Below are 56,750 nucleotides of genomic sequence, written 5' to 3' on the forward strand. Positions count from 1 at the left end.
CGACCACTGCGAGCATCACGGTCCACGCACGCAAGCCATCGCGCGTCGCCAATACGGTCACCGAATGAAGCAAGGCGGTCGCCGCCAGCCACGGCATCAGCGATGCATTTTCGACCGGGTCCCAGAACCACCACCCGCCCCAGCCGAGTTCGTAATAGGCCCAGTAGCTGCCCGCGGTGATGCCCAGCGTCAGGAAAATCCACGCGCCCAATATCCACGGTCGCATTGCGCGGGCAAACGCCGGCCCGACATCGCGCGTCACCAGCGCGCCGACCGCGAAGCTGAACGCGACCGACAACCCGACATAGCCGATATAGAGCGTCGGCGGGTGGAAGGCCAAGCCGGTGTCCTGGAGCAGCGGATTTAGCCCATTGCCGTCGATCGGCGCCGGGTCGAGGCGGGCGAACGGATTGGAGGCGAAGAGCAAAAAGGCATAGAAGCCTAGGGCGATCGACGCCTGCGCGCCCAAGGTCGCGGTCAGGGTCGCCTTTGGCAATCGCCGTTCGAGTAACGCCACCATGGCGCCGGCCAGCCCCAAGATCGTCACCCAGAGGAGCATCGAGCCCTCGTGGTTGCCCCAAGCGCCGGCAAACTTGTAGAGCCAGGGTTTGGCCGAATGACTGTTTTCCGCAACGAGAAGCACCGACGTATCGCTGCGGAGAAACACCGCTATGAGGCAGCCCATCGCGACAAGCGCAAGCAGCCCCTGGACCAATGCGATCGGGCGTACCGCCGCCATGACGTCATCACGGTTCTTGGGGATGCCAATCGCCGCCATGGCCAGCTGCAGCGCGGCCAAAGCGGCAGCAAACCATAAAGCGGCGAGCCCCCCTTCGGCTATCACTGCTTCAAGCTCTTGGTCTCGTGCATCTTGCCGGCCAGCTCGGGCGGCATGTACTTCTCGTCATGTTTGGCGAGCAGATTGGTCGCAACGAAGCCGCCGTCCGGCTGGAATTGCCCCTCGGCAACGACGCCCGATTTTTCGCGGAATAGATCGGGTGCGATCCCGCGAAAGGTTACCGGCGTGGTTGCCTGGCCGTCGGTTACGGCGAACCTTAAGGTAACCCCGTCCGCGGCGCGCTTGATCGACCCGGCTACGACCATCCCGCCGAGACGAACGGCCTTGCCGAGCGGCAGGCCGTCCTTCTTCACGTCCGATGGAGCGTAGAAAAACGCGGCCTGGTCCTTCAACGCCGACAGCGCGAGCAGGCCCGCGGCGACTACGGCGATCATGGCAAGCGCGGCGAGCATCAGCCGCTGGTTCTTCGCTTTCACGGCAACCGCTTCTCCGCAGCGCGCATCGCCAGCCAGCTGGCTAGCGCAAGCCCCGCCCCGGCGAGCAATGTCAGGGCATAGGCGGCGATGACAAACGGCCAGCCGTTCATGCCGCCGCCATCCGGCGCATCCTCGCCTCGGCTTTGGTCGAAGCCAGGATCGTCCGCATCCGCATCAGCACGACGGCGGCGAAGATGAAGGTGAAGCCGCCAAGCGTGAACCACAGCGGCCACAGCATCGAGCTATCGATGCTCGAACTGGTCAGCCCGATGCTCTCGCCCTGATGCAGCGTATTCCACCACACCACCGAATATCGGATGATCGGCAGCAGCACCGTCCCCGCCACGCCATAAATCGCCGGCACGCGTCCGTCGCCGCCCTGCTCGGCGTCGGCGCGAGCCAGCGCCATGTAGGCGAGGTAGACGAAGAACAGCAGCAGCATCGACGTCAGCCGCCCGTCCCATTGCCACCACGTCCCCCAGGTCGGCCGCCCCCAGATAGATCCGGTCGCCAGACACAGGAACGCGAACAGCGCGCCCGGCAAGGCGATCGCTCGCGCCGCGACCCGCGCCAGCGGGTGCCGCCACACGAGATACACGATCGACGAAACCGCAATCCCGCTCCACCCGCCCATGCCGAGCCAAGCGGTCGGAACATGAATGTAGAGGATCCGCACGCTTTCGCCTTGCAGATAATCGGGCGGAGTCAACGTCAATCCCGCCCAGCATCCGAACGCCGTCAGCGCGACGCCCAGCCAGAAAAAGACCGGGGTCAAAGGCCGAGCGATTTTCAGGAAACGAACCGGATTGGCGAAGGCATGCAAACTGGCCATTTTCACGTCAATATCCAACATCGGCCGCATAATCCATGCCCTGTCCAAACATAAATGTGTCAGGCAGATTTGACACTTTGTGATCTGCGGATAATCATCCGAATCGACACGAACGCCGAAGGGGGAGGCGATGCCGCAACAACGATTGCACGTCGTCTTGGCCAAGCCCCGCGGGTTTTGCGCGGGCGTCCGGCGTGCAATCGAAATCGTTGAACGCGCGCTGGAACGCGATAGCAATCCCGTTTTTGTGCGTCATGAAATCGTCCATAATCGCCATGTCGTCGACCGCCTGCGCGCCAAGGGCGCGACATTCGTCAAGGAATTATCCGAAGTGCCGGACGGGGCGGTGACAATTTTCAGCGCACACGGCGTGTCCCGCTCCGTCGAAAACGAAGCCCGCGCGCGCGGGCTGCCCGTGGTCGACGCCACCTGCCCCCTGGTGGCGAAAGTGCATCTCCAGGCGCGGCGCTACACCAGAGCGGGACGGGTCGTGGTGCTAATCGGCCATGCCGGTCATCCCGAGGTCGAAGGAACCCTGGGTCAGATCGAGGGGCAAGTTCACTTGGTTTCGACCGTGGAGGACGTCGCCGCGCTGCCGCTGTCCGAAAAAACGCCCATCGCCCATGTCACACAGACAACGCTGAGCGTTGACGACACGCGCGAAATCATCGCTGCGTTGAACGCTCGGTTCGCCGATCCGATAGGCCCCCAACTTTCGGACATTTGTTATGCGACGCAGAATCGCCAGAATGCGGTTCGTGACCTCGCCCGCGTCAGTGACCTGCTGATTGTCGTCGGCGCTGCGAATAGCTCGAATTCAAACCGGCTTCGAGAGATCGGCACGGACACCGGCATACCCAGTTACCTGATAGACGACGGCGACGGACTCGATCCGGCGTGGCTTCACGGCGCCACGACGATCGGGCTCGCGGCCGGGGCGTCGGCGCCCGACGATTTGATTGACGGCGTAATCGCGGCGATCGGGCAGTGGCGCGCGGTTAGCGTGTCGGAGCTCGACGGCGTCGAGGAGACGCTCGAATTCAACTTGCCGCCAATGGTTCGCCCGCGCGCCTCTACCGCGAGCGCGATTGCTTGAAGGTCATCCGGCTCGGCACTCGAGGATCGCCGCTCGCAATTGCTCAGGCGCACATGGTGCGCGACGGGCTGATTGCGGCGCACCGCGTCGAGGTCAAAATCCATGTCATCAAGACGACGGGCGACAAGGTCCAGGACCGGCCGCTTGCCGAGATCGGCGGCAAGGCATTGTGGACCAAGGAACTCGACCGCGCGCTGCTGGACGACGAGATCGACATTGCGGTCCACTCGATGAAGGATGTCGAGACGATCCGTCCGACGGAAATCGTGATCGCCGCCATTCTGCCGCGCGCCGACGTGCGCGACCGGATCATCGGTGCGGCGTCAGTCGCCGAACTACCGCAATGAGCCACCGTCGGCACCAGCTCGCCGCGCCGCGCGGCGCAATTGTTGCGGCTTCGCCCCGACCTGAAAATCGTGCAGTTCCGCGGCAACGTCGACACACGGGTCGACAAGCTGGCGGCGGGAGAGGCGCAAGCGACGCTGCTCGCTGCTGCGGGATTGGATCGGCTGGGCAGACCCGACGTTGGTGTCGCGATCCCGATCGAGGTGATGCTGCCCGCGCCGGCGCAGGGCGCTGTCGGTATCGAGGCGCGCCGAGCCGACGCCAAGTGCTGCGCGCTGGTCGCCGCCCTCGACCACGCGCCGACGCACGCCAGCGAAGGAGCTGAACGCGCCTAGCTAGCCGCGCTGCATGCCGATTGCCATTCCCCTGTCGCCGCCCTCGCGAGCGCTGACGGATCGATCCGCGCCGAACTGTTGGCGGCGGACGGCAGCGCGCACGTCGGCGGCGAAGGCAATGATCCGACGGCGTTGGCGGGGAAGCTTCTGGCCCGGGCGCCCGATAGCATCCGTCGACTGTTCGCTGCCGGACGTCGTGGCTGAATGAACACCATCCCAGAGATCGATCAATGAAACCACTCGACGATGAACAAGCGGCCGCGCGCGGCTGGTTCGAACATTTGCGCGACTTGATTTGCGCGGAGTTCGTGGCGATCGAGCGCGAGGCTGGGTCCGACGCCGCGTTCGACTATGTCGAATGGAACCGCGCGGATCCGTCCGGCGAGCCGGGCGGCGGCGGCGTGCGCGGCGTCCTGAAGGGCAAGGTGTTCGAGAAGGTCGGGGTGAACGTCTCGACCGTCGGCGGCGCCTTCGAAGGGGAGTTCGCAAAGTCGATCCACGGTGCCGCGGATGACCCCCAATTCTTCGCCACCGGAATCAGCTTGGTCGCGCACATGGCGAATCCGCATGTCCCGGCCGTGCACATGAATTGCCGTTTCCTCGTCACGACCAAGCGCTGGTTCGGCGGTGGCGCCGACCTCAACCCGCCTATCCCCTATGAGGAAGATACCAGCAGTTTCCACGCGGAGCTCAAAGCAGCCTGCGACCGGCACGGCGCTGATTATTACGAACGCTTCAGCAAATGGGCGCATGTACGCGAAATGCCCAGGCGGGAATTTCGCGCATTTTAGTGAGGGAAGCGCGAGCGACCTCGCCAAAGACTCCGGCCTTCGCGACGTACCCCTTTAAACTCCGAACACCGACTTCGGCACATGCGTGATCCTGCACGCCAGGTCCGCTTCACCCGACGCGACGACATAATGGTCGCCGCCATCGGCGATTCCCGTCGTGAATACGACGTCGCGTAGGTACATCTGATGCTCGATCGGCACGGTCAGGTCCGGGCTTGGCTCGAGAACCGGATGATGGCTCGTCCGCACCACCCTGCTCGGATCGTCGCGGTCGAGGATCGACCAATAGGTTCGATAGATGCCGACGATCTCCTTAGGTTCGACCCCGTGCCATAGCGTCAGCCAGCCATCGTCGGTCAGGGTCGGCGGCGCGCCGCCGCCGATCCGCGCGGTCGCCACGGTCGCGCTGTACGGCCGGATCCCTGGCTCGCGATACGGCTTCCAGTGATGCCCGTCGGGCGACGTCGCCAGGTTGATCGCGGGTCCCGCGCGCCACTCGCTACCCGGCGGATATGCGAAATAGAGGTCGCCGAGCGGGCGCGTCTGCGCCCAGTATTGGTCGCCGATCAGCCCTTCGAAGATCAGCATGTCCTTGTTCTGGTGATCGAGCACGATATCCTCGAACGTCCAGTCGAGCCCGTTCGCCGAGCTATGGAGCGTCGTCGAATGGCGCTCCGGGCTGACCGAACAGGTGGTCATCAGCAACCGCTCGCCGACCCGGCTGATCCGCGCATCCTCTATGCCGTAACATTGGAAGCTGGCGGTCGGCGCGATCGCCTTGTCGTAATGGATCGCGATCCGCTCGAGCCCGTCGGGCGACAGTTCGACCGGCAAGAGCCACGACAGCGAGGTCAGCGCCATCACCGGCCACCCACCGCCAAGCACGCGGAACTTGCGCGGGTCCGCGGTATCGACCTGATCGAGCGGCCACGCGTCTAGCACATAGCGACCGTCATCCCAGCGGATCGACCGCACATGACCGTCGCGGATCGGGTGGCGCAACGCCTCCGCCACGCGCACCATCAGCAGCAGATTGCCGGTGGCGAGACGAGTCATCCCCGGATTGAAGGCGCCGAGGACGTAGGTCTCCTCGCCTATATGCCCGGCCAGCGGTGATCGGCCGAGGTCGACATCGTCGGGAACGAAGACCAGCCGGTCGATGGCATATGGCATAAGGCGTCCTGTTTTCGCGGCGCTGCCCGGCCAACCTCCGTGGGCAGATCTCGTTCCCTATCGAGGATCGGATGGACACGCGAGCGGTTCGGCTTGGCCCGGACGGTCATCCAGGGGCATTGTTGGCGACAATTGTCAGGGTTGGCGACAATTGTCAGGCGCGAAGGCAATGCCGATGTGAATGCCGATCGCCCCCCGGGAACATTTTTTCCGCAGACGCGTGACAACTTTTGCGACAAACCCGCGTTTGACACGCATCAACCGGGGAACCACTAGCCAGTCATGGTTTCTATTGCACTGCGGCAAGAATCCGCGCGTTCACTGATCGCCGCCGCATCACTCGCTCTCCTGGCATTGTCGGGCTGCGGCGCGCGCGACGATTCGGCAACGGGCGGACGGCGCGGGCAACAGGGCACGCCCGAGGTCGGCTATGTCGTCGTGCAACCGACGGCGGTGCCGCTCGTGACCGAACTCGCCGGCCGCACCAACGCCTTCGCCACCTCCGAAGTCCGCCCTCAGGTATCGGGCATCATTCGCAAACGCTTCTTCGCCGAAGGATCGTATGTGCGCAAAGGGCAGCCGCTCTACCAGATCGACCCCAGCCTCTATCGCGCGGCCGCCAACCAGGCGTCGGCCAACCTCGCCAGCGCCCAGGCAAATGCTGAGGCCGCGCGCGCCAAGGCCGACCGCTACAAGCCGCTCGCCGACCAGCAGGCCGTGGCGGCGCAGGATTATACCGACGCCGCCGCCGCCGCCCGCGCCGCGCGTGCTGCGGTGGATCAGAACCGCGCCGCGCTCGACACCGCGCGGATCAATCTTCGGTTCACCACCGTTCCTGCCCCGATCAGCGGCAAGGTCGGGCGATCGCTGTTCACCGAGGGCGCGCTGGTCACCACCAATCAGACCGATCCGCTCGCGACGATCACCGCGCTCGACCCGATCTATGTCGACATCCAGCAAAGCTCGGCCGACTTGCTCAGGCTGCGTCAGTCGCTCGCCAGCGGCGGCGCGACCCCAAGCAGCGCCGAAGTGCGGCTGAAGCTGGAGGACGGCAGCGACTACGGCTACGCCGGCACCGTTCAGTTCGCCGAAGTGGTGGTCGATCCGTCGACCGGAACCGTCACGGTGCGCGCGCGCTTCCCCAATCCTCAAGGGTTGCTGCTGCCCGGAATGTTTGTCCGTGCAAGCTTCGCGCAAGCGACTGATCCCAGCGCGTTCCTGATCCCCCAACAGGCGGTCACGCGCGACGCCAAGGGCAACGCCCAGGTCTATCTGGTCGGCCCCGACAACAAGGCAGTGGTGCGGGCGGTAACGGCGACGCGGACGATGGGCGCGAACTGGGTGGTGACCGCTGGCCTCAAGCCCGGCGACAAGGTCATTACCGAAGGGGTGGGCAAGGTGAAGCCGGGCGGCGACATCAAGCCGGTCACCGCCGGATCCCCACCGAACCTGAATCCGAAGGGCAAGGGCAACCAACAGGGCGGGACTGGCAACCGCAAGGGCGGCTGATCGGTCATGTCGAAGATTTTCATCGATCGGCCCATTTTCGCTTGGGTCATCGCCATCATCATCATGCTGGTCGGCGCTGGCTCGATCTTCAGCCTTCCCGTCGAACAATTCCCCGACATCGCCCCGCCCCAAGTCAATATCCGCGCCAGCTATCCTGGCGCGTCGGCGGACACGCTCGAAACCAGCGTGGCGCAGGTGATCGAACAGCAGCTCCAGGGCATCGACGGATTGCTCTATTTCACGACCAATTCGTCGTCGCGCGGCGCCGTGTCGATCAGCGTGACCTTTGCCAAGGGCACCGACCCCGACATCGCGCAGGTCCAGGTCCAGAACAAGGTGCAGCAAGCGCTCAGCCGCCTGCCGCAACAGGTCCAGCAACAGGGGCTGACCGTCACCAAGTCCAACCCCGACTTCCTGCTGATTGCGGCGATCTATGACACGACCGACCGCAGTACGAACATCGACGTGTCCGATTACATGGTCACCAACCTGCAGGACACGATCGGCCGCCTGAAGGGTGTTGGCGATATCAACGTGTTCGGGTCGCAATATGCGATGCGGATCTGGCTTAACCCGGACAAGCTTTCCGCTGTCGGGCTGATGCCGAGCGATGTCGTGAACGCGATCACCGCGCAGAATGCCGAGGTGGCTGCGGGCGAAATCGGCGCGGTGCCGAGTGGCCCCGACCAGTATCTGGACGCCACTGTCACCGCGCAATCGCGCCTGTCCACGCCGGCACAGTTCGCCGCCATCGTGCTCAAGACTCAGCCCGACGGATCGACCGTCAAGCTGGCCGATGTCGCTCGGGTGGAACTCGGGGCCGAGAGCTACGCGTCGATAAGCCGCGTGAACGGCCATCCGGGCGCGGGCATCGCGATCAGCCTGGCCCCCGGCGCCGACGCGCTCAGCACCGCCGAACTGGTCAAGAAGCAGATCGAAACGTCGTCGAAGAATTTCCCGCCCGGCTACGCATATGATTTCCCGAACGACTCCACGACCTTCATCAAACTGTCGATCGAGGACGTCGTTAAGACCCTGATCGAAGCGATCGTGCTGGTCGTGATCGTCATGTTCGTGTTCCTGCAAAGCTGGCGCGCGACGCTGATCCCGACGATCGCGGTGCCGGTCGTGCTGCTCGGCACGTTCGGCGTGTTCGCCGTCGCCGGTTTCTCGATCAATACGCTGACCCTGTTCGGACTCGTCCTCGCAATCGGCCTGCTCGTCGACGACGCGATCGTCGTGGTCGAGAATGTCGAGCGCGTAATGGAAGAAAATCCGGAGATGTCGCCGCGCGACGCGACGGTGAAGTCGATGGGAGAGATCCAGGTCGCGCTGATCGCCATCGCGCTGGTGCTGTCGGCAGTGTTCCTGCCGATGGCGTTCTTCGGCGGATCGACCGGCGTTATCTATCGCCAATTCTCGCTGACGATCGTGTCGGCGATGGTGCTGTCGGTGATCGTGGCGTTGATCCTGACCCCGGCGCTGACCGCGACCTTGCTCAAGCGCAAGGAGGAAGAGAACCACGACAGCTGGATGTATCGCAAAACCGAAGGCGCACGACGCTGGTTCAACGACCGGTTTGAGCGGTTGGTGGCCTGGTACACCGCGAGGGTATCGCGCGTGGTCGATCGCAAATGGCTGTTCGTCGGCATCTACGCGATCGTCGTCGTGCTGCTCGTGCTGATGTTCGTGCGGCTGCCGACCGGCTTCCTGCCGAACGAGGATCAGGGCTTCGCGCAGCTTCAGTTCAATCTGCCCGGCGGCGCGACGATCAACCGGACCCAGCAAGCGCAGCGGCAGATCGAAGACTATTTCCTCAAGACCGAAGGCAAGAACGTCGCCGCTATCCTCTCTGTGGCGGGTGCCGGCGGGGGCAGCAGCGGCGGCCAGAATGCCGGCCGCGGCTTCGTCGCGCTTGCGCCGTGGGATAAGCGAAGCGGCAGCGACAATACCGCCGATGCGATCACCCGCCGTGCGACACGGGCGCTTAGCGGCCTGCGCGACGTTGAATTCTACGCGACCGTGCCGGCGGCGGTGCGCGGACTCGGCCAGTCGTCGGGCTTCACGATCGAACTGCAGAATACTGGCGGCCTTTCGCGAGACGATTTCAAAGCGGCGCGCGACCGGCTGCTCAACGCTGCACGCGGCGACGCCGATCTCACGAACGTCCGGCTCAGCGACCTACCCGAACAGCCGACGCTCAAGGTCGATATGGACGCGCAGAAACTGTCGGTGCTCGGACTCAGCCAGACCGACGTCAACAACACGCTCTCGACCGCCTGGGGCGGACGCTATGTCAACGATTTCAACGATCGCGGACGCGTAAAGCGGGTCTACGTTCAGGGCGACGCGCCGTATCGCGCATCGCCCGACGACATCGGCAAATGGTTCGTCCGGGGATCGAGCGGCCAAATGGCGCCCTTCTCCGCCTTCGCCTCGACCGGCTGGTCGAACGCGCCGACCTCGCTGAGCCGTTTCAACGGAATCGCGAATTACGAATTTTCGGGCCAACCGGCACAGGGCAAGAGTTCCGGTGAAGCGCTGGCGAAGATGGAGGCGCTCGCCGCGCAAATTCCGGGTGTCTCGGTATCGCTTTCCGGCGCGTCGTATCAGGAACGGTTGGCGTCGGGACAGGCCCCGCTCCTCTATGGCCTGTCGCTGCTCGTCGTGTTCCTGTGCCTCGCCGCGCTCTACGAAAGCTGGACGATCCCGGTCGCGGTGCTGCTGATTATTCCGCTCGGCCTGGTGGGCGCGATCTTCGCCGTCACGCTCCGGGGGCTGCAGAACGACGTCTATCTGCAGATTGGTCTGCTAACGACGATGGGCCTCGCCGCGAAGAACGCGATCCTAATGATCGAGTTCGCCGAGCAGGCGGAAAAATCGGGCAAGCGCGTCATCGACGCCGCGCTGGAGGCCGCACGCATCCGCCTGCGCCCGATCCTGATGACCAGCTTTGCCTTCATCTTCGGCGTGCTGCCGCTGGCGATCTCGACCGGCGCGGGCGCGAACAGCCGCATCGCGATCGGCACGGCGGTGATTGGCGGGATGCTGACGGCGACGTTGCTCGCGGTGTTCTACATTCCGTTGTTCTTCGTGATGGTGCGCCGCGGGGTGCGCGACGGACTGAAGAAGTTGCGGCACGAACCTCCCTCCCCGCCCCCCGAGCCGGAGGCGGCCGCATGATCCGCAAGCTCACCGCACTGGCGTCGATGGCGAGCCTGACGGCCTGCTCGCTCGCACCGGCCTATGTCCGCCCCGAAGCGCCCGTGCCGCAGAGTTGGCCGGTCGGCGACGCCTATCTCGTGTCGAGCGAGGCCGCGCTGCCCGCCGTCCGCTACCAGGACATCTTCCGCGATCCCCGGCTCCAGTCGATCATTTCGCAGGCGCTGGCGAACAATCGCGACCTGCGGGTCGCCGCGGCCAATATCGCAATCGCGCGCGGCCAGTTCCGCATCCAGCGTGCCGAATTGCTGCCGGAAGTCGACGCCAGCGCCGGGGTGACCGCGCGCAACGGCGGCACGGGCACAACCGGCACCGGCACGACGGGGTCGGGCGGCGGCGGCACGCGGACGAGTTTCACGTCGGACATCGGCATCACCGGGTTCGAAATCGACCTGTTCGGCCGCATCCGCTCGCTGACCACGGCGGCGCAGAATCGCTATTTCGCGACCGAGGCGGCGGCGCGCGCGACGCGATTGGCACTGATTGGCGACATCGCTGACGCCTGGCTGACCTATGCGTCGGACAGGAGCTTGCTCGAGATCGCGCAGGATACCGCGGCGAGCGCGGCGAAAAGCGTGGAGCTGACGCAGAAACGCCTCGACGGCGGCATCGCGCCGCGCACCGACTTGCGCCAGGCGCAATTGGTGCTGGACGCGGCAAAATCGGATGTAGCGGCGCAGACCACGGCGGTAGCGCAGGATGTCAACGCGCTGCAATTGCTTGTCGGCGCGCCTGTCGACCCCGCGCTGTTGCCCGATTCGATCGACGAGACGGTGGCGACCGTCGCCGAACTGCCAGCAGGACTGGACTCCTCGATCCTGCTGCGTCGTCCCGACGTGGTCGAAGCCGAATACCAGCTCCGCGCCGCCAATGCGGACATCGGCGCCGCACGCGCGGAACTGTTCCCGCGCATCACGCTGACCGGGCTGATCGGGTTCGCCAGCAATGCCCTGGGCGCGCTGTTCGTCGGCGGCGCGTTCAACTGGCAGGCGGGCGGCGCGGCGAGCTATCCGATCTTCCGCGCGGGTGCCGGCCGCGCCAACGTCGCCGTCAGCAAGGCGCAGCGCGACGCCGCGCTCGCGACCTACGAAAAGGCGATCCAGACCGCGTTCCGCGAAGTCGCCGACGCGCTCGCCCGGCGCGGGACGATCACCGATCAACTCAACGCCACGCGCGATCAGCGCGACGCGGCCGCGGACAATTTCAAGCTGTCGGACGCGCGCTATCGCGGCGGGATCGACAGCTATCTGCAAAGCCTGGACGCGCAACGCTCGCTCTATTCGGCGGAGCGGACGCTAGTGACGACGCAACTCACCCGCGCCGGTAACCTCGTCACGCTTTACCGCGTCCTTGGTGGGGATTCGCTGATGGAGGCGACCAAGGCAGGCCCGCAACCGACCTCCCCCTCCACGCCCTAATACCCGGAAATCGACGCTCGGGTGCATAAGCGGTCAGGCCTATCCGTTTCGCCTGCCGGTCCTCGTCGCGACAAACGAAAGCCGCCGGTCCTGAGACCGGCGGCTTCTTGTTCGATGGTCGACTAAACCGGAGCTACGCGGCCAGCTTTGTAGCAACCTCGGCAATACGACGACCCTGATACCGCGCACCGGCCAGATCGGTCTCGCTCGGCTGGCGGCTGCCGTCCCCGCCCGCTATCGTCGTAGCGCCATAAGGCGCGCCGCCGACCACGTCGGTGTGACCCATCTGCCCCTGATGCCCGTAGTCGAGACCCACAATGGTCAGGCCGAAGTGCAGCAGGTTGGTGATCAGCGAGAACAAGGTCGTCTCGTTACCGCCATGCTGCGTCGCCGACGAGGTGAAGGCACCGCCCACCTTGCCGTGCAGCGCCCCGGTCGCCCACAGGCCGCCCGCAGTATCCCAGAACGACGCCATCTGGCTCGACAGGCGGCCAAAGCGCGTCGGCGACCCGACGATGATCGCATCATAGTTCTTGAGCGCGTCGGGACCCTCGATCACCGGGTGTGCGCTATCAGTCTTGAAGTGCGCCGCCTCGATCACGGCCTGCGGCGCAGTTTCGGGAACGCGGCGAATATCGACTTCGGCGCCCGCCGATCGCGCGCCTTCCGCGACGGCATCTGCCATCTGCTCGATATGACCGTAAGACGAATAATAGAGGACCAGAACCTTGGGCATTGTGCTTCCTTTCGCGTGCGATGAAATAGGGTGCTCCCTCCCCAGGAGGATTGAGGAGGGAGCTGGATCGGCGCGCCCGGGAGGGGGATCTGGCGCGCCGAAAGGGGTCAGTCGGCGTCGACCAGGACGATTTCGGCGTCGTCGATCGCGACGATCGTCACGGTCTGACCTCCCGACAGCGCAGCGCCGTCGCGAGCGTCGAACCGCTGGCCATCGATCTCGATCGAGCCGGTCGCGGGGACCAGATAGGCATGACGCCCCTCTCCGACCGTGTGCGTCAACGTCTCACCAGCCTTGACCGTCGCCGCCATCACGCGAGCGTCGGCCCGGATCGGCAGGGCGTCGCCATCCTCGGCAAACCCGCTCGCCAGCGTCACGAACTTGCCGCTGCGGTCGCCTTTGGGGAACGGCTTTGCGCCCCAACTCGGCGAACCCCCGGTGCGGGTCGGCTCGATCCAGATCTGGAAGAGCGTGGTCGGTTCGGTCTCCAGGTTATATTCGGCATGGCGCACGCCAGTGCCCGCGCTCATCACCTGGACGTCGCCGGCCGCGGTCTTACCGACATTACCCATCGAGTCCTGGTGCGTGATAGCGCCGGTGCGGACATAGGTGATGATTTCCATGTCGCGGTGCGGGTGCGGCGGAAAGCCGCTGTTCGGGCCGATCGTGTCGTCGTTCCATACGCGGATCGCGCCCCAGCTCATCCGCGCCGGATCATAATAATCGGCGAAGCTGAAATGATGCCGGGCATCGAGCCAACCGTGATTGGCATGACCCAGGCTGGCGAACGGGCGGCGTTGAATTTCGGTGTCGGTATCGATCATCTCGGATCTCCTTGCTTGCCGCCAAGATAGGGATTGCGCGCATCGCGTAAATGGAAACGATTGAAACGGATTGTTTCGTGATTTAGGCTCAGCCGCATGAAACTCCCCGATTTCGAAGCGTGGGCCGTCTTCGCCACCGTAGCCGAACAGCGCTCGTTCAGCGCCGCGGCCGATGCGCTCGGGGTATCGAAGGCCACGGTGTCGAAGGCGATCACGCGACTGGAAGCGTCGCTCGGCACGTCGCTATTCCATCGCACCTCGCGCCGCCTGACGCTGACCGAAAGCGGCCATACGCTCGCCGAACACGCGCAACGCATCCTTGCCGAAGGTCACGCGGCGGAGGAAACCGCGCACGATACGGCCAGCGCCCCCGCTGGGATGATCCGCATCGCCGCGCCGATGACGTTCGGGATCGCCTATGTTGCGCCGGCCATAGCAGACTTCATGGCGGCGCATCCGGCGGTGCATATCGATCTGCGGCTGTCCGACGCGAAGGTCGACATCGTCGCGGAGGGCATCGACATCGCGCTGCGCATCGCCGATTTGCCCGACAGCAGCCTTCGCGCACGCCGCCTTGCCCCGGTCGAAACGCGCGTGGTCGCCTCCCCCGCCTATCTCGAACGCCATGGCCGTCCGCGGCATCCGCTCGACCTCGGCGAGCACGACATCTTCGCCTACGCCAACGTGCCGAGCACGACCTGGACCTTTCGCGGCCCCAATGGCGAGGAGGTCGCCGTTCGCCCGAACGGGCGCTTTACCACCGACAGCGGGGATGCGATGCTGCCGCTGCTCCATACGGGGCTGGGGATCGCGCGTTTGCCGGACTTCATCGTGGACACGGAGATCGCGGCGGGGCGGCTGGAGGCGATCCTGACCGACTGGGCGGGTCCGGCGACCGCGCTCCACCTCGTCACTCCTCCCAGCGCGTTGCGGCCGGTGCGCGTCGAACTGCTGATCGAATTTCTCGCCGAACGCTTCCGCCAACTGTGCGCCACCCGTAAATGAAGCGGCTGGCGCCCGATGCCGACGACGCGCGCTTCATCCGCCGCGTCGTCCTGATCATCCTGATCGCCGGACTGACGATTGCGCTCTACCGCGTGGGCACGCTGCTGATCCTGGCGTTCGGATCGGTACTGGGCGCGATCACGATCCACGCCATCGCCGGCCGGCTCCAACGCCACCTCGGCGTGCCCCAACGCTACGCGATATGCCTTGCCATGCTCTCCGCACTGGCGGTGACGGGCTTCCTCGTCTGGCTGCTCACCGCGCAGTTCGGGACGCAGATCAACGCGCTGATCACCGAGACCCCGCAACTGCTAGGACGCCTCGCCGCGTGGATGTCGCAATCGGCGGTCGGCGCCAAGATCGTCGAAGCGGTCAACGTTGCCTATGCGGGCGCGCAGGCTGCGCAGGACCTCAGCGCGTTCGCGCGCGGCGGCGCGGACTTCGTACTCAACACCATCCTGCTCATCGTCGGCTCGATGTTCTTCGCAATGGAGCCCCGGCGCTATCGCGACGGGCTCCTTTTGCTCCTGCCCAAGGACAAGCGCGCCGCGTTCGGCGATGCGTTCGACGATCTCGGCCGCAACCTGCGGCTATGGCTGCGCGCGCAGATCATCCTGATGCTGTTGATGGGCATTTCGATCGGCGTCGGGCTGTGGTTGTCGGGGGTGCCCTCGGCCGCGGCCCTGGGCCTGCTGGCGGGGATCAGCGAGTTCATCCCTTATATCGGCCCGACCGTTGCGATGCTGCCGGCGCTAGGTCTCGCAGCCAATGCCGGCACCGGGCCATTGGTCGGCGCGATCGCGACCTATGCGATCGTCCGCATCGTCCAGGACATGATCGTAACGCCGGTCATTCAGAGCCATGTGATCGCGATACCGCCCGCGATCACATTGTTCGCGATGGTCGGGATCGGCTATATTTTCGGGCTTACCGGCCTGGTATTCGCCGCCCCCCTGTTGGTCGCGATCTTCGCCCTTACGCATTCGCTCTACATCCGCGAAACGCTCGGCGAAAACACTACCCAGATCGATTGACTCCAAACCCGAAACGAGTCCGCCTGACTCGCGATTCCGCACGACTCGTGGAGTCAGGCCGGTTAGCGAAGAATTAACCTTTGTCCTTCAGACACGCTTAGGTTAATGGATTGCGTCGAAGCGCGTCGTGATTGGGCACGGCAGACTTCGAAAACGGGGGAATGCCGCATGCGCGTGCTGCTGATCGAGGACGAGCCGACGACGGCCAAGGCCATCGAGCTGATGCTCACCACCGAAGGCTTCAACGTCTATACGACGGACCTGGGCGAAGAGGGCTTGGACCTCGCCAAGCTCTACGACTACGACATCATCCTGCTCGATTTGAACTTGCCGGACATGCATGGCTACGACGTGCTCAAGAAAGTACGCGTCGCCCGTGTCCAGACGCCGGTGCTGATCCTGTCGGGCATTTCGGAGATGGACAGCAAGGTCCGCTCGTTCGGCTTTGGGGCCGACGATTACGTCACCAAGCCGTTCCACCGCGAGGAACTGACCGCGCGCATCCACGCCGTGGTCCGCCGATCGAAGGGCCATTCTCAGTCGGTTATCAAGACCGGCAAGCTGGCGGTGAACCTCGATGCGAAGACCGTCGAAGTCGACGGCGCCCGCGTCCACCTGACCGGCAAGGAATATGCGATGCTGGAGCTGCTGTCGCTCCGCAAGGGCACGACGCTGACCAAGGAAATGTTCCTGAACCACCTGTACGGCGGGATGGACGAGCCCGAGCTCAAGATCATCGACGTCTTCATCTGCAAGCTGCGCAAGAAGCTCAGCCTGGCGACCGACGGCGAAAATTACATCGAAACCGTCTGGGGCCGCGGCTACGTGCTGCGCGAGGCGGACGAAGTGGTCGCGGCGCAAGTCGCGTAACACTTACCGATTTCCAAGGGGGATGGGCCGCGGCGTTGGAAAGCGCCGCGGCCCTTTTCTTTTCCTACGGCTTCCGCACGTACACCTTCACCCCGCCGATCCAGGTTTCTTCGACCTTGGTTGCACGCAGGTCGGTGGGGCCGGACAGCAACGGGTCGCGGTCGACGATGATGAAGTCGGCGGCTTGGCCGGGTGCGAGGCGACCGAACTTGTCCTCGGCGAACCCGGCATAGGCGGCGCCCTGGGTGAAGGCCCACCACGCCTGTTCGCGCGTCACCTTTTCCTCGGGACGCCAGCCGCCGAACGGTTCACCGTTCGCATCCATGCGGGTGAATGCCGCGGCCCACCCGGCCCACGGATCGGGGCTTTCGACCGGATAGTCGCTGCCGAATGCAAGCGGCACGCCGTTCCTTAGCATGGTCGCCCAGGCATAGGCGCCGGTCAGCCGCTCCGGCCCCAATCGCGCCTCCGCCATCTTCATGTCCGACGTCGCGTGCGTTGGCTGCATCGACGCGATCACCTTCAGGCTCGCGAAGCGCGGCAAGTCGGCGGGATCGACGATCTGGGCGTGCTCGATCCGCCAGCGGCGGTCGCCCTTGTACGTGCCAGACAATGCATCGATCGCGTCGAGTACCTGGCGGTTGGCCTTGTCACCGATCGCGTGGACCGCGACCTGATAGCCGTCCATCGCCGCCCGGCTCATCAAATTCTGCAACAGCGTGTCGGTCATGAAACCGGCGCCCGACTGGCCGGGCGCGTCCTTGTAGGGTTGGAGCAGCCACGCGCCGCGCGAGCCCAGCGCGCCGTCGGCGTACAGCTTGACCCCGCCCATCCGCAGGCGATCTCCATAGAGCCACGGCGTCGGCCCGCTGCCGCCGACGCGGATCGCCGTCTCGACCCCCGCGCCATAGCTCATGATCCGCACCATTAGCGCGCCGCGATCGCCCATCCGCCGCATCGCGAGCCAATCGTCCAGCGACGTACCCATGTCGGCGGTTGCAGTGATGCCGAACGCCAGCAGGATCTCCTGTGCCTTCTGCAGCGCGAAGTCGCGCTCCTTGGGCAAGGGTTGCGGCACCGCTTTCTCGACCAGGCTCATCGCGGCGTCGACGAAGACCCCCGCCGGTTCGACGCCGATCTTCTCGATGCGCCCGCCCGCCGGCGTCGCGGTCTTGGCGGTCACACCCGCCGCCTTGATCGCGGCGCTGTTGGCCCACGCCGCATGCCCGTCCGCCCGGCCCAGCCAGACCGGCCGGTCGCTGACGACGCCGTCCAGGTCAGCCGCGGTGGGGAAGCGGCCCAGCCCCCATTTCTCCTGATTCCACCCGCCGCCGATGATCCATTTCTTCTCCGGATTTGCGGCGACATAGGCCTTGATCTTGGCCTTGGCCTCATCGAGCGTCTTGGTGTCAGACAGATCGAGTTCGAGCGCGCGGAAGCCGAGGTCGAGCACATGGCCATGCGCGTCGATGAAGCCGGGCAGCAGCGTCCGGCCCTTTTCGTTCGACAGCCAGTCGGGTCGTTCAGGGCGCTTGTCGCCCGATTGCAGCAGCCTCACGACCCGGCCGTCGCGACCGATCACGATGCCGGTAAAGTGGATGACGTTGCCCTTGGCGTCCATCGTCATGCCGTTGACGTTGTCGACCAGCCCGTCGGCGAGCGCGGGGGTCGCGACCAGCGACAGGGCAGTCGCTGCGACGACTAGCTTGGGGAACGTACGCTTCACTTCGGCAATCTCCTCACGAGCGCACTGGTGTCCTGCCGCGCGCCGCCCATCTTCTGCACCTCGGCATAGAATTGATCGACTAGCGCGGTCATCGGGAGCAGCGCGCCATTGCGCCCCGCTTCGTCGAGCGCGAGGCCCAGATCCTTGCGCATCCAGTCGATCGCGAAGCCGAAATCGAATTCGTCCTTGGCCATGGTCGGCCAGCGATTGACCATTTGCCAGCTTTGCGCCGCGCCGCCCGAGATCGCCTCCAGCACCTTGTCCAGATCAAGCTTGCTCGCCTGGGCAAACCGCAAAGCTTCGCTCACGCCCTGCAACACCCCGGCGATCGCGATCTGGTTAACCATCTTGGTTGTCTGGCCTGCCCCAGGTCCACCGATATGGACGATCCGCGTTGCATAGGCCTGCATCAGCGGCTCGGCGATCGCCATCGCTTCCGTCGCCCCCCCGCACATGATCGACAGCTTGCCGTCCTCCGCGCCGGCCTGGCCGCCCGATACCGGGGCATCCACCGCCAGCAAGCCGCGCTTCCCCGCTTCGTCGGCCAGCCGTCGTGCGATGTCGGCGGATACCGTCGTATGGTCGATGAACACCGCGCCCTCGCGCATCGCGCCGAACGCGCCCTCTGTGCCCAGCGTCACTGCGGCGAGATCATCGTCATTGCCGACGCACGTCAGCACCGCGTCCTGATCGCGCGCCGCTTCGGCGGGCGTCGCCGCGCTCCTGCCGCCATGCTGCGCGACCCACGCCACCGCCTTGTCCGCGGTGCGGTTATAGACCGTGACGTCGTGCCCCGCCGCCGCCAGATGCCGCGCGATCGGTGCGCCCATCACGCCCAGCCCGATGAAAGCTACCTTTGCCATCACCGGCGCATAAGCCGTGTTCCCCCGCCACACCAGATGGTCTAGGCGGCGGTTCATGACTTCCCCCATCCCCGTCACGATCGACGATGTCCGCGCCGCGCACGAACGCATCCGCTCCAACATCGTCCGCACACCGACTTTCATCAGCAAGACGCTGAGCGACCTGACCGGGGCCACGGTCTATCTGAAGTTTGAGAATTTGCAGTTCACCGCCGCCTATAAGGAACGTGGGGCGCTCAACACGCTGCTGCTGCTCGACGACGAGGCCCGGTCGAAGGGCGTGATCGCGGCATCGGCGGGCAACCATGCGCAGGGTCTCGCCTATCACGCCAACCGGCTCGGCATCCCATCGGTCATCGTCATGCCGACCAACACGCCCATCGTGAAGGTGACTCAGACCGAAGGGCATGGCGCGACGGTGATCCTGGAAGGCGACACGTTCGACGCCGCCTACGCCTATGCTCGCGAGCTGGAGGCGGAGCGTGGTTACACGTTCGTCCATCCCTTTGACGATCCCCGCGTGGTCGCCGGTGCGGGGACGCTGGCCATCGAAATGCTGGAAGACGTGTCGGCGATCGACACGTTCATCACGCCCATCGGCGGCGGCGGGCTGATCAGCGGGATGTCGATCGTCGCGAAGGCGGCGGATCATCCGGTGTCGGTGATCGGAGTAGAGGCCGAGCTGTTCCCCTCGATGTACAACCGCATCAAGGGCACGCAATATCCCTGCGGCGGCGATACGCTGGCGGAGGGCATCGCAGTCAAGGAACCGGGCGGGATCACCTCAGGCATCGTCCGCGAACTGGTCGACGACATCGTGCTGGTCAGCGAGCGCAACCTCGAACACGCGGTCAGCCTGTTGCTGCAGATCGAGAAATCGGTGGTCGAGGGCGCGGGTGCTGCCGGCCTCGCGGCGTTGCTCGATCATCCCGAGCGATTCGCCGGCAAGACGGTCGGCGTGGTGCTGTGCGGCGGCAATATCGACACGCGGTTGCTCGCCAACGTGCTGCTGCGCGATCTCGCGCGGTCAGGACGGCTGGCGCGCCTCCGCATCAAGCTGCAGGATCAGCCGGGCGCGCTGTTCCATGTCGCACGCATCTTCCACGAACAGCGGATCAACATCATCGAGGTCTATCACCAGCGCGTGTTCACCTCGCTGCCGGCCAAGGGGCTGATCACCGACATCGAGTGCGAGGCGCGCGACCGCGATCATCTCGACCGCCTGATCGCCGCACTGAAGGCCGCCGACTATGAAGTGAGCCCTGTCGAACTGGCATGAAAAAAGGGCGGCGCGCCGAAACGCACCGCCCTTTCATCTAACGCTGTAAAGCGATTAGGGGCTCTTGGCCTTGTTGTCCTTGCTCGAACCGATCGCGACAGCCGCGATAACACCGGCGACAATAAGAACAGCAAAGATGACACCAGTGCCAGCAGCCTTGCTGTTATTGCTGGTCGGCGTGCTCGCGCGGACGCTCTTGGCGACCGACAGCGACGCCGCCGGATTCGCCGGCGCAGCCGACGCGGCGACCGGCATCGCGGCAACAGCCACGGCAGCCAGAGCGCCAATCATTGACTTAATCATGCGGCAGTCTCCCTTTTGATACTTACGTCGCCATGCAACATGACGCCGGAACTCCGTATCAGTTCCCGGTCCTACAAAAGAATCGCCGGAATGCAAGCTTTTCGGCGGGTTTTTGCTAGCTGCACGAGTTTAACGACAGGTTAGTCCGTTCACCGTTGCGGCGATGCAACTGTTCCGGCCGGTCGCAGGCGCGGTCCTGACGCCTTGGCGCCCAGCGCGTTGATGTCGTCGAGCGCCCGGATAAGGTCGCGATATTTCGGATTATCGCGGAGCTGCTGTATGAGCGTCACGCTATGCTCGCGGCCGTTCGACCGTCGCGTCAGCGTGCAGTCGACGCCGTCCATGACATAGGGCTTTTGCGGCGGCACGACTCGCCGTTCGAAGCGGGCGAGATCGAGTTCGCGCCAGATTCGGCTCACTTCGGCACGCGACGCGCGAGCATGCTGCACGTCGGGCGACCGCCGCGTCACCTTCGACACTTGCCCGGTCGCCAGCACACGGACGACTTCGTGGCGACCGTCGATCCCGCCCGCACATACTGTCTCCACATAATCGACCCCCGCCGGGGCAAAGGGCAATACCGGCGGCATCCGCTGCGCAAGCGCCGGCGAGGCGACGGCGGCGATCAACGCGAACAACACAACGCGCATCCAGACTCTCCTTCGTCTAATCGACTACAGAATCGCGCCTGAACCCAACCTTGCGACGAAGCGAATCGGGCGTGCGGCGGACGCCCTTGCCTCGTCGAGTCGCGAGGATCATTGTGACTGCGGAAAGGCCCTTGCCTGCCCTCCCCGCGCCGTTAACCTTCTTTCATGGTAAAGCCGCTTTTCATCATGCGCGGCGCGATTCATAGTGGGCGCGTTCGCCGGATTCGCCGGCATTTGAAGGGGATCAACCGGCGGTGACCGCGCCTTTCCGTTTTCCGCGCTTTTTCGTGACATCGCCGTCGCCCTGCCCCTATCTCCCGGGGCGTCAGGAGCGGAAGGTGTTTACAGAGCTCAACGGCCCGCACGCCGGCGAGCTCAACGACGCGCTGGGCCGGATCGGTTTTCGCCGCAGCCAGTCGGTCGCGTACCGCCCGAGCTGCGTCGGTTGCTCGGCCTGCGTGTCGGTCCGCGTCGTCACTCCGGACTTCAAGCCCAACGCCACCCAGCGCAAGATCCTGCGCCGCCACGCCGACTTGGAAGTCACCGCCTGCAACCCCTGGGCGACCGATGAACAATTCCAGCTGCTCCGCCGCTATCTCTCGGCGCGCCACCCGTCCGGGGGCATGACGCTGATGGACGACGGCGATTATGCCGACATGGTCGAGCAGTCGCCGGTCAATTCGGTGGTCGTCGAATATCGCGAGCCGAGCCTGCACGGCGAGCGGGGCCGGCTGGTCGGGGCATGCCTGACCGATCAACAGGCCGATGGCCTCAGCATGATCTACAGCTTCTTCGTCGCCGATGACGCCACGCGTCCGAGCCTGGGCAACTTCATCATCATGGATCACATCATGCGCGCGCGCGCCGCGGGCCTGCCCTATGTCTATCTCGGCTATTGGGTGAAGGGGTCGGCGCGGATGACCTACAAGACGCGCTATCGCCCGCTCGAAGTGCTCGGACCGAACGGCTGGAGTCTGCTGGCCGATGAGAATGCCAGCTATTCGCCGCCGGTCCATCCGGTCGAACAGGCGCTCGCGCTGTCGGGCGAGCTGGCCTAGACCCCGCTGACCGCCGCGATCCCGGCAAGGTCGAGCGCGCTCGCGACGCGGGCGTGATCTTCGCCTGCCGACAGGCCGAGCACCGGATCGAACCCGACCCAGCCGATTCCGTCGACATACGCCTCCGCCCAGATATGCGGGCGCGACCCGCCATCGACCGCAAGATACCCCGACACGCAACGCGCTGGACGGGATAACCGCCGGGCGACGGTCACGAACGACCCGACCAGCACGTCGCTCGAATCGGCGTCGGCGCGCCGGTGCAGCGCGACGTTGGCGAGATGCAGCCGTTCGATCGGGTCGTTGACCGCTTCCCCCGCCTCGATCGCCAGCGCGGTCAGTTCGGGCACCGGGTCGTCGCCGGGGCGCAGGAACAATGCCGGCGGCAACGGTTCAGGATGCGCGGCGCTTAGGATGCCGCTCGACGGGCCGGTGAATACTTCCCCGGTAACGTGGAACTGGATGCCGTCGATCGGCCCCTCGGCATAGACCATCGTCAGCACGTTGCCGTATCCATCGCGCCCCGTCCGCAACCGCGCGTCGCAGTCGGGGCCGATCCGCCAGCCCGACACCGTCTGGTCGTGACTATCTTCCGGCGTGACGCGCAGCGACAGGGCAACGGACGAGCGGGCGAAGGGGAAATCGACGGTCAGCGTGTGGTCGATGACGATCCGCATCAGGCGAACTTGAACTGCCGACCGATCGCGAAGTGGAGTTGGGCATTCTCCTCGAGGAACGCCTCGAGATACTGGTGAAGCCCGCTGACGATGATATCGGCCGACCGGGTCTTGGCGATGCGCGTGTGCCGGGCGCGCGCCATGCGGTCCGCCTCGCCGTGGCGCCCGGTGCGCTTGGCGAGCTGCGACAGCAACTCGACCGTCTCCTCTGCCGACGCCGCCATGCTGCGCGGCAGTTCGTGGCGCGCGATCAACAGGTCGATGACGTTCGCCGGCTGCAACCCGTCATTGTAGAGCCAGCGATAGGCGGTGACGGCCGACACGGTCTGCAGGATCGTCGTCCACTGGTCGCGATCGACCACGCCGCCGACATTTTCCCCGTCGGGCAGCAGGATGTGGTACTTCACGTCGAGCAGACGCGCGGTGTTGTCCGCGCGCTCGACCGCTTGGCCGAGCCGGATGAACCACGTCGTCTGGTTGCGCAGCATCCGATGAATCGCGCCCTCGAATCCGCGAGTCTCCGCCTTGACCGCCTCGATCAGGTTCATCGTTGCGGTCGCGCCACCAGGCGACGAACGGCCGTCGAACAGCAGCCAGGCGCGGTTTATCCCCGTCCACGCCTCTCGCGTCAGCGCCGTGCGCACCGCGCGGGCGTTGGTCCGCGCCATGTCGAGACAACGGATGATCGAGCCGGGATGGCTGGTGTCGAGCGTCAGAAAGCGCGCGACCGATTGCTGGCCGATCGTGGCGCCACTGTCCTTGAACGCTTCCTCGGCGTCGATCACGGCGAGCGCGCTGCCCCAGGCGATGTCCCCCGCCGGCCGCGGCGACAGCACGTCGAGCCGCACCGTCGCTTCCACCAGCCGCGCGATGAAATCGGCGCGCTCGACGTAACGGCCGAGCCAGTAAAGCGACGAGGCGGTCCGCGACAGCATCAGGCCGACACCTGCGACTGGCTCTGGCCCGGCCCGTTGTCCATCAGCACGAAGCTGTCCTTGGTCCCGCCGCCCTGCGAAGAATTGACCACCAGCGACCCTTCGCGCAGCGCGACGCGCGTCAGCCCCCCCGGCACGACCTGAATACCCTTCGATCCCGTCAGCACGAACGGCCGGAAATCGACGTGTCGGGGCGCGAGACCGGCTTCGACCAGCGTCGGCACGGTCGACAGCGCGAGCGTCGGCTGGGCGATGTAGCGCTGCGGCTCGGCGACGAGCGCGGCACGGAAGTTCGCGATCTCGTCCTTCGACGCGGTCGGTCCGACCAGCATGCCGTAACCGCCCGACCCGTCGACCAGCTTCACCACCAGCTCGTCGAGATGATCGAGCGTGTATTTCAGCGCGTCCGGCTCGCGGCAGCGGAAGGTCTGCACGTTGGGCAGCTTCGCCTCGGCGCCCGTATAATAGCGCACGATCTCCGGCATGTAGCTGTAGATCGCCTTGTCGTCGGCAATGCCGTTTCCGGGCGCGTTGATGATCGCCACGTTCCCGGCAGCATACGCCGCGATCAGCCCGCTCACGCCGATCGCCGAGTCCGGGCGGAACACCAGGGGATCGAGGAAATCGTCATCGATGCGCCGGTAGATGACGTCGACCTTCACCCGCCCCGCGATCGTCCGCATCCACACGATGTCGTCATCGACCACCAGATCGGCCGCCTCGACCAGTTCGACGCCCATCGAATCGGCGAGGAAGCTATGTTCGTAATACGCCGAGTTGAAGTGGCCCGGCGTCAGCACGACGCACACCGGGTTGCTGCCCGTTCCCGGCGGCGCGACCGACTTCATCGTCTGGAGCAGCCGGTCCGGATAGGAATCCACCGCCGCCACGCGGAACTGACGGAACAGTTCCGGGCAGAGCCGCAGCATCGCCTCGCGATTTTCGAGCATGTAGCTGACGCCCGATGGCGTCCGCGCATTGTCTTCCAGCACGAAGAAATCGTCCGGCCCGGTACGCACCAGGTCGATCCCGCAAATGTGCGCCCAGATGCCGTGCGGCGGGCGCATCCCGGCAATCTCCGGGCGGAACTGGGGATTGCCGAAGATCAGGTCGTCGGGAAGGATACCCTCCTTCAGGATCCTTCGCTCGCCATAGATGTCGTCGAGGAACAGGTTGATCGCCTCGACCCGCTGGACCAGGCCCTCGCTCAGCCGCTCCCATTCGTCCTTCAGGAACACGCGCGGCACGATGTCGAACGGGATGATCCGCTCGCTCGCATCCTCGTCGCCATAGACCGCGAAGGTGATGCCCAGCTGGCGGAAGGTCGCTTCGGCGGATTGCTGGCGGCGGCGGAGTTCAGCGTCGTCGGTGGTGTCGAGCCATTCGCCGAGCGCGCCGAGCGCGGGGCGCGGCTGGCCTGACCCGGCGGTCCCCATGATCTCGTCGAACGCCGGTCCTACTGCCATTCATCCCCCGAACACGCCGCACGTCGCGACAACGCCATGCTGCTATGGATTGTTGCGCCGCACAAGGGGGTGTTGCGCGGGACGTTACTGCGCGATCGCGCTTTCCTTCCGCCACTGCTTGTCGAACGCAGCGCGCGCCTCGGCGACCAGTGCCGGCAACAGCGTCGGTTGCAGGAACTGATCGCCCTTCAGCGTCGTCACGTCCGCCTGTTCGGGATGCGCGGGCAGCACGACGTCGGCCCTGAGTTTCGCCATCCGGTCGAACGTCGCGCGATAATCGGCGACGATGCCGGGATATTGCTTGTTGCCCATCAGCTTGTTGCCGGCGACCGTCATGCTGCACGGGAACACGACGGTCTTCACCCCTGCCTTGACTCGCACTGGCAGCACCCAGGTCGTGCATCCCGCCGTGTGTCCGGGCGTCGCCAGCGCGGTCATCGTCACGCCGCCCAGCGTCACCTTGTCGCCATCCACCAGCACGCGATCCACCTTCACCGGCGCGAAAGTCCCGACATAATTCTGGTCGCCGAAATGCTTGCCGTTCTCGAGCGCCCAGACATCGCCCTTCATCGCCATCATGGCAGCGCCCGTGTCGCGTTTCAGGTGCGCCAGGCCCCCGGCATGGTCGAAATGGGCATGGCTGTTGAGCAGGATTTTCACGTCGCTGAGCTTGATCCCCAACGACTTGATATTCGCCTCGATCGCCGGGACGTTCGCCTCCATCGTCCCGTCGAGCAGGATTGCGCCCTTGGGCGTCGTGATCAGATACGCGGCGAGCCCCTCGCTCCCGACATAATAGATGTTGCCGATGATGTGGAACGGCTTGATCGGCCGCGTCCATTCAGTCGGGTCGCTCGCGCCAATTGCGAGCAGGGCCGACAGCGCGACGATCATCCGGGCGATCATAATTCCTCCAGCATCAACGGGGTCAGCACTTGTGGCAAAACAGTGGGGGCGGCGTCACCTGGGGAATAGTACAGGTACAACGGCACACCGGCGCGGTTGTGCGATTCGATGAAGCGGCCGAGCACCGGATCCCCGTTTGTCCAGTCGCCAACCAGCACGGCGATATTCTTGGCGCGAAACGCCGCCTGCACGCGATCGGTGTCGATCGCCACGCGCTCGTTGACCTTGCACGCGACGCACCAGTCGGCGGTGAAATAGACGAACACCGGGCGGCCTTGCGCACGGAGAGCGGCGAGTTTGGCTTCGCTGAAGGCATTGGCCTCGGCCGTAGAGGTGGCGGCCTGCGCAGGCCTATGCTGGATCAGCCACACGCCGGACACGGCGATCGCAAGCAGGATCACGACCGCCGGGACGCCGAAGCCCCGCCCGCGCGCCTGACGCCGACCCGCCGCCCATAGCACGATCGCGAACCCCAACGCGACGAGCAGCGACAGGCCCATCGCGTCGACCCCCGCCTCCTTGCCCAGCACCCAGGCCAGCGCCACCGCGGTCAACCACATCGGGATCGACAGGATGCGGCGCAGATTCTCCATCCACGCGCCGGGCCGGGGCAACCGCTTGCGCAGCGCCGGGATGTAGCCGAGCAGCAGGAACGGCAGCGCCAGCCCCAGGCCCAACCCGCCGAACACCGCCAGTGCCGCCGGCCAGGGCAGCACCAGGGCCGCGCCCAGCGCCACGCCCATGAATGGCCCCGCACACGGCGTCGCGACGAATGCCGCCAGCGCGCCGGTCGCGAACGCGCCGCTCGCCCCGCCCGCGCTACCGGCGAAACGCGGCACCGGCAGTTCGAACGCGCCCGCGAGATTGAGCGCGATCCCCACCGTCAACAGGAGCAGCAGGATGACGACGCGCGGATCTTGCAACTGAAATGCCCAGCCGACCGCGCTGCCGCCCGCGCGCAACGCCAGGATCGTCGCGCCGAGCGCCAGGCACGTCGCCACAGCCCCACCGGTATAGGCCAGCGCTTCATGCCGCGCGCCGCGCTCGTCGCCGCCGGCGCGGGCGAGGCTGAGCGCCTTGAGGCTCAGGATCGGGAACACGCACGGCATGACGTTCAGGATCAGCCCGCCGAGGACCGCCCCGGCAAAGGCGAACAGCACCGCGCTCCAATCGCTTCCCGATGCCGTCCCGGCGGCCACTGTCCCCGGCGACGCCGTCACCGCCAGCGCGCGGCCGTCGACGCTCAGCACGCCGACGATCGTCCCACCGCCCTTGCCCCCGGTCATAATGATCAACCGGTCGCCGTCGCGGCGCACGACCTGCGGCGCCGCATAGTCGATCACGTTCCGCGACACCGGGTAGAAATAGGCCCCATCGCCCTTCGCGCTCGCCGGATAGGGCACAGCGATCCGCATCTGCCCGTTCGCCGCCTGATAGGTCGCCGGAGAGCCAATCGGTTTCGGCAGTGCCTGCCGCCACGCGTCGAACGTCGCGCGCTGCGCGGGATCGATCGCGCCGTCACCAACCGTCAGCGTGATTGCGAAATCGCCCTGTTCGGGCACGCACAGCTGCGTCGTGCAGACCAGATACGCCATGTGCAGCTTGATCGGCAGCGGCGTGCCGACCGCCAGTCCCGCCGGCACCTTCAGCCGGGCGATCGGCGCATAGGGCTGTTCGAACACATAGTTCATCAGATTGGCGATCAGCAGCCGCTGCGGCGCGGGATACGCCACTTCGCCGACCGTCACGCCCGTCGGCAGCGTCCAGTCGAGCTTCGCCGGAAAACCGGCGTCGCCGGGGTTCTGCCAATAGCCGTGCCATCCGGGCTGCGGCGTCGTGTCGAGCGCGATCGCAACGTCGCTGCCCGCTTTGGGCGAATCGCTTTCCGCGATCAGGCTGATACGCAAATGCGGCCCCGGCTGGCTCGACGCGTCCTGCGCCCGCGCCGGCCCCGCCAACGCCGCGAACGCCGCGAACGCCAGCAATATCGTCACAATCATGAAACCGAACGCGCGCATCGCCATGCCTTGTCACCCAACCCCCGACAGCGCCATAGCGGCGCAGGTCTCCCGCGCCTACGGAGTTGATCGATGCGCCTTGCCAGACTGTTGCCCGCCGCGCTCCTCCTTCTCGCCAGCCCCGGCACGGCGCAGGACACGCCCGCACCGCCCACCCCTCCGGCCTGGCCGACGCCCAAGCTGATCGTCGTGATTTCGGTGGACCAGTTTTCCGCCGATCTGTTCGCGGAATATCGCAATCGCTTCACCGGGGGGTTCAAACGACTGCTCGACGGCGCGGTGTTCCCGGCGGGCTATCAAAGCCACGCCGCAACCGAGACGTGCCCCGGCCACTCCACGATCATGACCGGCGATCGCCCCGCGCGCACCGGTATCATCGCCAACGACTGGTACGACCAGAACGGTCCGCGCCCGGGCATGATCTATTGCTCCGAGGACGAGCGCGTCCCCGGCTCCAGCTTCAGCAACTACACCGCCTCCGACATCAAGCTGCGCGTGCCGACGCTCGGCGAGCGGATGAAGAACGCCGATCCGCGCGTCCGCACTGTGTCGGTCGCGGGCAAGGACCGCGCCGCGATCATGATGGGCGGGCACAAGATCGACCAGCTCTGGTTCTGGCGCGACGGCAAGGGGTTCATCTCCTACGGCGACCGCGCCGTGCCCGCGTCGGTCAAGGCCGCCAACGCCGCCGCCGAAGCGCAGATCGCCAAACCCGGCCCCGCCTTCGTCGAACCCGCCTGGTGCAAGCCGATCGACCGCGCGATCGTCGCGAACGGCAAGACCGTCGGCAACGGCCGCTTCGCCCGCCCTGCGAAGAACGAAGGGTTGTGGAAGGCCTCGCCGGCGTTCGACAGCGCGATCTTCGGCCTCGCGACGGCGATGGTGCAGGACATGAAGCTGGGCAAAGGCCCCGCGATCGACGTGCTGACCGTCGGCGCGTCGGCGACCGACTATGTCGGGCACGGCTTCGGCACCGAAGGGTCGGAGATGTGCATCCAGCTCGCCAATCTCGACCAGACGCTGGGCAAGTTCTTCGCAATGCTCGACAAGACCGGAGTCGATTATGTCGTCGCACTGACCGCCGACCATGGTGGCAACGACATCCCCGAACGCGAGCGCGAGCGCGGCATGCCGATGGCGGCACGGATGGACAGTTCGGTCAACATCCGGACGGTCGGCAAGGAGGTCGCCGCGACGCTGGGGCTGGAAGGCCCGTTGCTGTTCGGCGGGGTCAATGGCGACATCTGGATCAGCAACAAGCTGTCCCCAGGTGACAGGGATCGTGTGCGTGACGCGGCGGTGAAGCGCTACGCCGCCAATCCGCAGGTCGCCGCCGTCTACACCAAGGCGGAGATCGCCGCCGCACCGCTTCCCGCCGGGCCGCCCGAAACGTGGAGCCTGCTCCAGCGCGCGCGCGCGTCGTTCGACGCCGAGCGATCGGGCGACATTTCGATCTTCCTGAAGCCGCGCATCACCCCGATCGCGCCCGCGACGACGCCCGCCGGTACGATCGCGACGCACGGCAGCATCTGGGATTATGACCGCCGCGTGCCGATCCTGTTCTGGCGCAAGGGGATGGCGGGTTTCGAACAGCCGCTGTCGGTCGAAACGGTGGACATCATGCCAACGCTGGCGGCGTTGGTCGGCTTCACGCTTGCGGCGGGCGATGTCGACGGCCGCTGCCTCGATCTCGACGGCGGACAGGGGAGCACCTGTCCATGAGATACCGGATGCGCCGCGTGATCATCTTCACGCACAATTTCGCGGCGATGCGCGACTTCTACAGCGATATGTTCGGGTTGGACGTGGTCGAGGAGGATGACGGCTGGGCCGATCTGTCGGCGGGCGATTGCAATATCGCGATCCACGCCGCGGGTTCTGGCGTAAAGATCGGTCTCGACTTTGAGGGGCCGCACAAGATCGTGTTCCACGCCGACGACGTCCATGCCGCACGCGCCGACCTCATCTCACGCGGCGCGCGAATGGGCCCAGTCAAAGTTTTCGGCGGCCTGCATTTGTGCGACGGCAGCGATCCTGACGAAAACCGCTTCCAGATCTCGAACCGCCCCTAACGCTGTTCGTAAAGCCGGATGCCCGGCGCGAGCTTGTTTGCGCCGACCGTTAGCTGATCGCGCCCGACATTGGCGACGAACGCCGGGCTCTTGCCGAAATTCGGCGCGAGCGTCGCGACATTGTCGACCACCCTCAGCCCCGCCGACGAATAGGTCCGCACCTCCGCCGCGACGACGATGAAGGCGGTCCAATTCTCCTTGTTCGGCCCGTCGGCGAAGGTGTTGCGCGCGATCAGTCCGGTGCCGCCTTCCGACAGGTCGATCATGTAGTTGGTCTTGCGCCCCTGGCTGTCGTCGAAACTGTTGTCGGTGATCGACACATTGGGCACGCGCAGCTTGACGTAATGCCCGCCGGTGCCGCGTTCGAACCGGGATCGGGTGATCGTCACCGATCCCTTGTTGGCGAGGTAGATCGAGTGCGAGCAATCCACCGTCTCGTCGCACTGGCCCAATCCGGCGAAGGTCGACCGCTCGATGACGATCTTCTGACCTGTCGGCTGCCCCCCCAGGATACCTTCCTGGCTGTCTAGGAACATCGAGTTGCGCACCGTCAGGTCGCCCATCTCGGTCCGGATTCCCGCGCCGTTGCCGTCCGACACGCGAATGTTGCGGAACACGATGCCGTCGACCACCGATGACTGCCCGCGCAGGACGAACGCCGCCTTGCCCTCGCACGCCGTCCCATCGAAGATCGCGGTGCCGGGCTGGACCGCCTTGAACGTGATGTTCCCGCCCGCCTGCACCGTGCATTGCTTGTAGACGCCGGGCGCGATCAGGATCGTCGCGGTCCCCATCCGCACCGACTGCACCGCGTCGTCGAGATTGGCGAACCCCTGTCCGGTCTCGGCGATCGTGAACGACGCCGAGGGCGACTCCGCGGCGAGCCCGGCGGCGGGGGCCACGACCAGCGGCAGCAGGGCGAACAGGACACGGCGCATGAACTAGCTCCTTTATCCTAGCCGTTGCTCGGCCGGCCCGCGAAAGAAACTGGTATAGAGGGTTAACGGTCGCCCCCGTCGTGATTTGACGCGCTGGGTTCTGAATGCCGACGCCGCTCGCCCCATTGCGAGACGCGCGAGTCGCTGCATCGAGGGTCACGAGAGCCACGGGACACGCCCGGAAAAACACGCCGAGCCGTTCGATCGTGCCTCCCAAGGCGTCAGCGACCGGCTGAGCGGTTCAGAGGATTTCCAAACTGGCCAGCGATTACGACTGATCCGCTGCAGCCACCTTATGCCGGGCCATATGCGACAGGAAATCCATCTTGCCTAAGGCCAATCCCGCCTTGCGCAGCAAGGCATAGGCCATCGTCACGTGGAAGTAGAAGTTCGGCAATAACCAGTCTCGAATATCTTCTTCGGACGACATCACGAAGCGTACGCCATTCGGCAATGTCAGATCGACGATGGCGTTCGCGTCCGCCCAGTCTGCCGGATCGGCTTTATCGATCCGTGCGCGTACAGCCGCTATACGCTCGCGAACCTCCGCCAAGGAACGGTACGCCGTCTCTTCGAGCGGCTCAGTTTTGCCGCCGACCTGATTCAGCGCCAGCAGCACTTGATTTACCGCTACGCGAATCTGCAGTTCGAGAGGGAACATATCATCCGTGAGTTTTTCCGCGAGCACATCGTCGTTCATCCCGGCGTCCTGCGCCTTCGCGACGACGCTATCGAGCATATCGAGCATGTCGGCAAAGACCGTGCGGGCGGAATCAGCGTATGACATGGGCACCTTTCGCGGCGAAATTTCCTTCTGCGCTAAGACCATAAACCGGGCGACGTCCGCAACTGGCCTAGTCCGATGGATTTTCAGTCCAAGTTCGGCCGCAGCCAGCGCTGGGCCGTCGCCACGTCGATGCCGCGCCGCTCGGCATAATCCTCGACCTGATCCATCCCGATCCGCGCGACACCGAAATATTCCGACTGCGGGTGGCCGAAATAGAAGCCGCTCACCGCCGCGGTCGGCAGCATCGCGAAGCTTTCGGTGAGCGAGATACCGGTGGCGTGGTGCGCGTCGAGCATTTCGAACAGCTTGGTCTTGAGGCTATGCTCCGGGCACGCCGGATAGCCCGGCGCCGGGCGGATGCCGCGATACTGCTCGCGGATCAGCGCTTCGTTGGTCAGTTGCTCGTCGGGCGCATAACCCCATAACGTCTTGCGGACGTGCTGGTGCAACCGCTCTGCGAACGCTTCGGCCAGTCGATCGGCCAGCGCCTTCAACAGGATGTCGGAATAGTCGTCGATCGCCGCCTTGAACCGCGCGAGGTGCGGTTCGATGCCGTGGATGCTTACCGCGAACCCGCCGATCCAGTCGCCCTTCGGGTCGATGAAGTCGGCGAGACACATATTCGCCCGCCCCTCGCGCTTGGCGATCTGCTGGCGGAGAAACGGCAGGCGGACGACGTCGGTGCCCTCGACAAGGTTGAGGACATCGAGTCCCTTCAGTTCCTCGGCGTTGAAATCGCCCTTCAGATCGACGATCACATCGTCGTCGTGCCGCGCGCACGACCATAACCCCGCGACGCCGCGCGCGGTCAGCCATTTCTCCGCGATGATCTTGTCGAGCATTGCCTGCGCGTCGGCGTAGAGCGACTTGGCGCTTTCGCCGACTACGGCATCGTCGAGAATCGCGGGAAACACCCCCGCCAGCTCCCAGGCGCGGAAAAACGGCGTCCAGTCGATGCATTCGCGCAGATCGGCCAGATCCCAGTCGCGGAAGACGTGCACGCCGGGCTGTGCGGGCGCACCGGGCTTCAGCGCCATGTCGGCGACGAAAGGATTGGCGCGCGCCCTGGGGAGCGGGAGCAGATCGTTCTGCCCCTTGCCCTCGCGCGCCTTGCGCACTGCTTCGTACTCGTCGGCAATCTTGGTGACGTAATCGTCGCGGATCGTCTCGCTGACGAGAGTCGTCGCAACACCGACTGCGCGGCTCGCGTCGAGCACATGAACCACCGGCCCGTCATAGGCCGGCGCGATGCGCAGCGCGGTGTGCACTTTCGAGGTCGTCGCGCCGCCGATCAGCAGCGGCATCGTCATCTTGGACCGCTTCATTTCCTCGGCGACGGTGACCATTTCGTCGAGGCTCGGCGTGATCAGGCCCGACAGGCCGATCATGTCGGCGTCATTCTCGTTCGCCGCTTCGAGGATCTTCGACCACGGCACCATCACGCCCAGATCGACCACCTCGAACCCGTTACACTGCAGCACCACGCCGACGATGTTCTTGCCGATGTCATGCACGTCGCCCTTGACGGTCGCCATGATGACCTTGCCCTTGCCCTTCGCGCCGGGCTCCTTTTGCGCCTCGATAAAGGGCAGCAGGTGGGCAACCGCTTTCTTCATGACGCGAGCACTTTTAACGACTTGCGGCAGAAACATCTTACCAGATCCGAAGAGATCGCCGACGACGTTCATGCCGTCCATCAACGGCCCTTCGATTACTTCAATAGGGCGCGCGGTCTGCAAGCGCGCTTCCTCGGTATCCTCGACGACATATTGGTCCATGCCCTTGACCAGCGCATGTTCGAGCCGCTTTGCGACCTCCCAACCGCGCCATTCCTCGGCCGCCTTTTCCGCCGCCGCGTCGGTGCCGCGGAACTTCTCCGCCAGCGCGACCAGGCGGTCCCCGGCCTCGGGGTCGCGGTTGAGGATGACATCTTCACATGCGGTGCGAAGTTCGGGGTCTATCGTATCGTAAACGTCGAGCTGTCCGGCATTGACGATCGCCATGTCGAGTCCGGCCGGGATGGCGTGGTAGAGGAATACGGAGTGCATCGCGCGGCGCACCGGCTCGTTGCCGCGGAAGCTGAAGCTGAGATTGGACAGTCCGCCCGAGAAATGGACGTGCGGACAGCACCGCCTGATTTCCTTCACCGCCTCGATGAAATCGACCGCGTAATTGTTGTGCTCCTCGATCCCCGTCGCGACCGCGAAGACGTTGGGGTCGAAAATGATGTCCTCGGGCGGAAAGCCAATCCCGGTCAGCAGCTTGTAGGCGCGCTCGCAAATCTCGACCTTGCGCGCTTTGGTATCCGCCTGGCCGACCTCGTCGAACGCCATCACCACGACGGCGGCGCCATAGGCCATGCACTTGCGCGCTTCTGCCAGGAACTTCTCCTCGCCCTCCTTCATGCTGATCGAATTGACGATCGGCTTGCCGGATACGCACTTCAGCCCCGCCTCGATCACGCTCCACTTGGAGCTGTCGATCATGAACGGCACGCGCGCGATGTCGGGTTCGGCGGCGATCAGCTTGAGGAAAGTCGTCATGGCGAATTCGGCGTCGAGCAGCCCTTCGTCCATGTTGATGTCGATTACCTGCGCGCCATTTTCGACCTGCTGGCGCGCGACTTCGACGGCCCTGGCGTAATCGCCCGCCATGATCAGTTTCTTGAACGCCGCCGATCCGGTGACGTTTGTGCGCTCGCCGATATTGACGAACTGGGCGGTGGAAATCGCGTTCATGTCTGCTTTCTTCGGGCCGCTCAGGCGGCCATCGTCATCGGTTCGAGGCCGGCGAGACGCGTGCGCACGTCGGGCGTCACCACCGTTCGCGGTACCATATCCCGCACGAAATCGGCGATCGCCTTGATGTGCGCGGGCGTCGAGCCACAGCACCCGCCGAGCACATTGACTTGCCCCGCTTCGGCCCATTCGCCGACCAGCCCCGCCGTCGTCTCGGGCAGTTCGTCATAAGCGCCGAGCTCGTTGGGCAACCCGGCGTTAGGATAGACCATGATCAGCGTGTCGGCGATCTCCGACAGTGTCTTGACGTGCGGCCGCAACTGTTCGGCACCGAACGAGCAATTCAGCCCGATCGTCACCGGCTTGGCGTGCCGGACCGCGTGCCAGAACGCCTCGACCGTATGCCCCGACAGGTTGCGCCCGCTAAGGTCGGTCAGCGTCATCGACAGCATGATCGGCAGATCGCGCCCCAGGTCGTCGCCCGCCTCGATCGCCGCCATCACGCCCGCCTTGGCGTTGAGCGTGTCGAACACCGTCTCGATCAGGATGAAGTCCACCCCACCCTCGACCAGCGCGTCGATCTGCTCGCGATAGACCTGCTTCAGATAATCGAAATCGATCTCGCGAAAGCCGGGATCGTTGACGTCGGGCGACAGCGACAGCGTCTTGTTGGTCGGTCCGATCGCGCCGGCGACGAACCGGGGCCGGCCGTCCTTCGCCTGGAACTCGTCGGCGACGCGGCGCGCCATCCTGGCGGATTCGAGGTTGATCTCGCGAACCAGATGCTCGGCACCGTAATCGGCCTGGCTGATCGAATTGGCCGAAAAGGTGTTGGTTTCGGCAATGTCCGCGCCCGCCTCGAAATAGGCGCGGTGGATCGATTCCGGCACCTCCGGCTTGGTAAGGGCGAGGATGTCGTTATTGCCCTTCTGGTCATGGGTCAGGCCCAGCGACCCGGCATAATCCTCTTCCGACAACTTCCAGTTCTGGATCTCCGTCCCGAACGCGCCGTCGGTGATCAGGATACGCTTGGCGGCCTCCGCCAACAGTTTTTCGCGGGCCGACGTCATGCCGCCTCCTCCTGCAATGCGGGCTTCGAACGGATGCCGAGCAGATGGCAGATCGCATAGCTCAGTTCCGCGCGGTTGAGCGTGTAGAAATGGAAATTACGCACGCCACCCGCATAGAGCCGGCGGCACAGCTCCGCCGCGATCGTCGCAGCGACGAGCTGGCGCGCGGCAGGGTGATCGTCGAGTCCATCGAACAGGGTGCCCATCCAGTTGGGCACCGCCGTCCCGCACATCGCCGACATGCGCTGGACGCTGGCGAAGTTCATGACGGGCATGATTCCCGGCACGATCTCGGCATCGATCCCCGCCGCCGCGGCGGCGTCGCGGAAGCGGAAGAAGGTATCCGCCTCGTGAAAGAATTGCGTGATCGCGCGCGTAGCCCCGGCATCGATCTTGCGCTTGAGGTTGTCGAGGTCGTGGCCGCTGTCGGGCGAATCCGGATGGCATTCGGGATAGGCCGCGACCGAAATCTCGAACGGGTGAAGCTTGCGCAAGCCCGCGACCAGAGCCGCCGCATTCTCATACCCACCGACCGGCGAGGTGAACTTCGTCCCCGCGACCGGCGGATCGCCGCGCAATGCGACGATATGGCGCACGCCCGCTTCCCAATAGGCGTTGGCGACGGCGTCGATCTCCTCCCTGGTCGCCTCGACGCAAGTCAGGTGCGCGGCGGCCGGGATGCTCGTTTCCTTCGCGATCCGCGCCACCGTCGCGTGGGTGCGCTCGCGCGTCGTCCCGCCGGCGCCATAAGTTACCGACACGAAGCGCGGCCCGAGTGGGCTGAGCGTCTGCACCGACTCCCACAACGTCTCTTCCATCTTCTCCGTCTTGGGCGGGAAGAATTCGAAGCTTACGGCGGAGTCTCCGGCGAGATCGGCGAACATCGGCGTCGCCAGCGCCCGCCGTGCCTCAGGCATTTTTTCCACCGACACCATCACGCCGCCTCCTTCACGCGTACTCCAGGCTCGCCGGTCTTGCGCGCGAGCCACAATTTCACGGTCAATTCGCCGCCCTCCAAGGTCTCTGTCCTGACGGGCGCCAATCCCGCATGCTGGAACCAGCCGAGCATCTGTTCGTCCGAGAAGCCGAGCCGCGCATGCGCGTCGCGCGTCCGCAGTTCCTCGCGGCCATGCGGCGCGAAATCGACGATCAGCAACCGCCCGCCGGGCGACAGCACCCGCGCCGCCTCGGCGATCGCCGCATCCGGCGTCTGCGCGAAGTGGAGGACGTGGTGCAGGATCGCCAGATCCGCCGTCCCCGCTTCGAGCGGCAACGCGTAGAGGTCGGCCTGGCGCAGTTCGGCATGGTCTAGCCCGCGCTCGGTCAGCTTGGCGCGCGCCAGCCGCAGCATCTCACTGCTCCGGTCGATGCCGAGCGCATGATCCGCCTGTCCAGCAAACAGTTCGAGCATCCGCCCGGTGCCGGTGCCGATGTCGATCAGCCGATCGACCCGCGCCTCGCCCAGCACCGCGGCCATCGCCGCCTCGACCTGGCTTTCGGCGATGTGGAGCGAGCGGATCGCGTCCCACTCGCCGGCATTGCTTTCGAACCAGCCCGCCGCGTGCGCCGCGCGGTCGGCGCGCACCGCCGCTAGTCTTGCCGCATCGGCCTCGGCGCGGGCATGCGCGCGGTCGCCTTCCCAGGCATCGAGCGCGGCGCAGAGCGGACCCACGACATCGCGCGCGCCCATGGCGACGAACACCCAGGACCCTTCCTTGCGACGCTCGACGATCCCGGCGTCCGAGAGAATTTTGACGTGACGCGAAACGCGCGGCTGGCTCTGCCCCAGCACTTGCGCCAGTTCGCCGACGGACAGCTCCATCGACCGTACCAGCGCGACGATGCGGAGCCGCGTCGAATCGGCCAGTGCGCGGAAGATGTCGAGCGTGTTCGGCATGTCGCATATAGATATAAAGATATCTTTATATCACGTCAACGCGTTGCGCGCGGAACGGGCGCGGCGTAGCAGGGTTCATCGCTTTCCAGCCAGGAGATTTCGTCGTGAACAAGGCCCTGATCCCGCTCGCCTTCGCCGCCACGCTCGGCCTCGCCGCTTGCGGCCAGAAGGCACAGGACGAGACCGCGGGGGCCGCCAACACCCTGTCCGCAGACGCCAACGCGACGATGGCCAAGGCCGCCAGCGACGTAGACGCCGCCGCCGACAAGGCGTTCGGTGCAGCCGAGAACAGCATGGACAAGGTCGGCAACGTCGCGACCGACGCTCGGAAAAAGGCGGGCGCGGCGGCAAAGGACGTCGGCAACGAGATCGAGGATTGATGCGCGCCCCCCTTCCCCTGACCTGCTTCCTGCTTCTCGCCGCGTGCGGGTCGCACAACGACGACGCCGGCAGCGTCTCGCCTGAGGAAGACCGCCTGCTCAACGAAGCGGCCTCATCGCTCGACGTAAATTCTGCGGCCGCGCCCGACACTGGTGCGGACGCCAACACCACCGATTCAGGGAACGCCCAATGACCGAAAGTCGCCGCCTCGGCGCGAGCCACCTCCACACGCCCAAGCTCTGCCTCGGCGGCAACGTGTTCGGCTGGACCGCCGACAAGGCGACCAGCTTTGCCGTGCTCGACGCGTTCGCCGATGCGGGCGGGACGCTGGTCGACACCGCCGACGTCTATTCGGCGTGGGTGCCCGGCCATAAGGGCGGCGAGTCGGAGACCGTGATCGGCGAATGGCTCAAGTCGAGCGGCCGAAAGATGGGCGTCGCCACCAAGGTCGGGATGCTGCCCTGGACCGGCGACGACGGCACCACGCTCAGCCCGGCCGCGATCGCGGCGGCGTGCGACGCCTCGCTGCGCCGGCTCGGGGTGGAGCAAATCGCGCTCTACTACGCCCATCGCGACGACGAGGTGACGCCGCAGGAAGCCTATATGGAGGCCTTCGCCAAGCTGGTGGCGGCGGGCAAGGTCGCGACTCTCGGCGCGTCCAACTTCCACGCCGCGCGGCTCAAATCGGCCAACGACATCGCACGCAAGGCCGGCGCGCCGCATTTCCAGGCGCTCCAACCCGAATACAATCTGCTCAGCCGCCACGCGTTCGAGGGCGAGCTTCAGGACTATTGCGTCGAACATAATATCGGCGTGCTGCCCTATTACGGCCTCGCGTCCGGCTATCTGACCGGCAAATACCGCTCCGCCGACGATTTCGGGAAAAGCGTGCGCGGCGGGCGCATGCAGGCGTATCTCGACGGCAAGGGTCCGTCGGTGCTCGCCGCGATGGACGAGGTGGTGGCGGAAACCGGCGCGACGCTGGCGCAAATCGCGCTGGCATGGCTGGCGGCGCAACCCGGCGTCACCGCGCCGATCGCCAGCGCGACCAGCGTCAGGCAGCTCGAGGAATTGCTCCCCGCGATGGACCTGGCGCTCACGCCCGCGCAGCTCGAAAAGCTCGACGCCGCCGGCGCCTGAACGGAGACGGGCGATGCATCTCGACATCGTCCAGTCGCTGTCGATCGCGGGCGACGCCGCCAAGGCAAACGACGACCGCACCGGCGCGGGGCATGCGCGCGCCTGGATCATCGACGGCGCGACCGATCTCGGCGATGCGGGGCTGCTCGGCGATCGCGGCGGCGCAGCGTGGATCGCGGCAGAAGCCGACCGCGCCTTCGCCGCGGCTCCGCCCGGATCGATCGAAGCGACGTGCCGCTTCGTCTTCGAAACGGTCGCCGCCCGCTTCGCTCAGGACCGCACGCGCCCGCCCGAGGCATGGGAAATTCCGTCTGCTGCGTTTCTCACCATCTCCGTTGCCGACAATGCGCTCGACTGCGCGTGGCTCGGCGATTGCCCTGGCCTGCTGATCCGCGACGGTGTGGCGATCCCGATCGGCCCGGCGGTCGATGTCCGCGACGACGAAAGCGACCTCGCACGCAGCGTCGCACATCACGGGCTCGGGTCGGTGCGTCGCGCGGCGCCGGTGCTGGAAACGCTACGCACTGTCCGCGTCAACCCGGACCGCCGCATCCTGGGCATCGATCCGGCAGGTGCGGATCATATCCTCTATTCGAGCCAGCCTTGCGTCGCGGGCGACGAATTGCTGCTAATGACCGACGGATTCAGTGCCGCGATTGACCTCTATCGCCTGTTCGCGCGACGGGACCTTCCGACCCTACTCGCCAACGAAGGCCTGCACGGAATCGCCGCCCGCCTGCGCACGGCCGAGGAATCCGATCCCGACTGTGCACGTTGGCCGCGCTTCAAACGAGGTGACGACGCCACCGCGATTTGGCTGCGCATCGCCGGCTGACTTGCCCCGCGCGCAGCCGCGCCATAGCGTGCGGCAAAAGATAATCGGGAGAGAGATGTGACCGACCGCGACCCGACCGCCGCGCCACACGCGCCGTTCTGGCCCAGCGGTTCAAAGCCGCCGGCGGGCGCGCCCAACATCGTCGTCATCCTGTTCGACGATGTCGGCCTGTCCGATTTCGGCTGCTACGGTTCCCCGATCGCCACCCCCGCGATCGACGCGATCGCAGCCAAAGGTGTGCGTTATTCGAGCTTTCATACGACGGCGATGTGCTCGACGACGCGCGCCGCATTGCTGACCGGGCGCAACCATCATTCGGTCGGCATGGGCTGCCTCGCCAATTTCGACAGCGGCTATCCGGGGTACCGCGGCAAGATCGCGCGGGAGGCCGGCACGCTGCCCGAAATGCTCAAGCCCCATGGCTACAACGCCTATTTCGTCGGCAAGTGGCATGTCACGCCAGCAAGTGAGGTCGGCCCGACCGGCCCGCACAACGGCTGGCCGCTCGGCCGGGGGTTCGACCATTTCTATGGCTTTCTCGATGCCGAGACCGACCAGTTCGCGCCCGAACTGGTGCGCGACAACACGCCCGTCGCGCCGCCGGGCACGTTCGACACCGGCTATCACCTGACCGAAGATCTCACGGACGAAGCGGTCCGCTTCATGGCCGATCACGTCGCAGCCAAGCCCGACAAGCCGTTCCTTCTCTGGTTCGCTCCCGGTGCGTGCCATGCCCCGCACCAGGCCCCGCGCGACCTGATCCTGAAATACGACGCGATGTTCGCCCATGGCTGGGACAAGGAGCGCGAGTTGCGGCTGGCGCGGATGATCGCGATGGGACTAGTACCCGTCGACACCACGCTCCCACCGCGCAACGACTTCGTCCAGTCCTGGGCCGATCTCGATCCCGACACGCAACGCCTCGCGACCCGATTGCAAGGCGCCTATGCCGCGATGCTCGACCATGCCGACCAGCATATCGCGCGGCTCATGGCGTTCCTCGACGCGGCGGGGCTGACCGACGACACGCTGATCCTCGTCCTGTCCGACAATGGCGCGAGCCAGGAAGGGATGATCCAGGGCTTCGTCAACGCGATGGGTCCGTACAATATGCGGCCCGAGATGCTCGCGGAAAAGCTCGCGCGGATCGATGACATCGGCGGGCCCGATAGCCACAGCAACTTTCCGCTCGGATGGGCGATGGCATCCAACACGCCGGTGCGGCGCTACAAGCAGAACACGCATGGCGGCGGTATCCGCGACCCGTTGTTGGTCAGCTGGCCGAGCCGGTTGCCGGCGCGCGGCGAGGTGCGGCACCAGTTCGCGCACGCCGTCGATGTTGTGCCGACCCTGCTGGAACTGATCGGGATCGCGCCGCCCGATAGCGTTGCAGGCGTCCCGCAAATGCCGCTCGAAGGCGTCAGCTTCGCCAAGTCGCTGACCGATGCCGCTGCGCCCGAGCGCGACACGCCGCAATATTTCGAGATGTTCGGGCATCGCGGCATCATCCATCGCGGGTGGAAAGCGGTGGCGTTCCACCCGCCCGGCACGCCCTATTCCGCAGACAAATGGGAGCTGTTCGACCTCTCGGCTGATTTCGCGGAGACCAACAATCTAGCCGAGCAACATCCTGAAAAACTGGCGGAACTGATCGAACTGTGGTGGCGCGAGGCTGAGGCGCACCAGGTCCTGCCGCTCGACGACCGCTTCGGGCCGCGCTTCGCGGAGAATGCCGCGCGGCACCTCGGAGCGCGGCGCGTCTTCACCTTCCACCGCGGCATGGGCCACATCCCGAGCGACATCGCCCCCGATTTGCGCGCGCGCAGCTATCGCATCGAGGCTCACGCGCGGATCGCGGCGGGGGACCAGGGCGTGCTGATCGCGCACGGCGACATGACCTGCGGCTACAGCCTCTACGTCAAGGATGGGCGGCTGCACTACGACGTCAATGTCGGCGAGCACCAGATCGTATCGAGCGACGCCCCCGTCCCCGCCGGCGAACACGTGTTCGGCGCGCACGTCACCCATGGCGACGTCAAGCAGGTGACGCTGACGGTCGATGGCGAGCCGGTCGGCAGCGGTACGATCCACTTCGGGTTCGTCAACTTCATCAGCTGGTCGGGGCTCGACATCGGGCACGACCGGTCGAGTCCAGTGTCGCATTATCCCGCGCCGTTCCGCTTCAGCGGCGAATTGTCGAAGGTCGTCGTGACGATCGAAGACGAGCAAGGCGACGCCGAGGGCGCGGCGCAGGCTGTGCTGGCGCGCGAATAGCAACGGCCGGTGCTGCCGTGACAGGGAGCCGTTGCGCCCGGTCCGGGACCGGCTAAGGGCCGGAGCATGATGCGCCCCCTGTTCGCCGCCATGCTCGCCCTCCCCTTGTTGGGCAATGCCGATCCCGATTTGGCCGGCATCCGTGGGGTAATCGACACCTTCCGCGTCGCTATCATCGCCAAGGACAAGGCGGCGCTCGAACGGCTGCCGGCAACCGACACCATCAGTTTCATCGCGTCGATCGACCCGCCCACGCTCGCCCGCCTGCGTCAGCGCCGCCCCGATGCAAAGCGCATCTTCCCAAGCAGCTATGCCGAATTCGTCAAGGGCGTCGTCACCGACCCGACCCGGCAGGAAGAAAAATTCTCCAACATCCGCATCCATTCCGACTGGGCCGTCGCAACCGTTTGGTTCGATTACAGCTTCCTCGAAAACGGCAAGGTATCGAATTGGGGCCACGAAAGCTGGGGGCTGGTCCGCACCGACGATGGGTGGCGGATCAGCTCGATCATCTATTCGATCGCGCTGCCGGCGCCGGCGAAGCAGTAGGACGGGCCTGGCATCCCCCGGCGGAGGCCGACTCGCCTGCGTTCGAGAGTCGGCGGAGAGAGAAGGACGGCCCGGGAGAAGGAGTTTCCCCGAGCCGTCCGCATCCTCTCCCAAGGATGACCCGGTGATTTCCTTTTCGTCACCCCGGCCTTGAGCCGGGGTCCCGCTTCTCCATAGAGAAGAACGAAGCGGGATGCCGGATCAAGTCCGGCATGACGGATTAGGTGAGGTTACGCCGCAAATTGATTCATGGTGTTGTGCACGCCACCAGCCTTCAGAGCGGCTTCCCCAGCGAAATACTCCTTGTGGTCGTCGCCAATGTCCGACCCGGACATGTTCTGGTGCTTCACGCAAGCAATGCCCTGGCGGATCTCCGCGCGCTGGACGTTCTTGACGTAGCCCAGCATCCCCTCGTCGCCGAAATATTCCTTGGCGAGGTTGTCGGTCGACAGCGCCGCGGTGTGATACGTCGGCAACGTGATCAGGTGGTGGAAAATCCCCGCCCGCTTCGCCGCATCGCGCTGGAACGTGCGGATGCGCTCGTCGGCTTCCTGGGCCAGCTCGGTGTCGTCGTAATCCATGCTCATCAGCCGGTCGCGCTCGAACGCGGACACGTCCTTGCCAGCTTCCTTCCATGCATCAAACACTTGCTGGCGGAAGTTCAGCGTCCAGTTGAAGCTCGGCGAATTGTTGTAGACCAGCTTCGCGGTCGGATGGACCTCGCGGATGCGGTCGACCATCGATGCGATCTGTTCGATGTGCGGCTTCTCGGTCTCGATCCACAGCAGGTCGGCGCCGTTGTCGAGGCTGGCGATGCAATCCATCACGCAGCGATCCGCCCCGGTCCCCTCGCGGAACTGGAACAGGTTCGACGGCAGCCGCTTCGGCTTCATCAGCTTGCCGCCGCGATTGATCACGACGTCGCCGTTGATCGTCGACAGGTCGGTGACCTCCTCGCAATCGAGGTAGCTATTGTACTGGTCGCCGAGGTCGCCCGCTTCCTTCGACACCGCGATCTGCTTGGTGAGACCGGCGCCCAGCGAGTCGGTGCGCGTGACGATGATCCCGTCCTCGACGCCGAGTTCGAGGAACGCGTAGCGGCACGCGCGGACCTTCGCCAGAAAGTCCTCGTGCGGCACGGTGACCTTGCCGTCCTGGTGCCCGCACTGCTTTTCGTCGCTGACCTGGTTCTCGATCTGCAGCGCACACGCGCCCGCCTCGATCATCTTCTTCGCCAGCAGATACGTCGCCTCGGCATTGCCGAAGCCCGCGTCGATGTCGGCGATGATCGGCACGATATGCGTCTGGTGATTGTCGATCGCGTGGATCAACCGCTGTTCGGCAACCGCGTCACCGCTGTCGCGCGCCTTGTCGAGCTCCCGGAACATCATGCCCAGCTCGCGGGCATCGGCCTGGCGCAGGAAGGTGTAGAGTTCCTCGATCAGCGCCGGGACGCTGGTCTTCTCGTGCATCGACTGGTCGGGCAGCGGGCCGAATTCGCTGCGCAGCGCGGCGACCATCCAGCCGGAGAGGTAGAGGTAACGGCGCTCGGTCGAACCGAAATGCTTCTTAATGCTGATCATCTTCTGCTGGCCGATAAAGCCGTGCCAGCAGCCAAGCGACTGCGTGTAGTTCGCCGGGTCGGCGTCATAGGCCGCCATGTCGCGGCGCATGATCGCGGCGGTGTAGCGCGCGATGTCGAGGCCGGTCTGGAAACGATTCTGCGCGCGCATCCGCGCCACGGCTTCGGGGCTGATCCCGTCCCACGTCCCCTTGTAGCCGGCGATCAGCTGGCCGGTTTGCGCAATATTGTCCTGGTAGGTCACAGTCTCGTCCTCACTCGAAAAGATGTCGAGCGATGTACGCGGATTTACAGAAGACGCCCTTCGTTAAAGCGCAGCCTCAGCGTGATGATGTGACCTTCGGCACCCCTGCCGTTGTCCATTTGTAAATTATTTTCAATGCCGATTTGCTATTCCGGACCCCAGCGCCCATATCACTCGCGCTACAGTCGCATATCGACGGTCTTCGGCGCTTTGCGGCTCCTTCTCCTTCTTTCCCTGCAGCCGCGGCATCGGGCCGCCCGACACGCGGGCGGGCCCTGTCACAAAGAAGGACCATCGAAATGACCACCGGCACCGTAAAATTCTTCAATGCCGACAAGGGCTATGGCTTCATCGCGCCGGACGGCGGCGGGCAGGACGCGTTCGTCCACATCACCGCGCTCGAAGCGGCTGGCCTGAACACGCTCAACCAGAACGACCGTGTCACTTATGACCTGGAGAACGACCGCCGTGGTAAGCAAGCCGCGGTGAACGTCAAGATGGCCGCCGAATAACCATCTAAGCAACTGATAGGCGGTGCGATTCTGTCGCGCCGCCTATTTGTGCTACAGCCCTCCGCAACACCGGAGAATCGAATGTCAGATACCCCCGAACTCTACCGCAACCGCGCCGCGATGGAGCGCGCCAACGCCGCCGCCAGCGGGCTCGAGAACGTCAAGGCGCGCTGCGAACGCGCCGCCATGGCGTGGGAGGAAATGGCCGAACGCCTTGAACGCACCTCCAAACTGCGCAGCGAACGCGAGGACGCCGCCGCCCGCGCCGCCGAACAACGGCAATTGATGGCGGCCGAATAGGCTGGCGTCGGCCGCCCTCGATCAATCACCCCCGAACGTAAAGGCGCTGACGCCGCGCTCACGCTCGTTGATCAGCAGGGCGCGCCCCATGGGCGGCGCACTCCGCTGCGGGCAAGCTGCGCGGCCGCAGGCTCGGCAGCCGAGGCCGATCGGCATCGCCGCTCCCTTCAGATCAAGCCCGCGCGCCGCCGCCAGTCCGCCCGCGAAATCAGCGGCGATGCCCAGCCCGATCGCGAATTCGGCGCGCACCGCGCCATATTGCCGCCCCTGCGGCGTCACGGTGCGCGACAGTGTCAGCCAGCGCGCGTCGTCCTCCAGTTCCACCAGTTGCACCGCAAGCTCACCGCGACGGTCGAACGCATCGTGGACGCGCCATAGCGGGCAGCGCGAATCGCTTTCGGCCAAGGGCGATCCACTCGCGCCGGAAAAGCGCTTTGACGCCTGCCCCGCGCGATCGATCCGCACCATGAAGAACGGCAGTCCCCGCGCGCCGACGCGTTGCAGCGTGGTCAGCCGGTGTGCGACTTGCTCGAACCCCGCGCTGAACCGCCGCTGGAGCAATTCGAGGTCATAACCGGTCGCCTCGCACGCGCGCAGGAAACGGGCGTACGGCATCATCACCGCCGCGGCGAAATAACCGGTGAGGTGGCGGCGGTAGAGCCGCTCCGCCGCGCGATCGGCGAAGCCGGCGCCGCGAACCAGCCCCTCGATCGCGTCCCGAGCCTCGATCTGCGCGAGTTGCGACGCCGCCGCGAAGGTGCGGCTGGCGTGATCGAGCGTCTCCGAAAGTTGCAATTGCCGCGCGTGGAGATCGGTGCGGCGGAGCAGATCGGGCATTACGTCGACCGGCAGGATGCGGATCGTAAGCTGGTGCTTGACGCGCAGCCGCTCGGCGATCGCGCCATAGAGGTCGCCCCCGCCGAGCCGCACCTCGTCCGCCAGCGCTTCAGCGGCGGCGTCGAGATCGGCGTAATAGCCGCGCCACCTTTCTATTTCGCGGCGCAGTTCGGCGAGCGGGTCGGTCACATCCGGCGCGCCGTCCGGTCCAGTCGCCACGCCCATCCGGTCGAACGCGCGCGCGAACGCCTCCGCCCCGCCGGGCGCACCCGCCAGCCATTCCTCGACTTCGTTGCGGTCGATCTCCAGGTCGGCGAACATCGGATCCGCCAGCCGCCGCCGGAGCGCCGCCGCCCCGCCCCCCGGCTCGCCCGCCGCGAGCGCTCGCGGATCGAAGTCGAACGTCTCGGCCAGCTTGACCAGCAACGCCGCCGATACCGGGCGCTGGTTCTTTTCGACGAGGTTGAGGTAGCTCGGGCTGATCGTCAGCATCTCAGCCATCGCCGCCTGGGTCAGCCCCTCGCGCCGCCGCAGCCGCCGTACAGCATGCCCCGCCAGTATCTTGCGCTCCGCCATGACGCCCTCGGTCAATAATTTACAATATTACCGTAACGCATCGGGCGAAACTATACAACCAAACCCCGCTCGGCCTTTGAGTCAGCGTTACCTGCGCAATGTTTGCTCCTATCTGTCGAGCCATACCAGTTCGCTGGTGTCGAAAAATGTAAAGGAATAGACATGTCGAACGAACCGCAGCGCAGCCGCGCCGTCTTCTCGACGGAGGATTTCGGTCTGATGAAGGAAGCCGTCGGCGCGTATGTCCGCCAGATCGCCGACGATCCCCGCTCGGCCAAGTTCTCGAACCTCTATCACCGCCTCGGCCGCGTCGGCTGACGGCGACGCCGCCGCCCCGTTCCCCCGTTTTCCGGGGCGGCGGCTCAGTTTCCTGGGGAGGAAAGGATGCCCGTCGGGTTCGCGCCCGGCGGGCGTTTTCATCAGGCCGCGGTCCAGCCCCCATCCACCGACAAATTGGCGCCAGTGATCGACTTCGCGTCATCGCCGCAGAGGAAAAGCGCGAGCGCCGCGACCTGTTCGGGCGTGACGAACTCCTTGGTCGGTTGCGCCGCCAGCAGCACGTCGTTCATCACTTGCTCGCGCGTCAGTCCGCGCGCCTTCATTGTGTCGGGGATCTGATTTTCGACGAGCGGCGTCCAGACATAACCCGGCGAGATGCAATTGGCGGTGATGCCGTGCGTCGCGACTTCGAGCGCGAGCGCCTTGGTCAGTCCGGCGAGGCCATGCTTGGCGGCGACATAGGCCGATTTGTTGGGGCTCGCGACCAGGCTGTGCGCCGACGCGGTCGAGATGATCCGCCCCCACTTCTTCGCCTTCATATGGGGGACGGCCGCGCGCATGACATGGAACGCGCTCGACAGGTTGATCGCGATGATCGCATCCCATTTGTCGATCGGGAATTCGTCGACCGGCGCGACGTGCTGGATGCCGGCATTGTTGATCACGATGTCGGGACCACCGAGTTTGTCATGGCACCGCGCGATCATCGCCGCGATCTGATCGGGCTTGGTCATGTCGGCCGGGTCGTAAAGCGCCGCCGCGCCACTGGTCGCCGCCAGCGCTGCGCGCTCCGCCTCGATTGCGTCCGCGTCGCCGAAACCGTTGATCATCACCGACGCGCCCTCGGCGGCCAGCGCTCTTGCGTAAGCGAGACCGATGCCCGACGTGGACCCGGTGACGACCGCGCTTTTACCCTTCAGAAACATGGCATCGACTCCGTGCGTGACTTTGCCTGCGCAAGACCCGATCATGCCGACGATTGCAACCGCCACGCGCGCGACGCATTTTGATACGCAGCAATAACGAGCAGGGGATTTGTAATGCGTCTCGACGATTTCGATCCGAACATCAATGTCGGGGACCAGCGCGGGTCGGGCGGAGGGTTCAGCGGCTTCGGCGGCGGGGGCGGTGGGGGCGGGTTGCTGCTCGCGTTCCTGCCGATGATCTTCAGCCGGTTCGGCTGTTTCGGCGTCGCGATCGCCGCAGGGTTGTTCCTGGTGTTCGGCGGCGGATTGCAGATGCTGGGCGGCGGCGGCGCACCGATCGGATCGAGCGCTCCGACCGAAAGTCGCGGCGGCACGACAGCGACGAAGGCGTGCACGGTCGACGCCGCCAGCAAGGCCGCCTGCAACGCCTTCAGTTCAGCCGACAAGACCTGGGCAGCGATCTTTGCGCAGAACGGCAAGCAGTTCGAACAGCCGAAGCTGTGGTTCTACAGCGGCAACGGTCAGTCGGGCTGCGGCGCCGCGCAATCGGCGATGGGTCCGTTCTACTGCCCGCAGGACCAGGGCATCTATCTCGACACCGACTTCTTCCAGGAGCTCGCCCAGAAATTCCGCGCGTCGGGCGATTTCGCGCAGGATTACGTGATCGCGCACGAATTCGGCCATCACATCCAGAACCTGCTCGGCACGTCCGATCGCGTATCCTCCCTCCAGCGCCGGTCGAGCGCGACAGACGGCAACAAACTTTCGGTGATGCTCGAGCTTCAGGCCGACTGCTTCGCAGGCGTGTGGGCGGCGAAGAATCGCGACCGCATGGACCCCGACGATCTCGGCGAAGGCATGACCGCGGCCAAGGCGATCGGCGACGACACGTTGCAACGCGAAATGCAGGGCCGCGTGGTGCCCGACAGCTTCACTCATGGCACGTCGGAACAGCGCATGACCTGGTTGAAACGCGGCATCGACACCGGTGACCCCAGCCAGTGCGATACGTTCAACGGCGCGCTGGGATGATCGCCGGACTCGCCAGTCGGCGGAGGCGATCCGCCTCCGCCGAGGCCGGGCTCGAATCCGTTCCCCAAGAAGGGCGCCTGGGTTGGAAGGACGAAGCAGAGCGTGTCCCACTCAAATCGTCGACCCTTAACGATTTGCCCCCAAGCTCCATTCGTATGCAACACGTACATTCCGCCGGGTTCCCGATAAAGCAGGTCGGCGCGCGATCCGACTGTTGTATGCCATAACAAAGTGCGGCAAGCTCGCCGTAGAGGCTCGGTATAGAGCCCGGCGCAAGAGCGGAGCAGTGATGGCCCAGGACCCACAGACGATTCTCGACCGCGAGCCGATGTCGGCCCTGCAGTGGCGAGTGGTGGCGGTCATGGTCGGACTCAACGCGCTGGACGGCTTCGACGTTCTATCGATCAGCTTTGCATCGCCGGGTATCGCCAAATCCTGGGGGATCGATCGGGCCGCGCTGGGACTGGTCCTGTCGATGGAATTGATCGGCATGGCCGTCGGCTCGCTGCTGCTCGGCCGGATCGCGGACCGGATCGGCCGCCGCGCGACGATCCTGAGTTGCCTGCTGGTGATGACTGCGGGGATGCTCGGCGCCGCGACCGCGCACAACGTCCAGATTCTCTCGGGCTGGCGCTTCTTTACCGGCCTGGGGATCGGCGGGATGCTCGCGTCGACCAACGCGGCGGTGGCGGAAGCTGCAAATGCCCGGCGGCGCGCGTTATGCGTGATCCTGATGGCCGCCGGCTATCCGCTCGGCACGATCATCGGCGGTTCGATCGCGGCCGTTCTGCTTCACTATCATGGCTGGCAGTCGGTGTTCGTGTTCGGCGCGATCGCGAGCGCCAGCTTCATTCCTGTCGTTCTGCTTGCCGCACCCGAATCGATCGCTTTCCTGGTCCACAAGCGCCCGCCCGATGCGCTCGATCGAATCAATCGCCTGCTCGCGCGCATGGGGCACGCCCCGGTCGATGCGCTGCCCGACGCTCCGGACACGCGTCGCAACGCGCCGTTGGCCGATCTCTTTTCCCCAATGCTGGCGCGGCGGACGATCATGCTGACCCTCGCCTATCTGACGCACATCATGACCTTTTATTTCATCCTGAAATGGATTCCAAAGATCGTGGTCGACATGGGCTACGCGCCGTCCGCGGCCGCCGGGGTGCTCGTATGGTGCAGCACCGGCGGCGCTGCGGGCGCGCTGCTGCTCGGCCTGCTGACGGCGCGGGTCCGCGTGCTGCCGCTGACGCTAGTCGCCATGGCGGCCTCGGTCGCGCTCGTCATCTTGTTCGGCAGAGGAGGCAGCGACCTAGCCTCGCTTTCGATGGTCGCCGCGGCGGCCGGCTTTGCCACCAATGCCGGCGTCGTCGGCCTGTACGCGCTGGTCGCCCGCGCGTTCCCCACCGGTCTGCGCGCCACCGCGACCGGATTCGTGATCGGCATCGGGCGCGGCGGGTCGGCACTGGCGCCAGCCCTGGCGGGACTGTTGTTCGCCGCCGGGCAAGCGCTGCCCATGGTCGCCGTGCTGATGAGCCTCGGCTCCGCGATCGCGGTGCTGGCACTGCTCGCTCTGGTCGGCCGACCGGTGGAGGCGCACTGAAACCGCACGGGGATCGCTTGCTTTGCCCATCATCATAAGTTATGATACATAACAATATCTGGAGAGGATAATGGCGACTTTGCTTGGTGACGCCCCCGCGACGTTCGAACGTCGCAACCCCGTGACCGGAGAGGTAGCGAGCACGATGCCCGCCGCCAGCGTCCGGGATGCCGAGGCCGCCGCCGAAGCCGCCGCGGCAGCCTTCCCCACCTGGTCCGCCCTCGGTCCCAATGCCCGTCGCGGCTTGCTGATGAAGGCGGCTGTCGCGCTTGAGGCGCGCGCCGATGCTTTCGTCGATGCGATGATGGGAGAGATCGGCGCGACCGAAGGCTGGGCACGATTCAACCTGATGCTCGCGGCCGGCATGGTCCGCGAAGCGGCCGCGCTGACCACCCAGATCGCCGGCGAAGTCATTCCGTCGGACAAGCCCGGCTGCGTCGCGATGGCGCTGCGCGAACCGGTCGGCGTCATGCTCGGCATCGCGCCGTGGAACGCGCCGATCATCCTGGGCGTGCGGGCCATCGCGGTGCCGCTGGCGTGCGGCAACACCGTGGTGCTCAAAGCGAGCGAACAATGCCCGCGCACGCACGCGCTGATCGTCGAGGCGTTCGCGGAGGCCGGCCTGCCCGACGGCGCGGTGACGCTGGTGACCAACGCGCCGCAGGATGCGGGCGCGGTCGTCGGCGCATTGATCGACCATCCAGCGGTGCGGCGAATCAATTTCACCGGATCGACCGCCGTGGGCAAGATCATCGCCAAGCGCGCGGCCGAGCATCTCAAGCCTGTCCTCCTCGAACTGGGCGGCAAGGCCCCGCTGATCGTGCTGGAGGACGCCGACCTGGACGAAGCGGTCAAGGCCGCCGCGTTCGGGGCGTTCATGAACCAGGGCCAGATCTGCATGTCGACCGAGCGGATCATCGTCGTCGATGCCGTCGCCGACGAATTCGTCGCGCGGTTCAAGGCGAAGGTCGCGACCATGCCGGTCGGCGATCCGCGCGCGGGCACTACCCCGCTGGGCGCGGTGGTCGACGCTAAGACCGTGGATCACGTCCAGTCGCTGATCGCCGACGCGACCGCGCAGGGCGCCGTACTCGTCAACGGCGGCGCGCATGATGGCGTGCTGATGCCGGCGCATGTCGTCGACAAGGTGACGCCCGAGATGAAGCTGTTCCGCGACGAAAGCTTCGGCCCGGTGGTCGGCGTGATCCGCGCGCGGGACGAAGCGCATGCGATCGCCCTGGCGAACGATACCGAATACGGCCTTTCGGCCTCGATTTTCACCCGCGACATCGCACGCGGATTGCGCGCGGCGAAACAGATTCAGTCGGGCATCTGCCACATCAACGGCCCGACCGTGCATGACGAGCCGCAAATGCCTTTCGGCGGCACCAAGGCGTCGGGCTATGGCCGCTTCGGCGGCAAGGCGGGCATCGACGCCTTCACCGAACTGCGCTGGGTCACGTTCGAGACCCTGCCCGGACACTATCCGATCTGAGGGGCGTGCATGCCCCGGCACAAATCAGCAAGGACCAGATAACAACATGACCGAGTTCAGCAGCAACGGTGTCGTCGCGTACGACATCCAGGACGGAATCGCCTGGGTCCGGTTCAACCGGCCGGACAAGCGCAATTGCATGAGCCCGACGCTCAACCGCGACATGATGGAGGTGCTCGAAGCGCTCGAATTCCGCGATGATGTCGGCGTTCTGGTGCTGAGCGGCGAAGGAAGCGCCTGGTCCGCGGGCATGGACCTGAAGGAATATTTCCGGGAAAACGAATACAAGGGGCTCGCAGCGGTCCGCCATGCCCAGCGCGAAGCCTATGGCTGGTGGGAACGGCTCCGCTGGTATCACAAGCCGACGATCGCGATGGTCAACGGCTGGTGCTTCGGCGGCGGCTACGGTCCGCTGTTCGCGTGCGATCTCGCTTTCGCCGCGGAGGACGCCCAGTTCGGGCTGTCGGAGATCAACTGGGGCATCCTGCCGGGTGGCGGCGCGTCCAAGGTGGCAAGCGAGCTGCTGTCGTTCCGCCGCGCCATGTACCACGCGATGATGGGCGAGAATGTCGACGGTAAGACCGCCGCCGAATGGGGGCTGGTCAACGAAGCGCATCCGCTGGCGACGCTGAAGGATCGCGTCACCGAAGTCGCGCGGGTCCTGCTGGGCAAGAACGCGGTGGCGCTCAAGGCCACCAAGGACGCCATCCGTCGCGTGCGCGAAATGACGTATGACAATGCCGAGGACTTCCTCATCCGCGCGCAGGAAGCGGCGAACAGCTTCGATGGCGAGGGCCGCAAGGAGGCGACGCGCCAGTTCATCGACGAGAAGTCGTTCAAGCCGGGCCTGGGCGCTTATGACAAGCAGGGCAAGGGCGGCGCGAAGGTCGACGCATAACGCCGCCGGTCCCCGCCGCACCGACCGACAGATACAATCGCCCGGCCGACCGGCGCGACCATGGAAGTGCCGATGCCAGATCTTTCCCGCCTCCTCGCGCCGCGCTCGGTCGTCATCGTCGGAGCGTCTCCGACGCCGGGCGCGCTGGGCGCGTCGGTGCTCGCAAATCTCGACCGCCACGGCTTTTCGGGCGACATCCACCTCATCAACCCGAAGCGGGACACGATCGGCGACCGGCCCTGCCTGAAGTCGATCGACGACTTGCCCGAAGGCGTGGACGCCGCGATCCTCGCCATCCCCGGTCCGGCTGTGGTGGATGCGCTCAAGGCGCTGGCGGCGCGCAAGGTGGGCGCCGCGGTGATCTTCGCGGCCGGATTCGCGGAAGGCGGCGCGGATGGGCTGGCGGCGCAGGCCGAAGTCGCTCGCATCGCCCAAACGCACGACATGGTGATCGAGGGACCGAATTGCCTTGGTCTCGTCAACTATGTCGATGGCGTCCCCCTCACCTTCGTGGAGACGCCGGCGGTGCGGCTGGACGACCGGCCTGGCGTCGCCATCGTCTCGCAATCCGGCGCGATGGCGGTGGTGCTCGGCACGATCCTGATGAGCAAGGATCTGGGCATCTCCGTATCGGTATCGACGGGCAATGAAGCGGCCAGCGGGGTCGAGGATTATGTCGAGCACTTGATTGCCGACCCGAACAGCCGCGTGATCGGCATGATCGTCGAACAGTTCCGCGATCCGGCCCGCTTCCTTTTGCTCGCCGAGCGGGCACGGAGCGCGGGCAAGCCGATCGTGCTGCTCCATCCCGGCAAATCGAGCGCCGCGCGCGAAAGCGCCGCGACGCACACCGGCGCGATGGCGGGCGACTGGGACGTGATGCGCGCGAAGGTGGAGCGCGCGGGCGTGGTGCTGGTCGACAGCCTGGAGGAACTGGGCGACGTGCTGGAAATCGCTCTTCGCGCACGGCCGGTCGGCCGGGGCGGCACGGCGGTGCTCGCCGAATCCGGCGCGTTCAAGGCACTGACGCTCGATCTGTGCGAAGCGATCGGGCTCCCTTTGCCCGCGCTCGGCGACGCCACAGTGGCGGCAATGCGCGCCGCGCTGCCCGACTTCATTCCCGTTTCCAATCCCATGGACTTGACCGCGCAGGCGCTGGTCGATCCCGATCTGTATCGTCGCACCTTGGCGCCGTTGCTGGCGGACGATGCGATCGCCGCCGTTGTCCTGGCGATCATCCAGACCGATCAGGCGACCGCCGCGCGCAAGCTCCCGCCGATCATCGACGCGATCCGCTCGCTCGCGCCGGACAAACCGGTGATCTACGCGGGCCTCGACGAGGGCGCGGAGTTCGACCCCGCTTTCGTCGCCGACCTTCGCGCGCTCGGCGTGCCCTGCTTCCCGTCCGCCGACCGGGCCTTTCGCGCGCTTGGCCAGCTCGCGCGCCTCGCGGAGCGCGATTTCGAGCGGAACGCCGCCCCGCCCCTCGTGCTCGTCGACCTGCCCGCTGGCGTGGTCCCCGAATACCGGGCCAAGGTATTGCTCGCGCCCGCGGGCATCGCCTTTCCGAAAGGCGGCTTCGCCGTCGATCTTTCCCAGGCGCAGGGCATGGCGGAACGCATCGGCTTTCCCGTCGCGCTAAAGGCGCAATCGGCGGCCCTTTCGCACAAGAGCGATGCCGGGGGCGTCATCCTGAACGTCGCGGATGCCGACGCGCTCGGCCGGGCCTGGAACGCACTGCACGACAATATCGCCACGCACTCGCCCGGTCTCGTTCTCGACGGCGTTCTCATCGAGGCGATGGGCGCGCGCGGAACCGAGATGATCGTCGGTGCGCGGTGCGATCCCGATTGGGGGCCGGTGATCCTGGTCGGCTTTGGCGGGGTGCAGGCGGAATTGCTCCACGACGTGCGCCTGCTGGCGCATGGCCTGACGCCCGGTGCCGTGGCGGCCGAGCTGCGCAAGCTGCGCCTGGCCCCGTTGCTCGACGGCTTTCGCGGATCACCGCCGCTCGATGTGGATGCGCTGGCGGACCTGGTATGCCGCCTTGGCCAAGTCATGGCCGGCACGCCCGCCATTCGCGAAATCGACCTTAACCCGGTTATCGTCTATCCGCGTGGCAAAGGCGTCGTCGCCCTCGACGCGTTGATTGTCACTGCCGCCTAGGTCTCACTGGTCAGTATCGGCGCCCTGGACCCGCGCGATCAAATCGAGCAGCGTCGCCCGCTCTTCCTCGGTGAGCCGATCGAGCATGCGCTCCTCGTGCCTGCGGATCCGGTCGAAGCAATCGGAGAGCAGAGCCGTACCCGCCGCCGTGATCGACAGCGCGAAGGCGCGCCGGTCGCGCGGCGTAACGACGCGTTCGATCAGCCCCTGATCCACCAGTTCGTTGGTCAGCGAGACCATGTTGGCCGGCTTGATGCCCAGCGCGACGCCCACCGCCCCCTGCTTTACGCCGGGGTTGGCCTCGACCACGGCCAGCACTCCGACGAGCACTTGCCGCATGCCTGTTTCGCCCACGGCGTCGCGGAAATCGATCGCGAAGGCGCTCGACGCGCGGCGGAGATAATAGCCGACAAGCGTCGACAGTCTGCCAATGCGGATGGACTTCTGGGGCATGGATCGTCCAAAGCCATAGCTACGCCAAACCGTCAACCTGATCGGCCGGTGTGGTCCCGCGACCGGGCCGAAGGACGACACGTCCCCGCCCTAGCCGAGCTCTTCCGGCCAATAGAGTCGCATCGGATTGTCGACCAGCAACTTGCGCTGAAGGAGCGGCGTGACCGCGATGCGCGGCACCACATCGACCAGCGTGCCGTCGTCGGGGATACGATGCTCCATGTTCGGGTGCGGCCAATCGGTGCCCCACAGCACCCGGTCCTGGTAGCGCTCGACCACCGGGCGGATCACCGATACGAAATCGTCGAACGGCGGCCCCTGCGGCGAGAGGCGTTCGGCGCCAGAAACCTTCGTCCAGATCGTGGGGTGACTATCGAGCAACTGCTTGAACGCCGTGATGTCCGCGCCGTCCGGGCCCTGGGCGATGTCGGGACGGCCGAGATGATCGACCACCACGATCGTGGGAATCGCTTCCAGAAACGGGACCAGTTCCTCCAGCAAGTCGGCTTCGAAATAGACGACGACGTGCCAGCCGAGCGGCGCGATCTTCTTCGCGATCTCCAAGAACTTGTCCTTGGGCGCGTTGTCCACCAGCCGCTTGAGGAAGTTGAAGCGCACGCCCCGGATGCCGCCGGCGTGCAGCTGCTCCAGTTCTTCCTGCTCTATGTCCGGATCGACTACCGCCACGCCGCGCGCGCGGCCGCCAGCCTTGGCGATTCCCGCCAGGGTGGCCGCGTTGTCGGTGCCGTGGCAGCTCGCTTGAACAATCACGTTGCGCGAAAAGCCCAGACGGTCGCGCAGCGCGAACAGCATCTCGGGCGTAGCA

At 65.6% G+C, this 56,750-nt stretch carries 51 protein-coding genes and 2 pseudogenes (2 of these 53 cut by a window edge); 27 read left to right on the top strand and 26 right to left on the bottom strand.

Annotation, left to right across the window (positions count from 1 at the left end; translation table 11 throughout):
• The 3 genes from J0J06_RS15125 to ccmC all read right to left on the bottom strand — a co-directional run.
• Positions 1–844, bottom strand: partial view of a heme lyase CcmF/NrfE family subunit gene (locus J0J06_RS15125; protein ID WP_294043513.1) — the beginning only. 1,073 nt of this gene lie to the left of the window's left edge; the window shows 844 of its 1,917 coding nt (coding positions 1–844); its start codon is at positions 842–844; the stop codon falls past the left edge of the window.
• On the bottom strand, positions 841–1,275 hold the full coding sequence (gene ccmE, locus J0J06_RS15130; protein WP_294043515.1) for a cytochrome c maturation protein CcmE: 435 nt from the start codon (positions 1,273–1,275) through the stop codon (positions 841–843). The genes J0J06_RS15125 and ccmE overlap by 4 nt, the downstream gene beginning before the upstream one ends.
• Positions 1,276–1,381: 106 nt before the next feature.
• Positions 1,382–2,107 carry a heme ABC transporter permease CcmC gene (gene ccmC / locus J0J06_RS15135; protein WP_294043517.1) on the bottom strand — a complete coding sequence of 242 codons (726 nt, stop codon included), beginning with the start codon at positions 2,105–2,107 and terminating at the stop codon, positions 1,382–1,384.
• A 145-nt stretch (positions 2,108–2,252) separates the two neighbouring features.
• Here ccmC and ispH point away from each other — a divergent pair, with 145 nt between their 5' ends.
• From ispH to J0J06_RS15150, 3 genes and pseudogenes are all read left to right on the top strand, one after another.
• Positions 2,253–3,203, top strand: a complete 951-nt coding sequence (gene ispH, locus J0J06_RS15140) for a 4-hydroxy-3-methylbut-2-enyl diphosphate reductase (protein ID WP_366931239.1) — start codon at positions 2,253–2,255, stop codon at positions 3,201–3,203.
• A pseudogene (gene hemC, locus J0J06_RS15145) lies at positions 3,200–4,087 on the top strand (hydroxymethylbilane synthase). The gene ispH and the pseudogene hemC overlap by 4 nt, the downstream one beginning before the upstream one ends.
• Before the next feature lie 26 nt (positions 4,088–4,113).
• Positions 4,114–4,632: pseudogene (locus J0J06_RS15150) on the top strand (coproporphyrinogen III oxidase); the annotation flags it as partial.
• A gap of 96 nt (positions 4,633–4,728) precedes the next feature.
• Here J0J06_RS15150 and J0J06_RS15155 read toward each other — a convergent pair.
• On the bottom strand, positions 4,729–5,847 hold the full coding sequence (locus tag J0J06_RS15155; protein ID WP_294043521.1) for a glycosidase: 1,119 nt from the start codon (positions 5,845–5,847) through the stop codon (positions 4,729–4,731).
• A gap of 282 nt (positions 5,848–6,129) precedes the next feature.
• On the opposite strand from J0J06_RS15155, the gene J0J06_RS15160 reads away from it, so the two are divergent.
• The 3 genes from J0J06_RS15160 to J0J06_RS15170 are packed head-to-tail and all read left to right on the top strand — an operon-like array spanning position 6,130 to position 11,996.
• Entirely contained in the window at positions 6,130–7,356 is a 1,227-nt protein-coding gene (locus tag J0J06_RS15160; RefSeq protein ID WP_294043523.1) for an efflux RND transporter periplasmic adaptor subunit, read from the top strand.
• A gap of 6 nt (positions 7,357–7,362) precedes the next feature.
• Positions 7,363–10,539 carry a multidrug efflux RND transporter permease subunit gene (locus J0J06_RS15165; protein WP_294043525.1) on the top strand — a complete coding sequence of 1,059 codons (3,177 nt, stop codon included), beginning with the start codon at positions 7,363–7,365 and terminating at the stop codon, positions 10,537–10,539.
• Entirely contained in the window at positions 10,536–11,996 is a 1,461-nt protein-coding gene (locus tag J0J06_RS15170; RefSeq protein ID WP_294043527.1) for an efflux transporter outer membrane subunit, read from the top strand. Before J0J06_RS15165 ends, J0J06_RS15170 begins: the two co-directional genes overlap by 4 nt.
• A 133-nt stretch (positions 11,997–12,129) precedes the next feature.
• Here the strand turns inward: J0J06_RS15170 and wrbA are convergent, their stop codons facing one another.
• Positions 12,130–12,732 carry an NAD(P)H:quinone oxidoreductase gene (gene wrbA / locus J0J06_RS15175; RefSeq protein ID WP_294043529.1) on the bottom strand — a complete coding sequence of 201 codons (603 nt, stop codon included), beginning with the start codon at positions 12,730–12,732 and terminating at the stop codon, positions 12,130–12,132.
• Positions 12,733–12,839: 107 nt separating this feature from the next.
• Entirely contained in the window at positions 12,840–13,556 is a 717-nt protein-coding gene (locus tag J0J06_RS15180; RefSeq protein ID WP_294043531.1) for a pirin family protein, read from the bottom strand.
• 96 nt (positions 13,557–13,652) lie between these two features.
• Here J0J06_RS15180 and J0J06_RS15185 point away from each other — a divergent pair, with 96 nt between their 5' ends.
• The 3 genes from J0J06_RS15185 to ctrA all read left to right on the top strand — a co-directional run bounded on the left by J0J06_RS15185 (position 13,653) and on the right by ctrA (position 16,465).
• A complete protein-coding gene (locus J0J06_RS15185) occupies positions 13,653–14,561 on the top strand; it encodes a LysR family transcriptional regulator (RefSeq protein ID WP_294043533.1) in 909 nt (302 codons plus the stop codon).
• On the top strand, positions 14,558–15,595 hold the full coding sequence (locus tag J0J06_RS15190) for an AI-2E family transporter (protein WP_294043535.1): 1,038 nt from the start codon (positions 14,558–14,560) through the stop codon (positions 15,593–15,595). The genes J0J06_RS15185 and J0J06_RS15190 overlap by 4 nt, the downstream gene beginning before the upstream one ends.
• A 168-nt stretch (positions 15,596–15,763) precedes the next feature.
• Positions 15,764–16,465: a response regulator transcription factor CtrA gene (gene ctrA / locus J0J06_RS15195; protein WP_294043537.1), complete on the top strand. Its 702-nt coding sequence runs from the start codon at positions 15,764–15,766 to the stop codon at positions 16,463–16,465.
• 64 nt (positions 16,466–16,529) lie between these two features.
• Here ctrA and J0J06_RS15200 read toward each other — a convergent pair whose 3' ends face one another.
• Complete coding sequence (locus J0J06_RS15200) at positions 16,530–18,191, bottom strand: amidohydrolase family protein (protein WP_294043539.1); 1,662 nt, start codon at positions 18,189–18,191, stop codon at positions 16,530–16,532.
• On the bottom strand, positions 18,188–19,054 hold the full coding sequence (locus J0J06_RS15205) for an NAD(P)-dependent oxidoreductase (protein WP_294043740.1): 867 nt from the start codon (positions 19,052–19,054) through the stop codon (positions 18,188–18,190). The genes J0J06_RS15200 and J0J06_RS15205 overlap by 4 nt, the downstream gene beginning before the upstream one ends.
• Before the next feature lie 55 nt (positions 19,055–19,109).
• Between J0J06_RS15205 and J0J06_RS15210 the strand changes: the two genes are divergently transcribed.
• Positions 19,110–20,333 (top strand): threonine ammonia-lyase, encoded by a 1,224-nt coding sequence (locus J0J06_RS15210; protein ID WP_294043541.1) that lies wholly within the window; start codon positions 19,110–19,112, stop codon positions 20,331–20,333.
• 54 nt (positions 20,334–20,387) lie between these two features.
• Here the strand turns inward: J0J06_RS15210 and J0J06_RS15215 are convergent, their stop codons facing one another.
• Together J0J06_RS15215 and J0J06_RS15220 are read right to left on the bottom strand one after the other, a co-directional pair.
• On the bottom strand, positions 20,388–20,636 hold the full coding sequence (locus J0J06_RS15215) for a hypothetical protein (RefSeq protein WP_294043543.1): 249 nt from the start codon (positions 20,634–20,636) through the stop codon (positions 20,388–20,390).
• 149 nt (positions 20,637–20,785) lie between these two features.
• Positions 20,786–21,286 (bottom strand): hypothetical protein, encoded by a 501-nt coding sequence (locus J0J06_RS15220; RefSeq protein ID WP_294043545.1) that lies wholly within the window; start codon positions 21,284–21,286, stop codon positions 20,786–20,788.
• Positions 21,287–21,540: 254 nt separating this feature from the next.
• On the opposite strand from J0J06_RS15220, the gene J0J06_RS15225 reads away from it, so the two are divergent.
• Complete coding sequence (locus J0J06_RS15225; RefSeq protein ID WP_294043547.1) at positions 21,541–22,344, top strand: arginyltransferase; 804 nt, start codon at positions 21,541–21,543, stop codon at positions 22,342–22,344.
• Here the strand turns inward: J0J06_RS15225 and J0J06_RS15230 are convergent.
• From J0J06_RS15230 to J0J06_RS15250, 5 genes are all read right to left on the bottom strand, one after another.
• Positions 22,341–23,021: a transglutaminase family protein gene (locus J0J06_RS15230; protein WP_294043549.1), complete on the bottom strand. Its 681-nt coding sequence runs from the start codon at positions 23,019–23,021 to the stop codon at positions 22,341–22,343. The genes J0J06_RS15225 and J0J06_RS15230 overlap by 4 nt on opposite strands.
• Positions 23,021–23,956, bottom strand: a complete 936-nt coding sequence (locus J0J06_RS15235) for an alpha-E domain-containing protein (protein WP_294043551.1) — start codon at positions 23,954–23,956, stop codon at positions 23,021–23,023. Before J0J06_RS15235 ends, J0J06_RS15230 begins: the two co-directional genes overlap by 1 nt.
• Positions 23,956–25,422 carry a circularly permuted type 2 ATP-grasp protein gene (locus tag J0J06_RS15240; RefSeq protein WP_294043553.1) on the bottom strand — a complete coding sequence of 489 codons (1,467 nt, stop codon included), beginning with the start codon at positions 25,420–25,422 and terminating at the stop codon, positions 23,956–23,958. The genes J0J06_RS15235 and J0J06_RS15240 overlap by 1 nt, the downstream gene beginning before the upstream one ends.
• A gap of 84 nt (positions 25,423–25,506) precedes the next feature.
• Positions 25,507–26,328: a subclass B3 metallo-beta-lactamase gene (gene bla, locus J0J06_RS15245; protein WP_294043555.1), complete on the bottom strand. Its 822-nt coding sequence runs from the start codon at positions 26,326–26,328 to the stop codon at positions 25,507–25,509.
• On the bottom strand, positions 26,325–28,346 hold the full coding sequence (locus J0J06_RS15250) for a thioredoxin family protein (RefSeq protein ID WP_294043741.1): 2,022 nt from the start codon (positions 28,344–28,346) through the stop codon (positions 26,325–26,327). The genes bla and J0J06_RS15250 overlap by 4 nt, the downstream gene beginning before the upstream one ends.
• A 72-nt stretch (positions 28,347–28,418) precedes the next feature.
• On the opposite strand from J0J06_RS15250, the gene J0J06_RS15255 reads away from it, so the two are divergent.
• The gene (locus J0J06_RS15255; RefSeq protein WP_294043557.1) at positions 28,419–30,068 is read left to right on the top strand and encodes an alkaline phosphatase family protein; all 1,650 of its coding nucleotides are present in this window, start codon (positions 28,419–28,421) and stop codon (positions 30,066–30,068) included.
• Positions 30,065–30,418 (top strand): VOC family protein, encoded by a 354-nt coding sequence (locus tag J0J06_RS15260; RefSeq protein WP_294043559.1) that lies wholly within the window; start codon positions 30,065–30,067, stop codon positions 30,416–30,418. Before J0J06_RS15255 ends, J0J06_RS15260 begins: the two co-directional genes overlap by 4 nt.
• Here J0J06_RS15260 and J0J06_RS15265 read toward each other — a convergent pair.
• From J0J06_RS15265 to J0J06_RS15290, 6 genes are all read right to left on the bottom strand, one after another.
• Positions 30,415–31,356, bottom strand: coding sequence for a right-handed parallel beta-helix repeat-containing protein (locus tag J0J06_RS15265; protein WP_294043561.1), 942 nt, complete (start codon positions 31,354–31,356; stop codon positions 30,415–30,417). The genes J0J06_RS15260 and J0J06_RS15265 overlap by 4 nt on opposite strands.
• A 268-nt stretch (positions 31,357–31,624) precedes the next feature.
• Positions 31,625–32,143, bottom strand: a complete 519-nt coding sequence (locus tag J0J06_RS15270; protein ID WP_294043563.1) for a DUF1993 domain-containing protein — start codon at positions 32,141–32,143, stop codon at positions 31,625–31,627.
• Between the two features lie 83 nt (positions 32,144–32,226).
• The gene (gene metH, locus J0J06_RS15275; RefSeq protein ID WP_294043565.1) at positions 32,227–34,881 is read right to left on the bottom strand and encodes a methionine synthase; all 2,655 of its coding nucleotides are present in this window, start codon (positions 34,879–34,881) and stop codon (positions 32,227–32,229) included.
• Positions 34,882–34,901: 20 nt separating this feature from the next.
• Entirely contained in the window at positions 34,902–35,951 is a 1,050-nt protein-coding gene (locus tag J0J06_RS15280) for a homocysteine S-methyltransferase family protein (RefSeq protein WP_294043567.1), read from the bottom strand.
• Positions 35,948–36,886 carry a methylenetetrahydrofolate reductase [NAD(P)H] gene (metF, locus tag J0J06_RS15285; RefSeq protein ID WP_294043742.1) on the bottom strand — a complete coding sequence of 313 codons (939 nt, stop codon included), beginning with the start codon at positions 36,884–36,886 and terminating at the stop codon, positions 35,948–35,950. Before metF ends, J0J06_RS15280 begins: the two co-directional genes overlap by 4 nt.
• Positions 36,886–37,848, bottom strand: coding sequence for a metalloregulator ArsR/SmtB family transcription factor (locus J0J06_RS15290; protein ID WP_294043569.1), 963 nt, complete (start codon positions 37,846–37,848; stop codon positions 36,886–36,888). Before J0J06_RS15290 ends, metF begins: the two co-directional genes overlap by 1 nt.
• A gap of 104 nt (positions 37,849–37,952) precedes the next feature.
• Between J0J06_RS15290 and J0J06_RS15295 the strand changes: the two genes are divergently transcribed.
• The 6 genes from J0J06_RS15295 to J0J06_RS15320 all read left to right on the top strand — a co-directional run bounded on the left by J0J06_RS15295 (position 37,953) and on the right by J0J06_RS15320 (position 43,027).
• Positions 37,953–38,228, top strand: coding sequence for a hypothetical protein (locus J0J06_RS15295; RefSeq protein ID WP_294043571.1), 276 nt, complete (start codon positions 37,953–37,955; stop codon positions 38,226–38,228).
• Complete coding sequence (locus tag J0J06_RS15300; RefSeq protein ID WP_294043573.1) at positions 38,228–38,422, top strand: hypothetical protein; 195 nt, start codon at positions 38,228–38,230, stop codon at positions 38,420–38,422. Before J0J06_RS15295 ends, J0J06_RS15300 begins: the two co-directional genes overlap by 1 nt.
• Positions 38,419–39,369, top strand: a complete 951-nt coding sequence (locus J0J06_RS15305) for an aldo/keto reductase (protein ID WP_294043575.1) — start codon at positions 38,419–38,421, stop codon at positions 39,367–39,369. The genes J0J06_RS15300 and J0J06_RS15305 overlap by 4 nt, the downstream gene beginning before the upstream one ends.
• A 13-nt stretch (positions 39,370–39,382) precedes the next feature.
• Entirely contained in the window at positions 39,383–40,204 is an 822-nt protein-coding gene (locus J0J06_RS15310; protein WP_294043576.1) for a hypothetical protein, read from the top strand.
• Between the two features lie 57 nt (positions 40,205–40,261).
• On the top strand, positions 40,262–42,478 hold the full coding sequence (locus J0J06_RS15315) for a sulfatase-like hydrolase/transferase (protein ID WP_294043577.1): 2,217 nt from the start codon (positions 40,262–40,264) through the stop codon (positions 42,476–42,478).
• A 66-nt stretch (positions 42,479–42,544) separates the two neighbouring features.
• Positions 42,545–43,027: a nuclear transport factor 2 family protein gene (locus J0J06_RS15320; RefSeq protein WP_294043578.1), complete on the top strand. Its 483-nt coding sequence runs from the start codon at positions 42,545–42,547 to the stop codon at positions 43,025–43,027.
• Between the two features lie 230 nt (positions 43,028–43,257).
• Here the strand turns inward: J0J06_RS15320 and J0J06_RS15325 are convergent, their stop codons facing one another.
• Positions 43,258–44,853 carry an isocitrate lyase gene (locus tag J0J06_RS15325; protein WP_294043579.1) on the bottom strand — a complete coding sequence of 532 codons (1,596 nt, stop codon included), beginning with the start codon at positions 44,851–44,853 and terminating at the stop codon, positions 43,258–43,260.
• A 299-nt stretch (positions 44,854–45,152) separates the two neighbouring features.
• Between J0J06_RS15325 and J0J06_RS15330 the strand changes: the two genes are divergently transcribed.
• Together J0J06_RS15330 and J0J06_RS15335 are read left to right on the top strand one after the other, a co-directional pair.
• Complete coding sequence (locus tag J0J06_RS15330; RefSeq protein ID WP_294043580.1) at positions 45,153–45,365, top strand: cold-shock protein; 213 nt, start codon at positions 45,153–45,155, stop codon at positions 45,363–45,365.
• Positions 45,366–45,446: 81 nt separating this feature from the next.
• Positions 45,447–45,665 carry a hypothetical protein gene (locus J0J06_RS15335; RefSeq protein WP_294043581.1) on the top strand — a complete coding sequence of 73 codons (219 nt, stop codon included), beginning with the start codon at positions 45,447–45,449 and terminating at the stop codon, positions 45,663–45,665.
• 21 nt (positions 45,666–45,686) lie between these two features.
• On the opposite strand, the gene J0J06_RS15340 is transcribed toward J0J06_RS15335, so the two are convergent.
• On the bottom strand, positions 45,687–47,078 hold the full coding sequence (locus J0J06_RS15340) for a short-chain fatty acyl-CoA regulator family protein (protein WP_294043743.1): 1,392 nt from the start codon (positions 47,076–47,078) through the stop codon (positions 45,687–45,689).
• 162 nt (positions 47,079–47,240) lie between these two features.
• On the opposite strand from J0J06_RS15340, the gene J0J06_RS15345 reads away from it, so the two are divergent.
• Complete coding sequence (locus J0J06_RS15345; protein ID WP_294043582.1) at positions 47,241–47,396, top strand: hypothetical protein; 156 nt, start codon at positions 47,241–47,243, stop codon at positions 47,394–47,396.
• 101 nt (positions 47,397–47,497) lie between these two features.
• Here the strand turns inward: J0J06_RS15345 and J0J06_RS15350 are convergent, their stop codons facing one another.
• Positions 47,498–48,283 (bottom strand): 3-hydroxybutyrate dehydrogenase, encoded by a 786-nt coding sequence (locus J0J06_RS15350; RefSeq protein ID WP_294043744.1) that lies wholly within the window; start codon positions 48,281–48,283, stop codon positions 47,498–47,500.
• Between the two features lie 114 nt (positions 48,284–48,397).
• Between J0J06_RS15350 and J0J06_RS15355 the strand changes: the two genes are divergently transcribed.
• From J0J06_RS15355 to J0J06_RS15375, 5 genes are all read left to right on the top strand, one after another.
• Positions 48,398–49,315, top strand: coding sequence for a neutral zinc metallopeptidase (locus J0J06_RS15355; protein WP_294043583.1), 918 nt, complete (start codon positions 48,398–48,400; stop codon positions 49,313–49,315).
• A 289-nt stretch (positions 49,316–49,604) separates the two neighbouring features.
• Complete coding sequence (locus J0J06_RS15360) at positions 49,605–50,912, top strand: MFS transporter (protein WP_294043584.1); 1,308 nt, start codon at positions 49,605–49,607, stop codon at positions 50,910–50,912.
• Positions 50,913–50,982: 70 nt separating this feature from the next.
• Positions 50,983–52,407: an aldehyde dehydrogenase gene (locus J0J06_RS15365; RefSeq protein WP_294043585.1), complete on the top strand. Its 1,425-nt coding sequence runs from the start codon at positions 50,983–50,985 to the stop codon at positions 52,405–52,407.
• A 46-nt stretch (positions 52,408–52,453) separates the two neighbouring features.
• Positions 52,454–53,305, top strand: coding sequence for a p-hydroxycinnamoyl CoA hydratase/lyase (locus J0J06_RS15370; RefSeq protein WP_294043586.1), 852 nt, complete (start codon positions 52,454–52,456; stop codon positions 53,303–53,305).
• 72 nt (positions 53,306–53,377) lie between these two features.
• Positions 53,378–55,471 (top strand): acetate--CoA ligase family protein, encoded by a 2,094-nt coding sequence (locus tag J0J06_RS15375; protein ID WP_294043587.1) that lies wholly within the window; start codon positions 53,378–53,380, stop codon positions 55,469–55,471.
• Between the two features lie 3 nt (positions 55,472–55,474).
• Here the strand turns inward: J0J06_RS15375 and J0J06_RS15380 are convergent, their stop codons facing one another.
• Positions 55,475–55,924, bottom strand: a complete 450-nt coding sequence (locus tag J0J06_RS15380) for a MarR family transcriptional regulator (RefSeq protein WP_294043588.1) — start codon at positions 55,922–55,924, stop codon at positions 55,475–55,477.
• A gap of 90 nt (positions 55,925–56,014) precedes the next feature.
• Positions 56,015–56,750, bottom strand: the 3' portion of a protein-coding gene (locus tag J0J06_RS15385; RefSeq protein ID WP_294043589.1) for an amidohydrolase family protein. 143 nt of this gene lie beyond the right edge of the window; the window shows 736 of its 879 coding nt (coding positions 144–879); the start codon falls outside the window, past its right edge — the gene reads right to left on this strand; it ends in the stop codon at positions 56,015–56,017.

Origin of the sequence: Sphingomonas sp. (assembly GCF_017304615.1) — a bacterium.
In the GTDB taxonomy this organism is placed as follows: domain Bacteria; phylum Pseudomonadota; class Alphaproteobacteria; order Sphingomonadales; family Sphingomonadaceae; genus Sphingomonas.

Bases quoted from the DNA above. Each gene is read 5' to 3' on its own strand.
- ccmC (WP_294043517.1), bottom strand. From the start codon at position 2,107: ATGGCCAGTTTGCATGCCTTCGCCAATCCGGTTCGTTTCCTGAAAATC.
- J0J06_RS15155 (WP_294043521.1), bottom strand. From the start codon at position 5,847: ATGCCATATGCCATCGACCGGCTGGTCTTCGTTCCCGACGATGTCGAC.
- J0J06_RS15160 (WP_294043523.1), top strand. From the start codon at position 6,130: ATGGTTTCTATTGCACTGCGGCAAGAATCCGCGCGTTCACTGATCGCC.
- J0J06_RS15165 (WP_294043525.1), top strand. From the start codon at position 7,363: ATGTCGAAGATTTTCATCGATCGGCCCATTTTCGCTTGGGTCATCGCC.
- J0J06_RS15170 (WP_294043527.1), top strand. From the start codon at position 10,536: ATGATCCGCAAGCTCACCGCACTGGCGTCGATGGCGAGCCTGACGGCC.
- wrbA (WP_294043529.1), bottom strand. From the start codon at position 12,732: ATGCCCAAGGTTCTGGTCCTCTATTATTCGTCTTACGGTCATATCGAG.
- J0J06_RS15180 (WP_294043531.1), bottom strand. From the start codon at position 13,556: ATGATCGATACCGACACCGAAATTCAACGCCGCCCGTTCGCCAGCCTG.
- J0J06_RS15185 (WP_294043533.1), top strand. From the start codon at position 13,653: ATGAAACTCCCCGATTTCGAAGCGTGGGCCGTCTTCGCCACCGTAGCC.
- J0J06_RS15190 (WP_294043535.1), top strand. From the start codon at position 14,558: ATGAAGCGGCTGGCGCCCGATGCCGACGACGCGCGCTTCATCCGCCGC.
- ctrA (WP_294043537.1), top strand. From the start codon at position 15,764: ATGCGCGTGCTGCTGATCGAGGACGAGCCGACGACGGCCAAGGCCATC.
- J0J06_RS15205 (WP_294043740.1), bottom strand. From the start codon at position 19,054: ATGGCAAAGGTAGCTTTCATCGGGCTGGGCGTGATGGGCGCACCGATC.
- J0J06_RS15210 (WP_294043541.1), top strand. From the start codon at position 19,110: ATGACTTCCCCCATCCCCGTCACGATCGACGATGTCCGCGCCGCGCAC.
- J0J06_RS15215 (WP_294043543.1), bottom strand. From the start codon at position 20,636: ATGATTAAGTCAATGATTGGCGCTCTGGCTGCCGTGGCTGTTGCCGCG.
- J0J06_RS15220 (WP_294043545.1), bottom strand. From the start codon at position 21,286: ATGCGCGTTGTGTTGTTCGCGTTGATCGCCGCCGTCGCCTCGCCGGCG.
- J0J06_RS15230 (WP_294043549.1), bottom strand. From the start codon at position 23,021: ATGCGGATCGTCATCGACCACACGCTGACCGTCGATTTCCCCTTCGCC.
- J0J06_RS15235 (WP_294043551.1), bottom strand. From the start codon at position 23,956: ATGCTGTCGCGGACCGCCTCGTCGCTTTACTGGCTCGGCCGTTACGTC.
- J0J06_RS15240 (WP_294043553.1), bottom strand. From the start codon at position 25,422: ATGGCAGTAGGACCGGCGTTCGACGAGATCATGGGGACCGCCGGGTCA.
- bla (WP_294043555.1), bottom strand. From the start codon at position 26,328: ATGATCGCCCGGATGATCGTCGCGCTGTCGGCCCTGCTCGCAATTGGC.
- J0J06_RS15250 (WP_294043741.1), bottom strand. From the start codon at position 28,346: ATGCGCGCGTTCGGTTTCATGATTGTGACGATATTGCTGGCGTTCGCG.
- J0J06_RS15255 (WP_294043557.1), top strand. From the start codon at position 28,419: ATGCGCCTTGCCAGACTGTTGCCCGCCGCGCTCCTCCTTCTCGCCAGC.
- J0J06_RS15260 (WP_294043559.1), top strand. From the start codon at position 30,065: ATGAGATACCGGATGCGCCGCGTGATCATCTTCACGCACAATTTCGCG.
- J0J06_RS15265 (WP_294043561.1), bottom strand. From the start codon at position 31,356: ATGCGCCGTGTCCTGTTCGCCCTGCTGCCGCTGGTCGTGGCCCCCGCC.
- J0J06_RS15270 (WP_294043563.1), bottom strand. From the start codon at position 32,143: ATGTCATACGCTGATTCCGCCCGCACGGTCTTTGCCGACATGCTCGAT.
- metH (WP_294043565.1), bottom strand. From the start codon at position 34,881: ATGAACGCGATTTCCACCGCCCAGTTCGTCAATATCGGCGAGCGCACA.
- J0J06_RS15280 (WP_294043567.1), bottom strand. From the start codon at position 35,951: ATGACGTCGGCCCGCGAAAAACTGTTGGCGGAGGCCGCCAAGCGTATC.
- metF (WP_294043742.1), bottom strand. From the start codon at position 36,886: ATGGTGTCGGTGGAAAAAATGCCTGAGGCACGGCGGGCGCTGGCGACG.
- J0J06_RS15290 (WP_294043569.1), bottom strand. From the start codon at position 37,848: ATGCCGAACACGCTCGACATCTTCCGCGCACTGGCCGATTCGACGCGG.
- J0J06_RS15300 (WP_294043573.1), top strand. From the start codon at position 38,228: ATGCGCGCCCCCCTTCCCCTGACCTGCTTCCTGCTTCTCGCCGCGTGC.
- J0J06_RS15305 (WP_294043575.1), top strand. From the start codon at position 38,419: ATGACCGAAAGTCGCCGCCTCGGCGCGAGCCACCTCCACACGCCCAAG.
- J0J06_RS15310 (WP_294043576.1), top strand. From the start codon at position 39,383: ATGCATCTCGACATCGTCCAGTCGCTGTCGATCGCGGGCGACGCCGCC.
- J0J06_RS15320 (WP_294043578.1), top strand. From the start codon at position 42,545: ATGATGCGCCCCCTGTTCGCCGCCATGCTCGCCCTCCCCTTGTTGGGC.
- J0J06_RS15330 (WP_294043580.1), top strand. From the start codon at position 45,153: ATGACCACCGGCACCGTAAAATTCTTCAATGCCGACAAGGGCTATGGC.
- J0J06_RS15335 (WP_294043581.1), top strand. From the start codon at position 45,447: ATGTCAGATACCCCCGAACTCTACCGCAACCGCGCCGCGATGGAGCGC.
- J0J06_RS15340 (WP_294043743.1), bottom strand. From the start codon at position 47,078: ATGGCGGAGCGCAAGATACTGGCGGGGCATGCTGTACGGCGGCTGCGG.
- J0J06_RS15345 (WP_294043582.1), top strand. From the start codon at position 47,241: ATGTCGAACGAACCGCAGCGCAGCCGCGCCGTCTTCTCGACGGAGGAT.
- J0J06_RS15350 (WP_294043744.1), bottom strand. From the start codon at position 48,283: ATGTTTCTGAAGGGTAAAAGCGCGGTCGTCACCGGGTCCACGTCGGGC.
- J0J06_RS15355 (WP_294043583.1), top strand. From the start codon at position 48,398: ATGCGTCTCGACGATTTCGATCCGAACATCAATGTCGGGGACCAGCGC.
- J0J06_RS15360 (WP_294043584.1), top strand. From the start codon at position 49,605: ATGGCCCAGGACCCACAGACGATTCTCGACCGCGAGCCGATGTCGGCC.
- J0J06_RS15365 (WP_294043585.1), top strand. From the start codon at position 50,983: ATGGCGACTTTGCTTGGTGACGCCCCCGCGACGTTCGAACGTCGCAAC.
- J0J06_RS15370 (WP_294043586.1), top strand. From the start codon at position 52,454: ATGACCGAGTTCAGCAGCAACGGTGTCGTCGCGTACGACATCCAGGAC.
- J0J06_RS15375 (WP_294043587.1), top strand. From the start codon at position 53,378: ATGCCAGATCTTTCCCGCCTCCTCGCGCCGCGCTCGGTCGTCATCGTC.
- J0J06_RS15380 (WP_294043588.1), bottom strand. From the start codon at position 55,924: ATGCCCCAGAAGTCCATCCGCATTGGCAGACTGTCGACGCTTGTCGGC.